We start from the raw sequence: 57,671 nt of genomic DNA on the forward strand, positions 1-57,671 counted from the left end.
TTCAAGGGACTTGGGGCCGGGCTTTTTCCTGGGCGCTGCGTAGTAATGCAGATCCTGATAATCAATCGGCGGGTAGGACACCTTGGCCCATTTGGGCTCTTCGGTCTTAAGCCAGGCGCGATAGGCCGCCAGCCGCCATTCCAGAAGCCATTCCGGCTCCTCTTTTCTGGCGGAAATCAGGCGAATGGTATCTTCGTTCAGCCCCTTGGGCGCGACGTCCATATCAATGTCCGTCTCGAAGCCCCATTTATAGGAAGACTGACCGAGTTTTTCGACTGCTTCACGCGTTTCGGTGACTGCTGGCATTGTTCAAGCCCCTTCGCGTCTCGTGCTGGCGCTCATCAGCGCGTTTCTCTTCGTCATGACTGCACCGCATGCGCTCTTCTGGCGCATGATCTCCAGAGAAATACCTTCCAACGTGTCCCGAATGGCTTTGTTGATGGTATCCCAGCTGCCGCACATGCCGCAGGACACGCCGGTATCACACTCTCCACCATCCACACAGGCTGTCAGCGCAATCTTGCCATCCACTGCCGTAATAACGCTGGCCACCGAGATATCAGCCAGCGGGCGGGCCAGCCGGTAGCCGCCTTTGGCACCCCGCTGGGACAGCACAAACTTGTGAGCGGACAAAACCTTGAGGATTTTCGCGACAGTCGGTTCCGGCACACCGGTCTCGGCAGCAAGGGCGGGTGATGTCACCACGCCATCCTGCTCGCCAAGATTGACAAGTATGACAACCGCATAGTCCGCCAGACGGGAAAGTTTCAGCATTATCCTGCCATCAGGTGATTGGAGACCAGTCAGGTCCTGTTTCAGACACATGGGGCGAAGCGGGCCAAAGGTCAACCCAAAAGCAGCATAGCTGCCCCGGCGGTCTTACTGGGCGTTCAACCCAAACAGCAGCCGCAGGACAGCAAACAGCAACGCCCCTACGCCAAAGCCAACCAGTGTACCGTTGAAGCGGACATATTGCAGGTCCTTGCCCACGCGCAGTTCCAGCTTTTCCGCAATCTGCACAGCGTCCCATCCCGCCACCACGCGGGCAATGAAATCCGCCATCCGCTCCCGCACAAACGGCAGAGCCTTGACGGTGGCCTTGTCTACGCTGGCCATAATCCGCTGCCGCATAACCGGGTCTTCCCGCAACTGCGCGGTAATATGCGTCAGCCCCTCCTGCACCAGAGAAGCAATGCGACCATCCGGGTCTTCCACATCCGCTTCCACCAGACGCCGGAAGCGCTGCCAGATATCCGCCCACCAGCTCACGACACTTTCATGTGAGAGCACGCCCATAATGGCCTGAGAGATATCGCTGCCGCGTTCGGGGTCCGTCTCAATGCGGTCAATCTGGGACCGCACCCAGGTTGTAAAGCCTTCGCGCAGGGTGGAATTCTGCGGGTCCACCCGCTCCAGTTCCTTACTGGCCGCCAGCAGCACCCGCGTTGCAATCGAACCGCCTATAGCCCAGCCGAGTAAACGGCCTCCCTGCTCACGCACACGCTCCTCAATCATGGTGCGCAGCGCGCCTTCTCTGGCCTGCAAACCATCCTTGATCTGGCTGAGTAGAAAGGACAGCACTTCCTGATGGCGGTCATCATCCACAAGGCTACGCAGAGCGCGCGCCACAATGGGAGCCAGATTGCTGTTGCCCAGCAGACGGGGGAAAATCTTGCCAATGGCCCCGCTGGCCCGCCCGTCTTCCAGCCGGTCCAGCATTTTGGGCATGGAAGCGAGAACGGAGCGCGTCAGCGTCTCCCGCGTTGCCGGGTCATCCAGCATGTTGGCCAGAAAGGTGGGGATATCCACCTGCTCCAGCACGCGGGCAATTTCTTTTTCCGTAAAGACCTGCCCGGACACAAAACGCCCCAGCGCGCGGCCCAGCCGTTCCTTCTGGGCTGGCAGAATAGCCGTGTGGGGAATCGGCAAACCCATGGGGTGACGGAACAGGGCAACGACGGCAAACCAGTCCGCCAGACCGCCCACAACGCCAGCGCGCGCCCCGGCCCGCAGCATTTCCAGCCAGAAGCCATCCTTCACCCATCCGGCAGCGGGGGCCGCGTAGCCCGCAACAGTCAGCCCTCCCATGCCCACCAGCAGGCCGGTTGCAGCGCGCTGGTAGCGTTTGAGGGTCTTCCGGGCGGCGAGATCGCCGTCACTTTCAGGGTATGACGTCATAGTATCTGAATAGCACTCCCACTCTCGCCCCCCAAGTGTGCGTGAGTGTGTTGCAGCGAAAGAGCAGACATGAAACTGTAACGCCTCCCCCTTCCCCCGCCGTACTGCGAACCCTGAGCGAGGTGCAATAATGGATTTTTCTACTCTTCCGCCCAAACTTCAGACCATTTTTGCACCGATCCTGCAGGACAAAGACGCCCTGCTCCCGGTGGAAGGGGTGAATCCGGTTCTCTGTACCGCCCGCCAGCTGGAAGATGCGCTGGAAGACGGCGATCTGTCTCTCTCGGATGTGACCGCTCTGGTGCAGACCCTTCGGGATTCCGCCTTTCTGCGTCGCGCCAGACGCCTGCATCGTTACGTAGGGGGCGCGGAGGCCACCACCACCGCCAAACGGCTGTCTGCCGTTGCTCAGCGCGTCATAGCCTCCCTGCCCGTTCCCACGCCCGAGGCTTTCCAAGCCGCCGTCAGCCCCGTGCGTTTTGCCGCTGTTTTTACAGCGCACCCTACATTTGCCCTCAGCAACCCGGTCTATGCGGCGCTGGCCGACTGTGCCTCCGAGGATGTTTTACCGGACGAGGCTCCGTTTTTTGAAACGCATCGGCGGGACGGACCGCCTACGCTGGAAGAAGAATTTACCCTCGCCACACAGGCCATCATCCGGGCGCGAGACGCCATGGACCAGCTGAATGGCGCGCTTTTAGAAACCGCCCAACAACACTGGCCAGAGTCATGGGCCTCCATCATCCCCCGCCCGGTCATCGCTACAAGCTGGGTGGGGTATGATACGGATGGACGCACGGATATCGGCTGGTGGGACACGCTGCGACTGCGCCTGCGCATGAAGCTGTTCCAGCTGGAACGCCTTGATCAGCAGATAAGCGCGACTGGTGTTTCTGCCCCGGCTCTGACGGACCGGCTGCACAAGGCCATTGCCTGCGTCAAAACGCAGATAAGCGCCACGCCGACCGGCCCGGATGCCGAAGCCGTCGCCAAATTTGCAGACGCGCTGGTGAACGAACACGCGACAGCCCTGCTCAATGTGGATGATCTGGCAGAAGAGCTGGACGCTGCCGTAAAAGCCGCGCCGGCTGCTGCGCAGCTACCACTGGCCGTGGCGCGTGCGGGCTTCATGGCGCATGGTCTGGCACTGGCCCACACACATGTGCGGCTGAACGCCACACAAATTCATAATTTTGTTCGCCAGAAGCTCGATATTCCGGATGACCCGGCCAATCCGGCCCACCGGCGCGCGCTCCTCAACCGCCTGAATGAAGCTCTGGAAAGCGTGCAGCCTGTGCCGGTTGATTTCGGCGCGCTGATGAGTGACCCATCTACGGCAGGCCGCCTGATGATGACGGTCGCCCAGATAACCAAACACATTGATAATCAAACGCCCGTCCGCTTTCTGATTGCTGAAACGGAAACGGGTTACACCCTGTTGGCAGCCCTTTGGGCGGCGCTGCATTTCGGCGTGGCGGACAAGGTGGAAATTTCCCCCCTGTTTGAAACAGAAGACGCGCTGAGCAACGGGGATCGCATTGTGGAAGAAGCCCTGCGCTCCCCCACATGGCGGGCCTATGTGCAGCGCACCGGGCGTATCAGCTTCCAGTTCGGCTATTCCGATTCCGGCCGCTATGTCGGCCAGCTGGCTGCCACCTATCTTATTGAGCGCCTGCGCCTGAAAATTCATGACCTACTGGTCCGCTGGAACCTGCAGAACGTGACGGTCATTTTCTTTGATACGCATGGCGAGAGCATTGGACGCGGCGCGCATCCTTTCCGGATGGCCGGACGGCTGAGCTATCTCTCCCCTACCCATGTGCGGACCGAATTTGCCAAAACCGGCATTGCCTGCCGGGAGGAAACGGCCTTTCAGGGCGGCGATGGCTATCTGCTGTTCGGCACCCCGCATCTGGCGGGCGCGACACTCGCGACCATTGCGGAAAACCTGTTCAATCCGCTGCATCAGGAAGGCGACCCGGTTTATGAGCAGCCGGTCTTTTCGGCTGATTTCTTCTCCAGCATTTCCGAAGGCATGCAGGCTCTGGTGGAAGACCCCGGTTACGCCGCCCTGCTGGGGGCATTTGGCCCGGCGCTGATTGACCGCACCGGCTCCCGTCCCCCGGCCCGCCAGAGTGCGGAAGCCGCCACCAGCACCCGCCTGACGCATCCGGGCCAGCTGCGCGCCATTCCCAACAATGCGATTCTCCAGCAGCTCGGCTGGTGCGCCAACACGCTGCAAGGACTGGGAGCTGCCGCGCGCCGACACCCGGAAACGTTTGAAAGTTTCAACACCTCCAGCCCGCGCTTCCACCGCGCTCTGGATTTTGCGCGGCATGCCTTAACCAGTTCGGATGACCGGGTTCTGCAATCCGTCATCAATCTGCTGGACCCCAGCTACTGGCTGGACCGCGCCACGGCAGAACCCAAAGCCCCACGCCGGGCGGCTTTTCTCACCGTGATGCAGGATCTGGAAAAACTGAACCTTTCAGCAGACCTGCGCACCATGTTCCGCCGCATTCAGGCAGACCATCTGGCCCTTCGGGAAGCGTGGGAGGATGCCCCGCATGGCGCACCGCTCAACCGCGCCTTGCATGCCATTCGGGTGGCGTTGATTGAGCGCATCTGGATTCTGGCCTGCCGCATTCCCTTCTTCATGCCGCGCGGGGGCTTTAACCGCGATGTCATGATGCAGCAGATCCTGCGTCTGGAAATTCCGGCTGTGCTTAAGGAAATGGTGCATATTTTCCCATCCGGCACCGTCGCCTCCAACCTTGATTTCTATGAACCCCGCGGCCCGCGGGAGCAGGGCATCTATGAACGCGAGCATCGGGAAATTTTTCTGCCCATGCAGCAGATGTTCGCCCTACTCCGTGAGATCAGCGTTGGCGTCATGCATGACATTGGCGCATTTGGCTAAACAGGGGCACAACCCCACCATGAATGCTTAGCCCGGAACCAAACTCTTCGGGCTGACGTTCAGGCTTGCAGGGCTGACACAGGCTGCGAAGCGTTTTATGCCCCGATTTTTACTGAACCCAGAACAACGGAGTGTGTCCTCATGACCACCACGACCCCGGACACACAACGAGCCAGGCATCCCGTCCTGAAAATTCTCGGGGGCATCGCGCTCGCACTCCTGCTTCTGATTCTCTTCTGGTCGTGGGACTGGTTTGTGCCTCTGGTCAATTCCAAAGCCACAGCCCTGCTGCACCGCAAAACCACCATTGCGCATCTGCATGTGCATCTTGGCCGTGTCACCACAATCAAGGTGGATGACCTGCGGATTGAACAGCCAAAAACCTTCGAAAAAGAAAAAGAGCAGTTTGCGCAGGCCAAAAGCGTGACGGTTTCGGTCGATGCCTGGTCCTACCTCTGGCACCGTACGCTGCACCTGCCGCTTATTGCACTAGAGCAGCCCACGGCAGACATTATCGCGCTGAAAAACAGCCTGAACAATTACACTTTTACCGAGGATGGTAAGCCGGCGAAGACACCCACAAAGCAGGATGCTTCCTCCTCAACCAGCCTGCCGGACATCGGGGAGCTGCGGATTACCGATGGCAACCTGCATGTAAAGTATGACCCGCTGCAGGCCGATATGCAGGTCGCTGTGCAGACCACGCCACCCCAGGGGAATGATCGCGGCACTCTACATCTGCAAGCCAAGGGCCGTTACGCGCAGCAGCCTATTACTGCCCGCTTTATTGGCGGAGCCCTGCTGTCCTTTGTTGCCGACAAAGAGCCTTACCCTGTTGACCTCACCGTGCAGAACGGCCCCACCACTGCCACGCTGAAAGGCGATGTGGTTCACCCGATGAGCTTTGCAGGGGCGCATCTGAAGCTGCATTTTGCCGGGCCGGATATGTCCCTGCTCTACCCGCTGACCGGCGTGCCCATTCCGCGCACCCCGGCCTACACCATTACCGGCAATCTGGATTACAGCCAGAACCACATCCTCTTTAAAGAGTTTGAGGGCAAAATGGGCACCAGTGACATTGGTGGCACCATTGAACTGGACCCGCATCAGAAGCCCATGAACGTTCAGGCCGATCTCCATTCCCGTCAGGTTAATCTGGTGGATCTGGGGGGCTTTATTGGTGCCAAGCCAACCGAGACAGCGGCTGAGAAAAAGCAGGATGCCAAAAGCAAGACTGTCCTGCCGGATACGCCCATCAATATTCCGCGTCTGAACGCCATCAACGCCCACGTCACGTATCATGGGGCCCATATCGAAAATAAGCAGCTACCGCTTGATAATATCGACACCGAATTCTTCATCACCAATGGTGAAATTGATCTCAAACGCCTGAACTTTGCCGTTGGCCACGGCACGCTGGCCAGTTCCGCAACGCTCAAGCCGGATGGCTCCCTGTTTGATACAACCGCCCGGATTGATTTTGCCCGGATTGATCTGGCTCGCGTCATGCAGGCGACAACCAATTCCAAAGCACGCGGCATTATTGGCGGCCATATGACACTGAAAGCCAAAGGGAATTCCATTGCCAGCCTGATGGCTGCGGGGAATGGTGGCCTTACGTTGGTGCTGGATCAGGGTGGCGATATTACCGCCATCCTGCCGGACATTCTGGGCCTGCAGCTGGGCAACGCCATCCTGACGGCTCTCGGACTGCCCGCCCATACAGACATCAAGTGCTTTATTGCCGATATGCCGCTGAGAAACGGCATTGTTTCCACCAATACGCTCCTGCTGGAAACCGGCGAGGCCCGTACGCTGGGGCGGGGCACAATCAACTTCAAGACCAATACGCTGGATTACTCTCTGACCACCCGTTCCCAGAACCCGACCATTGCGTCTCTGCCGGGGGCCTTCAACATTACCGGGGCGATCAAATCTCCTACGGTGCTGCCGGGTGCTGAAATTCTGGGGCGTGCCGCTGCCGCCGCTGGCTTGGGGTTTGTCTTCCCACCACTGGCTCTTCTGCCAACCATTCAGCTGGGTGTTGGGGATGATTCCCGATGCTCCCGCGCCGTGCAGGCCGTGAATAACAACCCGGCAGCAGGCATTGCGCCGGGCTCCCTTTCCCACGCCGTCGGCACCAAAGGCAGCGTTGCTCCGGCCAGCCCCCGTCACGCCAACGGCAACCACAAAAAAACGTCTGGCAAAGCACCAGCGACCAAACAGCATGAAGGCCGTATGACACCCGCTGAAGTCCGGGCTGCGTGGAATGCCAAACTGAAAAAACAGGGCAAGAACTAACCGCATCAGGCAATCGGGCACTCACGCCCGGTTGCCTGAGCCTGCTCTCCAGCCGCCTCTCAATGCGGCTTATATTTTCCCATTACAGAGATGATGTTCCGCAGGCGCTCAGATTGTTTTGAAACCCTGAGCGCTTAGCCTTCCCCACAGTCTGGTGCTGGCCGAACACGCCGTCTTATTCTGAGCAGGAAGCCTCCCCTGCTCGCTTCCGGGTCAGTCAGGGCTCAGGGGCTCACAACCCATTTCACATGTCAGTGCCAGTGCCAGTGCCAGTGCCAGTGCCAGTGCCAGTGCCAGTGCCAGTGCCAGTGCCAGATCGGGCCACGTCTCTCCTGCCCTGTAAACACAAAAAAGCCGCCTCGTGATGAGGCGGCTTTTCTGTATCCGAAGATAATCCCGGAGAGGATGGCTTATTTGGACTGAGCCATGATCTCTTCTGCCACGTTGCGCGGCACGGGGTCGTAGTGATGGAACTGCATGGTGAAGGACGCACGGCCCTTCGTCATGGAGCGCAGGTGAGAAATGTAACCGAACATTTCTTTCAGCGGCACATGAGAGCGAACCATAACCGTGGAACCGGAGGTTTCCTGGCTCTGGATCATACCACGACGACGGTTGATATCACCCACAACGTCACCAACGTGATCGTTCGGGGTGGTCACTTCCACGTCCATGATCGGTTCCAGAATAACCGGACCAGCCTGTTTCATACCTTCACGGAAGCAAGCCTTAGCCGCGATTTCGAACGCCAGAGCGGACGAGTCAACGTCATGGTACTTACCGTCAAGCAGCGTGAACTTGAAGTCGACGGTCGGGAAGCCTGCCAGCACGCCGGTAGAGGCCTGCATACGGATGCCTTTTTCGACCGCAGGAATGTATTCCTTCGGCACGGTGCCGCCAACGACCTTGTTCTCGAAGTGAATGTCTTCGTTCCGCTCAAGCGGCTCGAAAGCAATTTTCACTTCTGCGAACTGACCGGAACCACCAGACTGCTTTTTATGCGTGTAGGTTTCGGTGTGCGGCTTGGAGATGGTTTCACGATAGGCCACCTGCGGTGCACCGACGTTTGCATCCACACCATATTCACGACGCAGACGGTCGATGATGATGTCGAGGTGCAGTTCGCCCATGCCGGACAGAATGGTCTGACCCGTTTCCTGATCCGTCTTCAGCTGCAGGGAAGGATCTTCACTGGCCAGCTTCTGCAGAGCCAGCGTCATCTTTTCCACGCCGTCTTTGGTTTTCGGCTCAACGGAGATGTCGATAACCGGGATCGGGAAGCTCATACGTTCCAGAACAACCGGATCAGCCGGATCAGCCAGCGTATCACCCGTCTGAGAGTCTTTCAGACCCACGAACGCAGCAATATCACCAGCATGAACTTCCGTCAGTTCTTCACGCTTGTCAGCATGCATCTGGTAGATACGGCCGATACGTTCCTTGTGGCCCTTCGTGGTGTTCAGAACGGTATCACCGGTCTTCAGCACACCACGATAGACGCGCACGAAGGTCAGCGTGCCGTATTTGTCGTTGATGATCTTAAAGGCCAGACCAGCGAACTTGCCATCGGGATCAACCGGGATGATGGGCTGAGCGGCTTCGTCTTCTTCTTCACCTTCCGGCGGAGCGCAACGGATGCCTTCAACGTCGTCAGGAGCCGGCAGGAAGTCGATCACTGCGTCGAGCAGCGGCTGAACGCCTTTGTTTTTGAAGGCCGTGCCACACAGAACCGGGCGGAACTCACCAGAGATGGTGCCCTTCTTGATGCAGCGCTTCAGCGTCTCAATGGAGACTTCGCCCTTTTCGAAGTATTCTTCCATTGCTGCGTCATCAACAGCCAGAGCTGTATCGAGCAGGTTCTGGCGTGCTTCAGCAGCCTTTTCCTTCAGGTCGGCCGGAATTTCCTCATCGTGGAACTTCGCACCCAGCTCACCACCTTCCCAGATGATGGCTTTCATCTCGATCAGATCGACAACGCCAACAAACTGGTCTTCAGCGCCAATCGGGAGCTGCAGCGGGATCGCAACGATGTCCAGCTTTTCCTTCAGCGTGTCGAATGCACGGTAGAAGTTCGCGCCGGTACGGTCGAGCTTGTTGATGAAGATGATGCGCGGAACTTTGTAGCGGTCAGCCAGACGCCAGTTGGTTTCGGACTGCGGCTGAACACCGGCCACACCTTCAATGATGAACACGGCGCCATCGAGCACGCGCAGGGAGCGGTTCACTTCGATGTTGAAGTCGATGTGTCCGGGGGTGTCGATGATGTTGATGCGGTGGTCGTTCCACACGCAGGTCACAGCAGCGGAGGTAATGGTAATACCACGCTCACGTTCCTGCGCCATGTAGTCGGTCGTGGTGTTACCGTCGTGCACTTCACCAATTTTGTGAGATACGCCGGTATAATACAGGATACGCTCGGTCGTGGTTGTCTTGCCCGCGTCAATATGCGCGGTGATCCCGATATTACGGATCTTCGAAAGTTCGGATTTGGCGGACACGAAAACCTCCAGAAAACAGGTCAGGCGCGACAGGAAACCCTTCGCGCCTGTGGCTACCGAACACCGTGCTGATCCTATTTAAATTCAGGAAGCCCGGCTGCCGGAAACCGGCCGATAGACGAAAGTGCCTGACACCCTGCCAGACACCTGCACAGCAAATCCGGACCGTCAGTTTATGACCGGCCCGGATCCACCGCAGTTAGGAAACCCCTGAATCAGGCGCCAGCGGCAGCCTGTTTTTTAGCCTGAGCGCGCAGAACGCGGCGCTTCACGACCTGGGCTTCTTCCGGCAGCTTGCGGTTAGGCGTGCTGATCAGGAAGGCATCGAGGCCACCATTGTGTTCAATGGTGCGCAGGCCACGGGTGCTGACGCGCATGTGCACGGGAGCGCCCAGGATGTCGGACATCAGGGATGCTTCCTGCAGGTTGGGCAGGAAACGGCGACGGCTTTTGTTGTTGGCGTGACTGACGTTGTTTCCGGTCAGAACGCCTTTGCCGGTAATCTGGCAGCGACGGGACATTGTCTCATCCTTGTCTTAGGTATCAAACAGAGGGCCGAGACAATTTGCCCGGCGACCACATTCAGGATTGGCGCGGCTTATGGCTGAGCAAGCGCCTTCCGTCAAGGGTTGACCTCAGGCTTTCTCACTTTCCGGGTCGGTCTGTGCCTGTGTTGCAGCATGAATCTCGCCCGTACGCACGCTGTTTGCTGCGGAGTCGAGAATATGCAGGATGGTCTCCTTATCCATGCTGCGGGCCAGCAGACCCAGAGAACCGCCCAGCAGCGCTGAGGCAATGGCCAGCGGCGGGTGATTCTCCTTGAGCAGATGCTCCATGGCGCTTTCAATCACCATGGCGCAGCGGGCCAGATCTTCCGGCACGCCCGGCATCTCTTCCGATGTGGTTTCTGCGGGCGTGTTTCCAGCTGTATCCGTCATGCGTTTCATCTTCCTTCAGTTTCTCAGGCACCGGCTGGAAGGCCGATGCTGTATCCGATTCGCCAGAACAGCCTGACAGGCGGGGTGCTCCCCTACCCGGCAATCCGTTCTGCAATTCCTTCCGCCCCCTGGGCTGCCCACATGGCGGCATACTGGCCGCCAGACGCCAGCAGAGCCTCATGCGTGCCGCGTTCCAGCACACGCCCCTGACCCATCACCAGAATTTCGTCCGCATCCACAATGGTGGACAGGCGGTGTGCAATCACCAGCGTCGTGCGGGAGGCAGAGACAGCTTTCAAAGCCGCCTGAATCTCTTGTTCCGTATGTGTGTCCAACGCACTCGTAGCCTCGTCAAGCACAAGAACGCGAGGGTCTTTTAAAAGTGTTCGGGCAATCGCAACGCGCTGCTTTTCCCCGCCCGACAACTTCAGGCCACGTTCCCCCACCTGCGTCTGGTATCCGTCTGGCAGAGACATGATGAAATCATGAATCTGCGCCAGCCGCGCCGCCTGCTCCACATCGGCCAGAGAGGCCCCCAGACGCCCGTAGGCGATGTTGTAGCCAATCGTCTCGTTAAACAGCACGGTATCCTGCGGGACCACGCCAATAGCGGCCCGCAGGTCCTCCTGCCGGTAGTCCCGCACGTTATGCCCATCCACCAGCACTGCACCGGACCAGACATCATAAAACCGGAACAGCAGTCGGCTGATGGTGGACTTCCCGGCCCCGGTGGACCCGACAATAGCGACCTTCTTGCCGGGAGCCGCCACAAAGCTGACGCCGTGCAGAATTTCACGATCAGGCCCGTACCCAAACCGGACATCCCGGAACTCAACCTGAGCCGGAGCGGAGTCCGCAAGGCGGGTGGCAATCGGTAGCGGATTTTCCGGGTCCGCCACTTCCACATTCTCTTCAATCAGGCCGAACATCTGCTCCAGATCCACCATGGCCGTCCGGATGGCGGAATAGACAGAGCCCAAAAAGTTCAACGGCCCATACAGCTGAAGCAGGTAGGTGTTGATCATGACAAACTGACCAACGCTGATGCGTCCGGCCTCAACATCACGCCCGGCAAGCAGCATGATCAGCGTGAGCGCCACCGCGATAATGGCGGCCTGCCCGAAGTTGAGCAGCCCAAGAGAATACTGGGTTTTCCGGGCGGCCTGCTCATAACGGGCCTGGGCATTGTCATAGCGTTCGGCCTCATGGGCCTCGTTACCGAAATATTTGACGGTCTCGTAATTCAGCAGGCTATCCAGCGCCTTGCCGCTTGCCTCGGTATTGGTCTCATTCATCCGCCGCCGGATGCCCAGCCTCCACGAGGTAAACATCACGGTAAAGCCGATATAGGCGGCGATCATCAGCACCATCAGGCTGACATACCGCCAGTCAAACACCCGCCAGATCACCACAACCACCAGCAGAGCCTGCAGAATGGTGGGGGAGATGGACATGCCCATCCGCAGCAGGGTTTCAACCCCCTCCGTGCCGCGTTCTATGGCCCGCGTGACGCCCCCTGTGCGCCGGTCCAGATGGAACCGCAGAGAGAGCTTGTGCATGTGCTGAAAGCTGCGGAACGCCGCCTGCCGTGCCACCCGGAACCTGACCGGAGCAAACAGGGAATCCCTCAGGTTGGTCAGGGCAGCGGAGATCAGCCTGATCAGCCCGTAGCCCAGGATAAGGGCAACCGGAGCCATAGCCAGACTGCCGGGGTGCGAGAGCCGATCCACCACCCGGCTGTAGGCCATCGGCACAGCCAGTGTTGCGAGTTCTCCCCCCACCAGCACCAGAAGTACCAGCACGACGCGCCACCTCAGCCCGCTGTTTTCACGCGGCCAGAGATACGGGAGAAGACGGGAAAGCGTGACCGAAGCCGGCTGTTTCAGCTGCCCCGACGGAGAACGATTACGTGGAGACATACCGTCGCATGTGACACGCCTCCACAATTTTGCAACCCCGAGACATCTTGCCTCTCCCCTGCATACGCCGGATAAACACATACGCCTTGTGCGTTTATGGTCTCATTCAAGCACGACTGGATTTTCCGATGCCTTCGGACGATACGCCCTTCCTTCGTCATCTCAGGCAATGCAACACCGCCGTCGTGCCCGGTGCGCGCTTTCCGTTTTCTCTGGGCGGTAAGGCCGCAGGGTGGATTGCCCCAGGCCTGACCGACGCGCTGGAGCAGCGTGGCCTTGGCTCCCGCGTGCAGGGTTTTGCCTTACCCAACCCGGCGGATCTGGAACCGTTGGGAGAAGCGCTGGCACGGGAAGGCGTTTATCGCTCCCACCATGAACTGTTTGATGTAATGGCCGATGTGGACCAGCCCGTGCTGGCCCGCATTGACCGTGGCGCCCTGCCCCTGTTCGGGCTGGTAGCGGCTGGCGTGCATCTGAATGGCTTAGTGCGGAAGGCAGACGGTCTTTACCTGTGGACAGGCCGCAGAGCCGCCAACAAACGGCTGGATCCGAGCAAGCTGGACCATCTGGTTGCTGGTGGCGTTCCAGCTGGTCATACGCCGTCGGAAGCGCTGTTAAAGGAAGCAGCGGAAGAAGCCAGTATTCAGGAAGACTTGGCATCGCAGGCGCAGCAGGTCGGTCGTATTGTCTATGCGCTGGACCGGCCAGAAGGGCTGCGGCGCGACATTCTGTATTGCTACGACCTGTTCCTGCCCGAAAGCTTCTCACCCGTTGCAGCGGACGGTGAAGTGGAATCCTTCCATCTGATGCCGCTGGCCGAAGTTTACAAACTGGTGCGGGATACGGACGAGTTCAAATTCAACGTTAATCTTGTGCTGATCGACCTGTTCCTGCGCAACGGCCTGATTGACCCGCAATCAGCCGAAGGCCGCCAGCTGCGGGATGGACTGACACACGGCCTCTCGCCCGCCAGCCCGGGCCATAAAGCCGCTCTGGCACCTGCCGCCCCCTGAGGGCATGGCAGGCCCCGCATTCCGGCCTCAGGCTGAAATGCGGGCGTCCAGCAGGGCTTTGGCTTCCGCCTCGGCTTCCTTCATGCCGGTCAGCAGGCGTTCCCGGATTTCTTCCAGACGCTTCTTATCGGTAATTTTCAGGCCGAAGAGATCCTTCACGTAGAACACGTCCACCGCCCGCACCCCGTAGGTGGTGATGTGGGCGGAGGCGATCTGAAGGTTTTCCTCGCTCATGGCCGCTGTCACGTCATGCAGCAGGCCGGGCCGGTCACGCCCGTTAATTTCAATGACCGTGTAGGTATTGGACGCGCCGTTATCAATCACCACACGCGGCGGCACATGAATGGCCCGCATCCGCATGGGCATATGCCCGAACCCGGCCTGCGCAATTTCCGCCCCGATATCAATCTGGCCGCTTAACGACTGCTCAATCAGCGAACACAACCGCGCCAGACGATGCGTTTCTTCATAGGCACTCCCAGCGGTGTCCTGAATCCAGAACGTATCCAGCGCCATGCCGTGCATCATGGTGTGAATCCGGGCATCGACAATGGAGGCCCCGGCCAACGCCAGTGCCCCGGCGATTTTGGAAAACAGGCCCGGCACGTCGACCGTATAAACGGTGACTTCCGTCACCCCACGGGCCGGCAGCGGCAGCACTTCCACCGTCAGCGGAGCGTCCCGCCCATCCGCATCCCGAATCAGGCGAGCATGGCGTTTGTGGGTTTCATGATCGAAGGAGAGCCAGTAGCCCGCGTAACCCAGCCCCAGAAAGCGGTCGATATCCTGCGGCGCAACACCATCTTCGGCCAGAATTTCGGCCGTGATTTCCTTAGCGTGCCGCACACGCACGTCACGCTCAGTGGTGGCAAGACCACCTGCCAGCACTTCCGCTACGCGCACATAAAGCTCACGCAGCAGCGTGGCCTTCCATGCGTTCCACACGCGGGAACTGACAGCGCGCATATCAACAATGGTCAGCAGCAGCAGCAGACGCAGGCGTTCCGGGGACTGAACGATGTCAGCAACATCCAGAATGGTTTTGGGGTCATCAATATCGCGCTGAAAGGCCGTGTGGCTCAGCAGCAGATGATGCAGCACCAGCCAGGAAACCGTTTCCGTCTCCTCGCCCGACATGCCCAGTCTGGGGCACAGGTCGGCGGCAATTTCAGACCCGATTTCCGAGTGATCCCCCCCGCGCCCTTTGGCGACATCGTGCAGCAGCACGGCCATGTAGAGCGCCCGGCGGGAATGCAGCCCTTTAACCAGTTCATAGGCCACCGGAATTTCATCCGCCATGCGACCGGACGTGACCTCATCCATGATGCGGATGGCTTCTATCGTATGCTCATCAACCGTGAACACGTGATAGGTATCAAACTGCATCTGGCCGACAATCCGCGCCCAGTCCGGGATCAGCCGCCCGAAAATGCCCGTCTCGTTCAGAATATGCAGCCAGTGCGCATGGCCGGGAGGGGTTTGCTGTTCGTAAGTAGCATCCCGCAGAAGAGGCGTTCCTGCCTCATCCCCCGCCGCGTGGGTCTCACGCCGACGACGCGGCGGGAGGTCCTTCGGTTCTGTTTCACCACACAGCAGATCCAGAAAAATACGGGCGGCTTCCGGGTTATCACGCAGGGCCATGGCCCGACGTTCCCACCGGATAAGCTGATGCCGCCCCAGCGGATGCAATGGCCGGCGACGCATCCGCGCCCAGTCCAGATACTGCATCATCTTGATGGGTTCCTGATCGAACGAAATCCCGCGTTCCGGCAGAATCTGCCCGTCAACCAGCGTAAAACCTGCTTCCCGCATGGCCTCGTCCGGCTTGGCGGCGATCGCCACCGGCCCTTGCGCCTGCCGCAGCACCGCAGGTTCCAGCACGTGGGTCAGCCGCATGACTTCACGCGCCGTTAGGAAGTAGTGACGCATGAAGCGTTCCACACCATTCTGGCGGCCATGCCGGGTGTAGCCCATACGCGCGCCAATAACGGGCTGCATATCGAACGTCAGCCGTTCTTCCGCGCGCCCTGCGACGTAATGCAGGTGCAGGCGCACCGTCCACAGGAAGTCCCATGACCGGCGGGCACGTGCCGCTTCCTGCTCGGTCAGCAGGCCCATCCAGATAAATTCAGGCGCCAGAAGGTCCATGACGTGACGGGTGCCGAAGGTGTTGCGGCACATCCAGTACAGCGTCTGCAAATCCCGCAGGCCGCCGCGGCCTTCTTTTATATTCGGTTCCACCAGATAAGGGCTGTCCCCAAACCGGCGATGCCGTTCCAGACGCTCCCGCCGCTTGTCCTGAATAAAGCCCGCAGCCCCGGCTTCCACGCAGGCCACAATGTAGCGGGCCTCGAACATGGCAAACAGGGCGGCATCCCCAGCCAGCAAGCGGGCATCAAGCAGCGCCGTGCGGACTGTGGTGTCCTTCCGTGCTTCCTCAATACATTCGTTGATCGTGCGGGTCGCGTGCCCGACCTTCAGGCCCAGATCCCAGAGGAAATAGAGCACATATTCCACCAGACGGTGGGCACTCTGGACGTTTTCTTCCTCGGTCAGGAACAGCAGATCAATATCGCTGAACGGGGCCAGCAGGCCGCGCCCGTAACCGCCCGTTGCCGCCACAACCAGCCGGCCGACGGCAGGAGCGCCCTCCCCGATCTGCCCGACACCCTCCGCCGTGCCCGTGGCGCGCAATGCCAGATCGATAATGCCGCGCAGCATAACATCCGTGAACGCCGCAATCTGCTTGGCAGCCTTGGCGCCTTTGAGCACATGCGTTTCAAACCGACTGCGGATATCCGCCTGATACCGGCCAAGATGGCGGCGGAAGATGGCCACGGCCTCGTCCCGCTCCGGGATGGTGGCATCTGCCGGCGTGGCGTCCCTCAGTTCCCGCGCAAGGCAGGCGGCAAGCCCCTCCGGGGTGAGAGATGCAAGGGCGGAAACATCGGGCTGCTCGGAGGCAGCATGTGCGGGGGAAATCGACATTGCGGTCGGAATCTGCTCCTGAGGGTCGTCTGATAAAGAACCCGGTTTCAACTCTGGGCCGGACATTCGTCTTCCCGCACTGCTTCCTTATGAAGCTCATACAGAATGTCCAGCGCGGCACGCGGTGTCAGGGCATCCGGATCTACCTCTAACAGTCGCTTTCTTAACGTATTTTCGTCTTCTTGCGGTAATATCTTCTGCGTGTCGAACAGCGGCAGAGGCTTCGGCCCGGTCGCATGGTCACGCTCCAGTTCACGCAACAAACGCCCTGCCCGATCTACGACTGAAGGCGGCACCCCAGCCAGCTTGGCCACATGCACACCCCAGCTTTTCTTGGCGGAACCGGCCAGCACTTCATGCAAAAAGACAATCTGGCCCCGCCATTCCCGCACCGCCATAGTGTGCGGAGAAAGGCGCGGCAGAGTATCCACCAGACCGGCCAGTTCATGGAAGTGCGTTGCAAAAATTGCACGGCAGCGCACCGTTGAATGCAACGCCTCCAGCACCGCCCAGGCAATGGCCAGACCATCCAGCGTTGCCGTGCCACGCCCGATTTCATCCACCACCACTAGAGAGCGCGGACCGGCCTGATTGAGAATAGCAGCCGTTTCCGTCATTTCCACCATGAAGGTGGACCGACCGCGCGCCAGATCATCCGACGCCCCGACGCGGGAAAAGAGCTGATCCACAATCCCGATATGCGCTTTATCCGCTGAGACAGGAAAGCCACCCTGCGCCAGCAGCACGGCCAGCGCCGTCTGCCGCAGGAAGGTGGATTTACCGGCCATGTTCGGCCCGGTGAGCAGCATCACCCGCCGGTTGGCTGAAAGGTCACACCCGTTTGGCGTAAAGCGCGTGCCTTTGGGAAGGGCTGCTTCAACCACCGGATGGCGACAGCCTTCCAGCACAAAAGCAGCATCATCCGTCACCACAGGGCGACACCAGCTTCCGCCAGCGACCAGCAGGGCGCAGGACTGCAACACATCCAGAACCGCCAGAGCCCGTGCCAGAACCGGCAGTGTTTCTTCCGCCAGAATCCGCTCAACCAGGACATTAAACACCGCTTTTTCACGGGCAGCGGCACGTTCCGCTGCCTCGGCAATCCGGGCGTCCAGTGAGGAAAGTTCTTCCGTCGAGAACCGGGCATTGCTGGCCGTGCCCTGCCGGAACATCAGGTCATCCCGATCCTTGATGCGGGCGCTGGCGGCAACCGGCACTTCAATCACGTAGCCCAGTTGGGCGTGGTGTTTGATCTTCAGGCTCGCCACGCCGAATCGGCTGGCATATTCGGTCTGCAATCCGGCCACGATGCGCCGGGAATTGTCCCGCAGGCCACGATAGCCATCCAGCTCACCATCGTAGCCAGCAGCAATCACGCCGCCATCATCCAGACGTGCGGGCAGATCGTCCGCTACAGCCCGCACCAGTTCGGCTTCCAGTTCCGGCGCAGCGCCAAGGCTGGCAGCGGCACGCGCCAGATAAGGCGGTAAGGCTGTGTGATCGTCCCCCAAAGCAGCCGCAGCGGCACGAGCGGCATGCAGGCCGTCGCGCACAGCGGCGAGATCGCGCGGCTGCCCACGCCCCAGAGAAAGACGGCCCAGCGCACGGGCAATATCCGGAGCACGTTTCAGCGCATCGCGCAGAGCGGCACTGCAACTCGGCGATTCGCGCAGCCAGCACCAGCCATCCTGCCGGGCGGCAATGCGTGCCGGGTCCGTCAGCGGTGCGGCCAGCCATTCGGCTACCATGCGCGCCCCGGCGGAGGTTACGGTCTGGTTCATGGCGGAGAACAGGGTGTGTTCCGTCCCGCCGTCCCGCGCGCGCAGAATGTCCAGACTGGCGCGGGTGGCGGGGTCAATCCCCAGAATACCGCCTTCCATTTGCGGGCTGGGGTGCGCCAGACGCGGCAGCTTTCCGGCCTGACTGCGCTGCACGTAGTCTACCGCGACAGACGCCGCGACGGCTTCTTCATCCGTAAAGGTGCCGAACGCATCCACACTGGCGACGTCAAACGCTGCCGCCAGACGCTGGCGCGCCGTCTCCACATTGGGGAACAGCACCTCCGGCGCACGCGCGGACTCATGCTCACCTAGTGCCATACCAGCCGGAGCCAGAATTTCCGCAGGGTCCAGACGCCCGAGCAATGCGGCCAGCGCGGCCTGTGTGACGCGGGCTGTTTCAAACAGGCCGGTGGAGACATCAATCCACGCCGCCCCGATCATGCTCGCGGCTTCTGCCTGTTTGCTTTTCCGGCCACGGGCCCCGGCCGCTTCTTCTGCCAAAGCGAGCAGCAGGTTGGAGCGTCCCGGCTCCAGCAATTCATCTTCTGTCAGGGTTCCCGGTGTCACCACCCGCACCACGGCACGCGCCAGGGGACCTTTGGCAGCCCCCTTCCCTTTACGCGGCGCTTCGGTCTGCTCCGCGACTGCTACCCGAAACCCCCGGCGGATCAGCCGGGCCAGATAAGCGGAGGCCGCCCCCACCGGCACGCCGCACATGGGAATGGGGTCACCCGCGTGGCTGCCGCGCGCTGTCAGCGCAATATCCAGCGCTGCGGCGGCCGCCGTGGCATCGTCAAAAAACAGCTCGTAAAAATCGCCCATGCGGAAAAACAGCAGGGCTTCAGGATTTTCGGCCTTCAGCGCAAACCATTGCGCCATGGCGGGGGTGGCACCCTCAGGAGAATAACGCGTCATTTCCTTATCATACGGGCGTCACCCGGCGGGGCAACAGGCGTTCCGGTTACATCTTAACAAGTTTGTGCAAAGCCTCAGCCACAGCCTTCACAGGTTTTTCCCACGGACCATTGCCCTCACCGGGGGCAGACTGAGAAAACAGGCGGAGACTCGGATACCACAGGTTCTCTGCCCCTCCGTCCGGCAGAACGCGCGTTGAGCCTTCCGCCCAGCGCCAGTCTCCCCCAAAGCGGTTGAGCAACCAGACCGGTTTCCCCAGCACGCCCGCCAGATGCGCAATGACGGTATCAACCGTAATCACCACATCCAGCTCGGCCACCAGACGGGCGGTGCTGAGCATGTCCCCCTCCGGTAACGGGGCTACAGAAAAGGGCAGATCCTCACCCGTATGGCCGCGTTGAAGCGACTGAAACACCACGCCCGGTACATCAGCCAGCGGCGCAAGACAGGCGGATGCCATGGAGCGCCGGCGGTCAAACCGATAACTCGGGTTCCCCGCCCAGCAGAGGCCGACCCGAAGAGGCTTTACGGCTGACTGAAGCGCAATCCCGTCACCCGACCCACGCAGCGGGATGCGGACCACCCCGTCTGAAAGGCCTCCAGCGTCCGCATTCTTAAATACCTGCGCCCATGGATACGGCGTATCCAACCCGAGCCGGGCGGGCAGACTGAGCAAAGAACAACACGCCACAGCTCCGGCAGAACGGGCCGCCTGTCCTTTTTCCAGAAGCGTGACACGCCCGACCTGCACGCTCTCCATCTGCGCCACCAAAGAACGCAGCCCTTCCGGCACAGCCAGAAGGATGGACGCACGCTCCAGAGCCGGTTCCACATACCGCAGAAACTGGAGCGTATCGCCCAGCCCCTGCTCGGCGTACAACAGAACCGGAGCGCCACCGGTGTCCGCCCCATCCCATTGCGGCAACTCTTCCGTAGGGCGCGCAGGCAGCAAACTCTGGCGAGCCTCGAAGGCCTGCCAGCCTTCATGAAAGCGACCTTCCGCCAGCAAGAGTGTCCCCAGATTGAACCGGGCGCGCGCCCGATCCTGCTCTGAAGCCTCCCAATTCTCCACTTGCCGAAAGAGCGCTTCTGCCTCCTGCCGCCGTCCGAGGTCAGACAGCACCGTGCCATAATTCACCACAAGCCGGGCATCGTGTTTGCGGAGGGCAAGGGCTGCGCCCAGTTCCTGCTCGGCCTCATCAAGCGCCCCCAGCGCCATCTGCACCAATCCCAGATTGGTGCGGGTTTCCGGTGCGTCTGGGGCACGACGCGCCGAGTCCTGCAACAGACTTCTGGCCTGTTCAAAGTCGCCTTTGGCAAACAGGGCCGCGCCATAATTGGCGAGAGCGACGGCATCCTGCGGGAAAGCCGTCGCCACGACGGCAAAGAACGGCTCAGCCTCCCGCATCCGCCCCGCCCGCTCCAGCAACACCGCGTGCTGGTTGTGGGCAAAAACATTCTCAGGAGCCAGACGCAGCGCTTTTTCTGATGTCTGCACAGCCTCGGCCACCTGCCCATGCCGCGCGAGAAAGGCTGCGAGACTGAGATGTTTTTCACAGTCCAGAGGCCGCAAGCGCAACGCGGTGCGCAACGCCACCTCAGCCTCCTGCACGCGGTTTTCCGCTTCCAGAATGGCGGCCATGGCCTCATGTGCCCGAGGGTCACGCGGCGTTGTCATTACCGCGACATTAGCTGCCGCCCGTGCTGGTTCCGCATGGCCTTGTTCAAGCAACGCATGCGCCAATGTGATGTGAAAATGACCTTCAGGCCGCAGGCCAATCGCCCGCCCGGCCAGAGCAATAGCGGACTGCGCATCGCCCCCGGCTCGGGCTACGCAGGCCATGGCGTGCCAGGCCTCCGCGTCCGATGAATCCTCTCGCAGCAGGGCGCGCAACAGGGTCGCGGCCCGCTCTGCATCCCCGACAGAAAGAAGGGCCAGCGCCTGTTCAACCGATGGCTCCTGTGTCGCCATCCCGTTTTTCTGAGGCATGTGCTTTCCTTCGTTCTTTCAAGTCGTCTTCGCAGAGAGTTCCGTCCCGCGAAGGGATGCTCTACCCTACAGGCCAGCATTGCCACCCTACAGGATCAGATCTCAGCTGATGAATAAAGCCTACCAGAGCCTTGAGCGCCATTTTGCCCGCCTGTCCTCCCTGAATGATGCCATCGGCATTCTGTGCTGGGACAAGGAAGTGATCATGCCCCACGGCGCAGCAGAGCGCCGGGCGGAAAATCTGGCCATGCTGGAAGGGCTGCGGCACGAAATTCTGACCGCCCCTGAAATGGCAGACCTGCTGGCCACGGCAGACTCGGGAGATGATGTCTGGCGCCGCGCCAACCTTGCGGAAATGCGCCGCCTGCACACGCACGCCACCGCGCTGCCGGGGGATCTGGTGGAAGCCAGCGCACAGGCCACGGCCCGCAGTGAAATGGTGTGGCGTGAAGCCCGCCAGAACAGCGACTTCAAAACCTTTCTGCCCTACCAGCAGGAAGTGCTGAACCTCACACAGCAGATTGCCAAAGCTAAAGGTGAAGCACTGGGGCTTTCTCCGTATGATGCCCTGCTGGACTCGTTTGATCCCGGCACGCGCCAGACGGATATTGATCCGATTTTCAGCCGCCTGAGCACCGAACTGCCCGGCCTGATTGCCGCCGTGCTGGAAAAGCAGAACAGCCTCCCTGCCCCCACCCCGCTGCAAGGCCCGTTTCTGGTGCCACAGCAGGAAGCACTGGGCCGCAAGCTGATGCAGCAGCTTGGCTTTGACATGACACGAGGTCGACTGGACGTCAGCCTGCACCCCTTCTGCGGCGGGGCCACGCATGACGTGCGGCTGACCACCCGCTATGAGGAAGCAGACTTCCTCCCCGCCATGATGGGCGTGCTGCATGAAACCGGCCATGCACTGTATGACATGGGGCTGCCGGCAGACTGGTTCTCTCAGCCCGTTGGGCAGGCTGGCGGCATGACGCTGCATGAAAGCCAGTCCCTGACGATGGAAATGCAGGTTTGCCGCTCCCGCGCGTTTGTGGAATGGGTCACGCCGCACCTGCGGACAGAATTCAACATCCCGGAGGGCGCCCCCGGCTGGCAGGCGGACAATCTGCATCGTCTTGTCACACATGTAGCCCCCGGCTTTATCCGCGTGGATGCCGATGAGGTGACCTACCCCGCCCATATTCTCGTCCGGTATGAGCTGGAAACCGCGATGATTAGCGGGGATCTCGCCCTCAAAGACCTGCCCGCCGCGTTCAATGACCGACTCCACGCCCTGCTCGGCCTGACGGTTCCCGATGACCGCCGCGGCTGTTTGCAGGATATCCACTGGCCGGAGGGGCTGTTTGGCTATTTCCCCTGCTACGCCATGGGTGCGCTGGCAGCTGCCCAGATTCGGACAGCCGCCTTCCAGCAAGACAGCCAGATTGCCCCGGCTCTGGCGCAGGGGAATTTTGCTCCACTGTTGAAATGGCTGCGCACCAACATCCATAGCCGCGCCAGCAGCGCCTCCATGCCCGACATTATTAAGGATGCCACTGGAGCCCCTCTGGCGGCGGATGCCTGGCAGGCCCATATCCGCAGTCGTTATCTGGACCGCGCGCCGGACGCCTGAGCCCTTTACACTTCCGCCTCTTCGCAGGGTTCTGGCGGGCCATGCGAAGAATGCGGTTGTCGGGGTGGGGCAAAACGGGGGAGACTGGCCGCATGTTTTCGCCGCACACGCATAGCAAGGCTGCCAGAAATTTCATGATGATCAGACGCACCCGGCCTTTTTCGGGGTTCCGCCGCGCCCTCGCTTTGACAACTCTGACAGCAAGCCTTGCCGTCGCCCTGCCCACGCCGTCCGCATGGGCGGTGCATATGCCGAAAGTGCCAGAACTCTCGGCTTCTGCCCTCACGCCCTTTACCCAGTCTGACAAACAGGTCTGGGACGCCGTGATCCCGCTGCCCGATGGCCGGATTCTGTTTGAGGCCCCGGCATGGATCGGCAACCCCGGCTCGCAGCTTTCCGTCCGCAACACGGATGGCAGCTTTGCCCCTTACCCGGATGCCGACTGGAACGCCGCAGAAGGCGATGCCGCAAAACGGATTGTGGCTGCTGCGGGTTTAACACTTCTGCCGGATGGTACGCTGTGGGTGCTGGATAGCGGCGTGCCCAACCGCAAGGCCCCGGCTGTTGCGCAGCCCAAGCTGATCCATATCGACACCCAGAAAAATACCGTGCTGGGCACCGTCGCAATCGAGAAAACAGCGCTCCACCCGGACAGCATTCTCTCCGGCGTGGCCGTGCATGAGAACACGGCCTATGTGACGGATTCCGGCGTGGCCGGGGTGCTGGTGGTGGATATTCCGTCCGCCTCCACCCGTCGTTTTCTGGACCGTCACCCGTCTCTGACAGCCACGCGCCCCATTCAGATCCCCGGCGGCACGCTCAACTGGGGCGACGGTCGTGCCGCGGCCATTGATTCCAGCATGATCGCCGTCAGCCCGGATGGCCGCTGGATTGTCATGCAGGCACCCGGCAACTACCTCTCCCGCGTGGAAACCAGCACCTTTTCGGACCCGGACATTACCCCGGCAGCCATGGAAGAAATTGTCACCCAGTGGTACAAAACACCTTCACTGGGCGGCATGACCATTGGCCCGGATGGCACGCTCTATTGGTCTGACGTCAGCACCAACAGCATCCTCAGCTACAGCACGGGCCGTATCCCGCGCAGGCTGATTACGGACCCGCGCCTGAACTTCCCCGGCACACCGGGGCTGGATGCACACGGACACTTGTTCGTGCCTGCCATGCAGCTTAACCATGCTGCGGCGTTCCAGAACGGGAAAGCAACTGTAACATGGCCTGTTACGGTCTATCAGCTCACGCTGCCCACCACCCCGCCTCCAACCTAAGCATACGGATGCAGAAGGCTACTTCGCGCCGTCTCGCATTCAGGGTATAAGTCTGGCCATGCGCTATATCTCGACCCGGGGGAAGGCTCCCGCTCTCTCGTTCTCTGATGTCCTGCTGACGGGCCTTGCCGAAGATGGCGGCCTGTATCTGCCGGAAACATGGCCCAGCTTTTCACTCTCCGAGTGGCAAGCCATGCGGGGTCTGCCGTATCCGGAGCTTGCTGCCCGGATTATGCGGCCGTTTGTCGGGGAAGATATTGACCCGGGCACGCTGCGCAGCCTGTGTGAGAAAGCCTATGCCGGCTTTGACCACCCGGCCATTGTCCCGCTGACACAGGTGGAAGATGGCCTGTTTGTGCAGGAACTGTTCCACGGCCCGACGCTGGCCTTCAAAGATATGGCCATGCAGCTGCTTGGTCAGCTGTTTGAACATGTGCTGACCGAGCGCAACAGCCATGTCACCATTGTGGGGGCAACCTCTGGCGACACCGGGTCTGCCGCCATTGAGGCCTGCCGTGGGCGGGACCGCCTCTCCGTTGTCATTCTGCACCCCAAGGACCGCACGTCCGAAGTGCAGCGCCGCCAGATGACGACGGTGCTGGAAGCCAACGTGACCAATCTGGCCATTGAGGGCACGTTTGACGACTGTCAGGATCTGGTCAAAGCCCTGTTTGCGGATATGCCGTTCCGGAAGGACATGCATCTCTCTGCCGTCAATTCCATCAACTGGGCCCGCATTGCCGCGCAGATTCCTTACTACGTCTATGCCGCGCTCAACTTTGGCGCACCGGAGCAGGAAGTCTCCTTCGCGGTGCCGACGGGCAACTTCGGCAACATTCTGGCCGCGTGGGCTGCCCGTAAAATGGGTCTGCCCATCCGCCATCTGTGCGTCGGCTCCAACCGTAACGATATTCTGACCCGCTTCCTGAACGCGAATGACATGACGATGAAGTCCGTTATGCCCAGCCTTTCACCGTCCATGGATATTCAGGTCTCTTCCAACTTTGAGCGCCTGCTGTTTGAACTGCTGGGGCGTGATGCCGAGGCCTGCGCCCGCATCATGACCAGCTTCCGCGCGACCGGCCACATGGATGTGCCGGCGGAAGCGTGGGAGACGGCCCGCAGCCTCTTCTCCGGTCTGGCGCTGGACGATGCGGAGACGGAAGCGGAAATCAAAGGCCTGCATGACCGTTCCGGTTATCTGGCTGACCCGCACAGTGCCATTGGCATTGCCGCAGGCCGCCGCTTCCGGGAAGCCGGTGTACCCATGGTCGCCATGGCAACAGCTCATCCGGCCAAGTTCCCGGATGCCATGGTGGCGGCGACCGGCATTCGCCCGGCCCTGCCCGTGCATCTGGCAGACCTCTATTCGCGTGAAGAGCGCTACCGCACCGTTCCGGCCACGGCTGACGCCGTGAAAGATGCCGTGCGTGCGGCGGTACTTTCCAACGCCTGATACGTTTTAACCTTCCTTCTCTTCAGGCCGCGCTTGCGGCCTTTCTTTTCAGGACAAGAATGACCGATCCGATCCAGCTGACCCGTCTGCCCTCGGGCCTGATTGTTGTGACAGAACGTATGGAGCGCGTCGAAACCGTTTCCTTCGGAGCCTATGTCTCCACCGGCACACGGGATGAAACCGCAGAAGAAAACGGTGTTTCTCACTTCCTCGAGCACATGGCCTTTAAAGGCACGGAGCGCCGCTCTGCCCTGCAGATTGCCGAGGAAATTGAAAATGTGGGCGGCCATATCAATGCCTACACCGCGCGGGAACAGACCGCCTATTACGTCAAGCTGCTGAAGGAAAATCTGGATCTGGGCATTGATATCATTGGCGATATCCTGACCCATTCCACGTTTGACCCGACGGAAATTGAACGCGAACGCGGCGTGATCCTGCAGGAAATCGGGCAGGCGAATGATACGCCGGATGATGTGGTGTTCGACCATTTTCAGGCAACGGCTTACCCCAACCAGCCCATGGGCCGCCCCACGCTCGGCACGGAAGACCTTATCCGCACCATGAGCCGTGAGACGCTGATGCGTTACATGAGCGCACATTACACCACCGGCAACATGGTTGTGGCGGCGGCTGGCAACCTGCACCATGAGGACGTTGTGCGGCAGGTTGAGCGGCACTTTGCCGACCTCGGTACCAGCGCGCTCATCCCCGGCACGCCCTCCATTTATGGTGGCGGTGAATTCCGGCAGGAGAAGGATCTGGATCAGGCCCATGTGGTTCTGGGCTTCCCCTCCGTGGGGTATAATGACCCGGATTACTACGCTGCTCTGATGCTGTCCCTGCTGCTGGGCGGTGGCATGTCCTCCCGCCTGTTCCAGGAAATCCGGGAAAAACGCGGTCTGGTTTATTCCGTCTATTCTTTCAACGCGCCGTTCCTCGATGGCGGTGTGTTCGGCATTTATGCCGGCACGGGTGAGAAAGAATGCGCGGAACTGGTGCCCGTCACGCTGGAAGAACTGAAAAAGGTTCAGAAAAGCGTCGGGAAAGATGAACTGGCCCGCGCCTGTGCGCAGCTCAAGGCCTCCCTGCTGATGTCTCTGGAAAGCACTGGCAGCCGCTGCGAGCAGATTGCCCGCCAGCTCCAGCTGTTTGGTCGTCTGATCCCGGTGGCAGAAACAGTGGCACGCGTGGAAGCTGTGACGACGGATGATATCCGCCGCGTTGCAACCCGCATTTTCACCCAGAAGCCCACGCTGGCAGCACTGGGGCCTGTTAAACACGTCCTGTCTCTGGACACGATTACGGAGAACCTCGCGGCATGAGCGAACAAACCCTCGAAAAGATCTCTGATCTTGTCCGCCGCGCGCGCAATGCCGGAGCGGATGCCGCAGATGCGGTTTTTGTCTCCAGCACCGCACTGGGCGCGGGGGTTCGTAACGGCGTGACGGAAGAGCTGGAACGCTCGGAAACCACAGACCTTGGCCTGCGGGTGTTTGCAGGCCAGAAAACCGCCATTGTCTCCACCACCACGCTGGACCCGGTCCGGTTTGACGGGCTTATCGAGCAGGCGCTGGCTATGGCCCGCATGCTGCCGGATGACAAATATGCCGGCCTGGCATCGCAGGCGCTGACCGGCACTCTCACCCGGAATGCACTGGACCTGACGGACACCGCAGAACCAGACGCTAACGCCCTTCTGGCCCGCGCCCGTGAGGGTGAAGAAGCCGCTCTGGCCATTGAGGGTGTGACCAACAGCGCAGGCAGCAGTGCCTCTTTTGGCCGCACTGAGGTCATTCTCGTGACCTCGCAGGATTTTGCCGGCACCTATGCCCGCACGCGCCACTCCACCTCTGTCTGCGTTCTGGCAGGCAAAGGGGACCGTATGCAGCGCGATTATGACTATCACGGCACGGTCCATCTGGCCGATCTGGATGATGCAGCCACTCTGGGCCGCAGCGCAGGCCGCAATGCCGTGGCACGCCTGAACCCCACCCGTCCGCGCACCGGCAAATATCCGGTTGTCTTCCACCCCCGCGTGGCCAACAGCTTTCTTGGGCATCTAATAGGGGCCATCAGCGGCTCTTCCATTGCGCGCGGCACGTCTTTTTTGAAGGACAAGCTCGGCCAGCAGATTTTTGCCAAAGACATCACCATCACGGATAACCCGACGCGCCTGCGCGGCCTGCGGTCCCGCCCGTTTGATGGTGAGGCTGTGCAGGGCAAGCCGCTGACGCTGGTTGAAAACGGCGTTCTGCAAAGCTGGATTCTGGATACCCGCAGCGCCCGCCACCTTGGCCTGACCAGCAATGGCCGCGCAGCACGCGGGGCCTCCAGCCAGCCCGCGCCGGCGCCTAGCAATCTGGCCTTCCTGCCCGGCAGCGTCACCCCGGCCGCTCTGATGGCGGACATCAAGGAAGGCGTGTTCATCACAGAGATGATGGGCTCGTCCATCAATGGCCTGACGGGTGATTACAGCCGAGGTGCCTCGGGCTTTATGATCCGTGATGGTCAGATTGCAGAAGCCGCGGAAGAATTCACGCTGGCAGGCAACCTGCTGGAAATTTTCGCGTCGATGACATTAGCGGACGATTTGCAGTTCCGTTTTGGCAGTGACGCCCCCACATTAAGGGTAGATGCCCTGAGCCTTGCCGGGGCCTAACATCGTCCGGAGAGACCAGACACCGTGAAAAAGCGTTTTCTTACGCCTGTTTTAACCGCTTTTCTGACCATCAGCATGCTTGGTGGCCCGCTGGCGCAGCATGCCGATGCCCGCCCCGGTCAGGGCAGCTCCATGGGCAGCCGTGGCAGCCGGACATGGAGCGCGCCACCATCCACCAACACCACGCCTTACGGCGCGGCCCCTATGGACCGCTCTATTACGCCGCGTTCCCCGGCTCCGGGGTATAATGGCTACCCCGGCCAGAGTAATTACGGCGCACCGTTTAACCGGGGCATGGGCACGGCATCACGCCACCCGTTCCTGACAGGCTTTGCCGGGGGCATGCTCGGCGCCGGGTTGTTCGGGCTGCTGAGCGGGCACGGCTTTATGGGCGGTGTGCATGGTCTGTTCAGCTTTATCGGGCTGATGATCCAGATCGGGCTGATTGTCATGATCGTGATGTGGCTGGTCCGTCGCTTTAGCGGCAACAGCTCTTCCCGCCGAGGCAATTCCGGCTTCCCGCTGAATCAGGGTGCCTCCGGGCCTGCTCCGTCCACCACACCCGCAGGCTTCCCGGCTGGCGGCGGTTCTTCTCTGGCTATCACCAGTGCAGACTATCAGGCCTTCCAGCAGACCCTGCTGGATATCCAGACCGCGTGGAACCAGCAGAACATTCCGGCCCTCCAGCAGATGGCCACGCCGGAAATGGTCTCCTACTTCAACCAGCAGCTTGCCACTCTGGCGAGCCAGGGTGCGCGCAATATGGTGTCTGATGTGCACTTCATTCAGGGTGATCTGGCTGAATCCTGGCAGGAAGCGGGTATGGATTACGCCACAGTCGCCATGCGCTACAGCCTGATTGACCTGACAACTAATGCCACCGGGCAGGTGATTGAAGGGAGTTCGACAGAGCCTGTGACGGTTACAGAACTCTGGACCTTCACCCGGCCTTCCCGCGGGGGCCGCTGGTTGCTCTCCGCCATTCAGCAGGGGCGTGGCGCGTAACGCCTCGCCTTTTCCTCAGGCCTGCACGGCTCCCCCAAGAGCGTGCAGGCTTTTTTTTAAGCATTTTCTCGCGAGATTAAAGACATGCTGTTTCTGGAAATTGCCGTCGTGCTGCTGGCCATCTCAGCCTCAGCTTTTGGCGTATTCCTGCACTTCTGGAGCAAGCGCAAAATTGCGGATCTGGAAGCCGATATCCTCAAGCTTCAGGAAAAAGGCGTGAATGTTCAGATGGATAGTCTGCTGAAAACAGCTAAAACGCCCGAGCAGAAAGAAGCCTGAGCGGAGTAATCTGTTTTTTCGGAGAGCAAATACGCTCTGCCACTGCGGATATCACAGAGACTTAAGCAGTCAGCACAACAGAGCGCTGACTAACCGGGCAGGATAAGATCCCTGCCCAAAAGCCACCTTTTAAAAGTGCGTAAACGTCAGGCCATACATGACGCCGGCAATCAGCACCATGAAGCCCAGCATGGCACGCAGACGCTCTTTCTGCCGGCGCTGCTTTTCCGCGACTTCCTGCGGGTTCAGAACGTTTAGATTTTCCATCAGCCTATCCACCCCATCAGCATATGGTCGGCCAGCAGCCCGCAGAACAGCAGGAACAGATAGGCCAGAGAAAAGCGGAACGACAGACGCGCCGCTTTGTCACCCTTAAGACTAATCCCGCTCTCATCCTGCGGTTCACGCAGCACGCGCACCGCGCAGGCTATAAAGCCCAGCCCCAGCACCAGAGCCGTGCCCGTATAGAGCCAGCCGCACAGATGCAGGAAAGATGGCACCAGAGAAACCGCCAGCAACACCAGCGTATAAACAAAGATGTTCCACCGCGTATGCCGGGCACCTTTAACAACCGGCAGCATCGGAATGCCCGCCCGGCCGTAATCCTTGCAGGCATACAGAGAGAGCGACCAGAAGTGCGGCGGCGTCCAGAAGAACACGATGCCGAACATCACCACCGGCAGCACAGCCATATGGCCTGTTGCTGCGGCCCAGCCGATCATGGGCGGAAAAGCCCCGGCGGCTCCGCCAATCACGATATTCTGTGGCGTAGAGCGCTTGAGCCACATCGTGTAAATGACGGAATAGAAGAAAATCGAGAACGCCAGAATACCGGCGGCCAGTGCATTGGTGGCCATCCACATCAGGCAGACGGACAGGCAGGACAGGCCAACGCCATAGGCCAGCGCTTCCTGCGGCGGAATGCGGCCACCCGGAATAGGCCGGGTAATGGTGCGCTGCATCACGGCATCAATATCGCGGTCGTACCACATATTGATCGCCCCGGCGGCACCTGAAGCCAGACAGATGCACAGAATAGCCACAGCCGCCACAAACGGGTTCAAATGCCCCGGCGCCATAATCATCCCGGCAGCGCCCGTAAACACCACCAGTGAAATCACGCGTGGCTTGAGAAGCTGCACCCAGTCTTTAGCCGTCGTGCCAACCCGGTCTGCCTTGAAGCGAATGCGGCCGGCCGGAACGTCCGTTGCTACTGTATCGCTCATGACTGCACCGTTCCTTCAGAAGAGGACGCCAGCACTGGCTGCGCCGAAGCCGCGCTGCCTTCCGTCACTTTCCGGTTCTGCATGAAGCTTATGCCCATGGTCGCCACAAAGCACAGAAGAGACGCACCCAGCAGCCCCCCGCTCCAGATCTGCGCAGCGGCAGAGAGCGGCGAAAAAGACAGTCCGGTTGCAGCCGCCATCAAGACAAACTGTAAAACAGCCAGAGAACGGGGATACCAGTATCCGCCATTTTCTCCGCGCCACAGATAGAGGCCGCAGAAGGCCGCATACACAGCACCAAGCTGAAGGGCTGAATGCAGCCCTTCACCCTGCATCAGCTGCGCCACCCACCCCGTGGAAACAACAGCCAGAAAACCAAGCCCCCACAGCATGGGAACACGCAGGGAGAGACGGCTGCGCCATGTACCTGCCATCCACAGGCCCGCCAGCAGGACGGAGGCCAGAGTGGACGCAAAAAGCACAGCGTTTTCAGGAGAGGTCAGAGTGCCGGGCTGCTGCACACTGGCAGCCAGTCCATGCGCAAAAACGCCGCGCGTCCAGATAATGACAGAGGCGGCAGTCGTCGCTGTCATGATGGCAATCACGGGTTTTTCAGAAAAACGGCTGGCCCGCGCTCCGGCCTCAAACACAAGACCAAAACCAGCCAGCAGCGTGACAAGGGTTACGGGCTCGGCAAAACCATCCAGCAGCGGCAGAATATCGCCCTGAGCACCGGAGAGCAGCTGATGCGTCATCACGGCAGCCAGAACCGGCACTGTCAGAAGCAGCACGGCAGACGCCAGCATTTCACCCCAGACAAACGGAGAAAACGGCAGCTTTTGTTCTGTATCAGCGCGGCTATCAAAAATGGTCGCCAGCACGGTCATGACGGCACACAGCAGCCCCGCGCACCAGAGCAGAATAGCCGGGGCCTGCGCCCCATTCACCACAGCCAGAATGCCGGACACGCCCACCAGCCCAAGGCCAGCAACGTTCAACGCCGGTAAAACCATCCCCGCACGCCCAAGAGCCCGCGGCAGCCAAAGGTTACTGAAGCCGCACACCAGCGCGGGGATCACAACAAACAGAAGCATCAGGGGTGCATGGATATGTTCCAGAACAGGCCAGATGCCATGGTCGGGCATCAGACCCGCCTGACGCAGCACGGAAGCTCCGCCACCAAGCAGTCCCGCCACCGCAGCGACAAGCAGATATCCTGCTCCCACACCTGTGCCCGATGCAGCCTGCTTGTTCATGCTCTTCTTCCCGTTCCGGCTTTTTTGCCCGGCAAAGGCCATTTTCCGTAACCTGTACCTTAATTCAGACCCCATAACGCCAAGCGCTCTGCGGACTCTGTAAAAAAGGTATAATAACGGTTTTTATACAGACCGACGACCCGTTAAGTCCCGCGCCGCGGTCTGCTCTGCCTTGTTCAGAAAGAGAGACAGAAGCAGCGGGAGAAGGCGATTTTACGTCCGGTCGAGCGTCACAAGTGTAAACAGACCCAGCGGCGGTACAGGCTGAATGCGTGCACGGGCCAGATCTTCCGGCGGCAGCAGAGATTCCATGGCGAAATCAGGATGCCAGCCCAGAGAGCGGGACGCCCGCGCCATGCCACGTTCCACAGCACCGCGAACACCCGTCGGCGCCAGAAAGTGGTTTACGAAGAGAATATGGCCACCGGGGCGCACAACGCGCTTGAGTTCACGCAGCAATTTGCGCGGATGCGGCACCACAGAGGCCACGAACATGGCCACCGCGATATCAAAAGAGGCATCAGCAAAGCTGGTCTCTTCCGCATCCATTTCCAGCAGACCTTCAACGTTGGTCAGATGCTCTCTCTGCACGCGTTCACGCGCACGAGCCAGCATGTCACCAGACAGGTCAATACCAGTAATCTGTTTGTCCTGAGTGTAACAGGGCAACGCAAGCCCCGTCCCCACGCCGACTTCCAGCACTTTGGTGCCAGAGAGCGCGTTGACAGCTTCAACCGCACGCCGGCGGCCAACGCCTGAAATACCGCCAAAGACAGTATCATAGCAGGCGGCCCACCGACGGTAAGCAACTTTTACAGCCTCTGCATCCAGCGCCGAGCGTGAAGGAGGAGGCACCGGATCTTCACCCTGACCGGGCGGGCATTCGTGGAGAACGTCACTCATGTTCTCTCTCTGCCTGCTTGCTGTAATTTCTTCAAGAGCCACAACGCATCTTCCCTGTATTAAATAACGCCCGCCATAAAAGCGCCCTTGTCTTCGGCCCCATTGTGCCCTTACCTTCCGCTCCGAAAGAACGGGTTGAAAAGAAAAACTGCCATGCTGAATCTGGTTATTGCCATCCTTTCGCTAATCATCTGGTCGTCCGTTGTAATTTACTACTTCCGGACTCCTCTGATGCGCTGGTTTGACAATCGTTTTGGGAAAGACCCCGTCCTGCCTGACCTGGACAGTGATCCGGAGCAGCCCCCCGCAGAGAGCCACCCCACATCAGCCGCCCCTCCGGCCGACAAAGCGTCCTGAACGTCAGGACGCCTTCCCTGCCAGCTTTGCTTCAATACAATCCCAGATCAGCCCTGCGGCGTTAATCCCGTCAAAACGTTCCAGTTCCTGAAGTCCCGTCGGAGATGTCACGTTGATTTCCGTCAGGTAATCCCCGATCACATCAATCCCGACGAAAATCAGGCCATGTTCTTTCAGGAACGGCCCAATTGCGGCACAGATTTCCTCATCACGCGCCGTCAGCCCGACTTTGCGGGCCACACCGCCCACATGCATGTTCGAGCGATGATCCTCACCAGAAGGCACCCGATTAATCGCCCCCACCGGCTTGCCATCCACCAGAATAATGCGCTTGTCGCCGGACTTTACCGCAGGCTCATAACGCTGGATCATCAGCGGCTCGCGGGAGCGGGCAAAATGCATTTCCAGCAGCGCGTTCAGATTCTGGTCATCCTCACGGATACGAAAAATCCCGCTGCCACCATTCCCGAAGAGCGGCTTGACGATAATATCGCGCCACTTCCGACGGAACGCGCGAATTTCTTCCACATCCCATGTCACCAGCGTTGGCGGCATCAGACCAGGGAAGTGCGTTACCAGAAGTTTTTCCGGAGAATCCCGCACCCAGCGCGGATCATTCACCACCAGCGCCTTGCCCGGACCAATGCCATGCACATGGTCCAGCAGATGCGTTGCCGTAATATAGGCCATGTCGAACGGCGGGTCCTGACGCATCAGCACCACGTCCATCTCCCCCAGTGAGCGCCGGGCTACGGGGCCAAAGGTGGCATGCCGTCCCTGCTCGCGCTGCACCGTCACGGGCCGAACCGCAGCACTCACGCTCGTTCTGACGACGCCACCGGGTTCGGTCACGCCCTCACCCAGCGCCATGGAGCCAACTTCATACACAAACAGTGCATGCCCCCGGGCCTGCGCTTCCAGCATCATGGCGAATGTGGAATCACCATCAATATTGATGTGCTCCAGAGGATCCATCTGGACGGCCACATTCAGTGGAGATGACATACGCCCCCGCTTTCCTTTTTCATTACTCTTCGTGCACCGTAATCCTGTTCCGCCCCTCCGTCCAAACGCACTGAGCATTCATCAGGGTGGAACGCGTTCTTTACTGATCTTTTTTCAAGGCAGCATCACGGCATCCAGACTATGGCCTGCTGCATCACACCGCATCCGCACATGAAAAACCGAGTACGTATCAGCCACGGCCCCATGCCGCTGGCGGACCTGCTGTTCGGCCTCATCCAGCACGATAAAGTGAGCCGCATCCGGCTGATCATGCCGCCTGTGGCTGCGAATCAGATACCCTTCCGCACACGCAGTGCGTGGCAGATCAAACAGCATCCAGCGCGGCTCAACTGCCATGACCTTCCGGTCTTTTGGCCCATAAAAGGACAACTCAGCCGCCAGCCCATATTCATCCGCAATTAGCAAGGAAGAGGCCGGCGTGCGGGCGGCAATGGTCTGCGCAAAATTCTGCCAGCCCCCCATCATTCGCAACGTCATGTCAAAATGTGGGGAGAGTGTCACGGGTGAGAAGACAGCCTGCATCACAATCACCCCGACCAGCGCCATCCCCACCAGACTGGATGTCACCCATCCGCGCCAGACAGGCAAAACGGCTGCAACGGCAAGAGCCGGATACAGCACCACGGGCCAGTTGGCCTGCACCCGCGCACCAAACGCATGTTGCACAAATACAGCGGCGGGCAGCAGGATCATCAGCAGAAGAAGACGGGAAAAGCTGTCTTTCTGCCGCCACAGCAGCCAGACGCCACCAAGAAAAAACACAAACACACCCGGCGAGGCCAGACCGACCTGCCCACCCAGCAATTCACCAAAATAGGTGAACATTTTTGCCGGATGCCAGTCGCCCGTGCGGCCACCCTGCTTGAGAAAGCTCACCCAGCCATGCGTAGCATTCCACCAGATGACCGGCCCGGCACACAGCGCGGCAACAGCCCCGCCAGCCCACGGCCAGGGTGTTTTTAACCAGCTCCGCCCGGCGCGGGTCAGGAACAGCCAGACTACCACCCCGAAAACAGGCAGCACTGCGGTATATTTGCTTTCAAACCCAAGTCCGGCAGCCAGCCCCACCAGAAGCCAGCCCGATCCCTGCCCGGCCAGACAGACACGCCCGAGGCTCCAGACCAGGAACGCCATAAAAAACAGGAGGGGTGTATCGGGCGTCATAATCAGCGTGCCGACACCCAGCGCCACTGTTCCGTTCAGCAACAGGCCGGTCCGCACCATTCCCGCATCAGGCGTCAGCGACTTACCAGACTGCACTGCCGCTCCTCGCGCCCGCAGCCAGTCGCGTGCTGTAAGGGCAAGAAAAACCGTGCCCGCCAGAGCGGAAAGCGGCCCCATGGCCCGCACACCCAAAGCGGTATCGCCGAAAAGTGCCATCCCGGCCCGGATCCAGACGGCCACCAGAGGCGGATGATCCAGATACCCGGCAGCAGGGGCTAAGGCCCAGATGCGATAATAGGCTTCATCAGGCGTAAGAGGCACCCATGCCGCCATAAGCAGGCGGCACACCGTCAGCAGGCCGAGCGCTGCGCTCCACATCCATACTTCGGGGCGTGGCACGCGAAGGCTCACAGCCGCCAGACAATGGTGGCGGACATGGCGTAATTCCACACAACCGCAATCAAAGCTCCGGCCACGCTGGCCTCATTAAACTCCCGGTGCTGATGATAAACCATATCTGCGACGCCAACGTTGGCCAGTGCGCCAACGGAGCAGACCAGCATGAACAGCAGCAGCCCCCAGACACAGCGCACGCCGCGCAAACGTCTGTCACGGTAGGTGAAATTATTATCCAGCTGGAAATTGACGACCATGGCCACAAGCGTGCCAATCCCCTGCGCCATGGAAAAATTCACTCCCAGTGCCCTTACGCACTGCATGACCAGCAGATTGGTACCGACCCCGATCAGCCCAACAAGCGCAAATGCTACAAAACGCAGGGGCAGCCAGCCGCGACAGAGCTTGTCCAGCAGCAAGGCGACAAACTGCAGCATGACCACTGCATCCAGCTTGCTTTCCCCAGCCAGCCGCTCCCGAAACCCGCATGCAATTTCCTGCACCCGCAAGGGCTGAGGAGAAGACAGCAACAGATCGACGAGAATTTTAAAACCGGTGCCAGACAGATGCGGCGCAATCCGCGCAAACGTATCTTGCCGCAGAGCAAAAAACCCGCTCATCGGGTCACCCAGCCTGACGGGCAGGATCAGCTGCGCGAGTTTGATCCCGCCATCAGACAACGCATGGCGCCAGGCATTGGCCAGACCGGAATTATCGCCGCCTTCCACATGGCGGCTCCCCACAGCAACGTCACATGCGCCACTCTGCACGGCATCCACCAGTGCGCCGAGGCGGCTTTCATCGTGCTGCATGTCACCATCCATCACGGCGACAACCTGTGCGGAGGAGGACAAAGCGCCCTCGATCACCGCAGAGGACAACCCGCGACGACCGATGCGACACAGGCCGCGCACCCGGGAATCTCTTTGCGCAATGGCGTTTACTGCGGCAGTTGTGCCGTCAGGGGAGTTGTCATCCACAAAAATGACTTCCCACCGACACCCCTCCAGCGCGCGCTCCAGGGCTGCGACAAGCGGGCCGACATTTCCGACCTCATTATAGCATGGCACCACAACGCTGATCTCGGGGCCTGCCTGCACGCCAGCGGCAACCACTGCCGCTTCACTCACGCTCCACCGCCCTCGCTAACCGGAAAAATCGGCACGCCTGTACGGTCCAGACTTGTGCGGATCGTCTGCAGGGTCTGCACACGGATCACGTGTGGGCCCTCTGTCAGCCGGCGGGTCAGAGAATTTTCATGAGCAGCATCGCGGGCAATGAGGCGAACAAGAAAGTCCCCTCCTCCGCGAATCATGTGGCATTCCCGCACCTCGGGCCAGCGGGCCAGTTCTTCCTCAAATGCGGACAGAACAGCCTCTTTCTGACTATCCAGACCAATCAACGCAAAAAAGGTGATCGGCCAGCCCAGCGCCCCGGCATCCGGGTCCGCATGATAGCCGTGGATTACCCCAAGCTCTTCCAGCCGCCGCACACGCCGCAGGCAGGGTGGGGCAGAAATTCCAACGCGGCGGGCCAGCTCGACGTTGGTCATGCGCCCGTCTTCCTGAAGTTCCGCCACAATACGAAGGTCAACAGCGTCCAGTTCCGTCACCTTGCCTGATCCATTTCTCGCCGCAGCCTTTTTCAAAACAATCTGGGGTGTATATGCCACGCACACGCAGACGCCGCAAACCGGTTCCGCTCTTGCTCTCCATGCGCGCACCCGCCATATCGCAAGGCAAGAGAGTGCGTCTCAACGCATCATGGCTCCCAGCACGTAAAGGTCTGCCTTACTCATGAGTGAAACCATCACCACCGATCTGCTTGTTATTGGCGCGGGGCCTGCCGGCTATACCGCCGCCATTTATGCCGCACGCGCCAATCTGGCCCCCGTGCTGGTGGCGGGGCTTCAGCCCGGTGGTCAGCTGACCATCACAACGGATGTAGAAAACTATCCCGGCTTTGCCGAGGCCGTTCAGGGCCCCTGGCTGATGGAACAGATGGCCGCGCAGGCACAGAATGTCGGCACGCGGATTGAATATGACATCATCACCTCCGTGGATTTCAAATCCGGCCCCCCCTTCCGTCTGGTAGGTGATTCCGGCACGGTGTATGTCGCAAAGTCCGTCATCATCGCGACGGGGGCTCAGGCCAAATGGCTCGGCCTGCCCAGCGAGAAAACTTTGCAGGGTGCTGGTGTCTCCGCCTGCGCGACCTGTGATGGCTTCTTTTATCGCGGCAAGAACGTCGTTGTTGTGGGTGGCGGCAATACTGCGGTGGAAGAGGCTCTGTATCTGACGCATCACGCAGCCCACGTCACGCTGGTGCATCGACGGGACACGTTGCGGGCTGAAAAAATCCTGCAGGATCGTTTTTTCAAGAACCCGAAAACCTCCATCCTGTGGAACACAACGGTAGAAGACATTCTGGCCACCGGCACCCCGCCGACCGTCAGTGCTATTCGTGTGCGCAACACGCAGGACGACACAACACAGGATCTGCCAGCGGACGGGATTTTCATCGCCATTGGCCACGCGCCCACCACCGAAATTTTCAAGGGGCAGGTCACGCTGGATGCTGAGGGCTATATTGAGACAACCCCCGGCACCACCCGCACCTCCATCCCCGGTGTGTTTGCCGCAGGTGATGTGCAGGACAAGATTTACCGTCAAGCCGTAACCGCTGCCGGCACAGGCTGCATGGCCGCTCTGGATGCTGAACGCTATCTGGCAGAACTGGGGGCTGAATAACAGGTCATCCCTTGACCCATCCCGGCAATTACTGCACGTAATGAAACTCGAAGCATGATAATTATGCTCTGATAACTTCATTCAATTTGCAGGAGGCGTGCGTGGACTGGGACAAACTCCGGGTATTCCATGCTGTGGCGGAAGCCGGTTCCTTTACCCACGCGGGAGATGTGCTTAACCTAAGCCAGTCTGCTGTTTCACGGCAGATTTCCGCGCTGGAGGACGTCCTTCAGGTTCCTCTTTTTCATCGCCACGCCCGAGGACTGATCCTCACTGAACAGGGCGAGACGCTGCACAAGACGGTGCGCGAGGTCTTTTCAAAACTTGAAATGACTCAAACGCTTTTGACCGAAAGTAAGGAAAAAGCTGCAGGACGTCTGCGGGTTACGACAACCACAGGCTTTGGCAACTGCTGGCTTATGCCGCGGCTGCACAAGTTTATGGCTGCCAATCCAGACATTGATATCTGTCTTATTCTTGAAGACAGCGATCTTGATCTGGGGATGAGAGAAGCTGACGTTGCCGTGCGTATGCATGCGCCCCGCCAGCCTGACCTTATCCAGCGGCATCTGGCAGACTTCCATCTGCCGATTTTTGCCGCTCCGCTCTACATCGAAAAATACGGGATGCCGCGCAGCATTGAGGAAATCTCAGCGCATCAGCTCGTCTTATTCGGAGAGCATCATCCGCCGGTTGCCCATATCAACTGGCTTGCTGAAAGCACACGGCAGGGCACAACCAGACAGAACGCCCGTCTGGAAGTGAACAGCATGGCCGCCATGGCGTCTGCCATTACAGCCGGGCTGGGTATTGGGTCCATTCCGACCTATGCGGCCGCGCAGTTCCCTGATCTTATTCAGATTCTGCCTGACCTGACGACCCCGACAGTCGATGCCTATTTTGTCTATCCGGAAGAGCTGCGCAGCTCCAAACGCGTTGCTGTTTTCCGGGACTTCCTGATGAGCGAGCTCGGTATTCGCTAAAATCAGGCTTTTCAGACTCGGTTGTCTGCCGACGCTTCGAAACGAGTCGGACGGATGACATAAAAAAAGCTCCCCTTTCGGGAGCTTTTTTTATGCCTTTACTCAGTCTTTATTTATCAATTTCTATTATAACTGTCTTCCAATCTTATAATATCGTCTTCCCCCAGATAGGCCCCCGACTGAACCTCAATCAGGGTCAGCGGAATTTTTCCGGGATTTTCCAACCGGTGCACACAGCCCTGCGGCAGATAGACGCTCTCATTTTCGCGCACCAGCAACTCAGCATCGCCCTTCGTAACCAGCGCCACGCCCTCCACAACAACCCAGTGCTCCGCCCGATGGAAATGCTTCTGGAGAGACAGCTTACCGCCCGGATTGACCACAATCCGTTTCACCTGGAAACGCTCATTGCGGGTCAGCCCTTCATAGAACCCCCAGGGACGATAATTCCTCTGATGCGTAGAAGCCTCTGGCCGCCCGTCTTTCTTGAGGCGATCCACCACCTTCTTTACGTCCTGCGCGCGGTCTTTATGCGTCACCAGCACAGCGTCACCAGTCACCACAACAACCACATCATCCAGACCGGTCACAGCCGTCAGCGGCCCTTCCGAGCGCACGTAACATCCATGCGCATCTTCCGCTAAAACATCGCCCAGCAGCACATTGCCTTCCGCCGTCTTGGGGCTGATCTCCCACAACGCATCCCAGCTCCCGACATCCGACCACCCCAGATCCGCAGGGATCACGGCGGAAACCTGTGTGTGCTCAGCTACGGCATAATCGATGGAAATATCGGGGGCCTGCGCAAACGCCTCTTTATCGAGCCGGATAAAATCGAGATCTGTCTTCCGTTTTTCAAAAGCCTCCTGCACGCTTTGCAAAACCTGCGGTGCGTAACGATGCATTTCAGCCAGCAACACATCCGCCCGAAAGACAAACATGCCGGAATTCCAGAAGTAATTGCCGTCTTTTACAAAGTCTTCCGCAACAGCCTGCAGAGGCTTTTCCCGGAAAGAACGGATTGTAAAAGCCCCGTCTACACCCGGAAGCGGGTCGCCTTTTTCAATATAGCCATACCCGGTTTCCGGACAGGTGGGCGTCATTCCGAAGGTGACCACCCGCCCCTGTTCCGCAGCCTGCACAGCTTTTTCCATAGCCTGCGTTAGCGCGTCAGACTTCTTGATGTCCGCATCGGCCGCCATCATCCACAACACAGCATCCGGATGCGTCTGGGCCACGAGCAAAGCCGCTGCCGTAATAGCTGGCGCTGAATTCCGGCCGACCGGCTCAAGCATAATACTGGGATTTGCGACCGAGACTTCCCGCAGTTGCTCGGCAATCAAAAAGCGGTGCTCTTCATTACAAACAATAACAGGCGGCGCAAAACCTGCGGCATTCCCACGCAGTACTGTTTCCTGCAGCATGCTGCGCTCACTTACGAGCGACCAGAGCTGTTTAGGGAAACTGGCGCGCGACATGGGCCAGAGCCGACTCCCCGTGCCACCAGACAGCACAACCGGCACGATCATTTTGCTGCCAGCAGGGCGTGACGTCATTTTGAACAGTCCTTATTCCGGGATCTTACAAATATTAAAGAGTTATCGCAGCCAATCCGTGCCAATTAAGAGGACTGCCCGCACGCAGCAGGGTCGTTTTGGATAGTAGGCCAAACCGTAAAGTCAATTATGCCATTTGCAAATACCAGTGTCTCAAAAACAAACTCCACCTATTACCCAGCCCTGGTGCGCAGACCGAGCGAACAAAACAATTTATCCTTAAAATAGATTACCAAATATTTATTTTACTTGCATACATCTCCTCTTTCACTCTCTTCGGGAGATGTTTTTCATGACACATTCAATTTTATTCAATCACATTGCTATATTCTGTATTCACAAACAAGAATTGTAATAGTATGGGTGACTCATTCAGCCCAACAAATAAACGGAATTATCATGACAGAGAACCAGAGCTATCCCAACATTCTTGATCTGGCGGCAGAAATCGTTTCGGCACACGTTTCCAACAACCAGACCGATCCTGCTCTGATCCCCACCCTGATCCGTGATGTGTATCAGGCTCTGAAAACGGCTGACCAGCCGCAGAACGAACCGGAAAAGCTGCAGCCTGCCGTTCCGGTCAAGCGCTCTGTGTTCCCTGACTACATCGTCTGTCTGGAAGACGGTAAGAAACTGAAAATGCTCAAGCGCCACCTGCAGAGCGCCTATGGCATTACGCCGGAACAGTACCGTGAGCGTTGGGGCCTGCCGGCTGACTACCCCATGGTTGCGCCGAACTATGCAGAACGTCGCTCCACTCTGGCGCGTGAGATTGGTCTGGGCCGCAAAATCCATGCAACGCCGGAAGGTGAAGAAGCTGGCGCACGTGGCCGCCGCGGCAAAAAAACCACAGCCTGATCGTTCAGGGTCTGACAGTATTCCTCTGGTTCGTGCTGTCAGACTATTTATGTATTGACGGATCACTCCGGCTTAGTGAATTTTGAAGTGCGCACCGGCTTTATGGCTGGTAGCGCACTTTTTTATTTGGCGTCCCTTTTTGTCACGCAGATCCGCTGGCCCCCTGATTGTCCGGCAGATTGATATTCCAGAATTTGGAAGGTGGACCATGACCAAGTCTGAGCTTATTGCCGCACTCATGCAGAAACATCCGCATCTGCAGCTCAAGGACATCAATCTGATCGTCAATACTGTCTTCGACTCTATTTCCAGCAGTCTGGCAGACAATAACCGCGTCGAATTACGCGGCTTCGGGGCGTTTTCCATCAAGGAACGAGACCCGCGCATTGGCCGCAATCCGAAAACAGGCGAGCAGGTTCAGGTTTCTAAAAAATACATCCCGTTCTTTAAAACAGGAAAAGACCTGCACGCCCGCATCAATAAAGCGCGTAAAGCCTGACATCACCCTCAGGCGCGCCTTTGCGCCTGCACTGACCCAATTCGTCAGGCCAGACTATCCATAAACGCTTTCACCTGCCGAAGATCTTCGACAAACCGGGCATATTCCCGCTGCTTATCGGCCTCACTGGGCAAGCGGAGCAGATAGGAAGGGTGGACTGTCACCAGCCCCTGACTTCCCTCCCCTAACGGAAAAATGCGGGATCGCTCACGAGAAATCGTGACCGGGCGATGCAGCAGACTTTGCGCCGCCGTCACCCCCATCATGACAATCAAGGCCGGCTGAATCAGCCGTCGTTCTGCATCCAGCCACATCTGGCAGGCCTGCACAGAGTCCTGCTCCGGCTTTTGATGCAGGCGGCGACCATTCCGCCAGGTAAAGCGGAAATGCTTGACCGCATTCGTGACATAGACCGTGCTGCGGCTCAGCCCCGCCTCTTCCAGCGCCCGCTCCAGCACCTGACCAGCAGGCCCCACAAACGGACGCCCGGCCTGATCTTCCTGATCCCCCGGCTGCTCACCCACCAGCATGACGCGCGCGGTAGCGGCCCCTTCCCCAAACACCGTGCGCGCGGCCGGACGCCAGAGCGTGCACGACCGGCAATCCATTGCCTCTGCGGCCAGAGCGTCAAGCGATGTCGTCGTTTCCACTTCTGCACTATCGGGCACCAGAACTGTACGCGGCCAATCCTGCCACATCCCCTGCCCGGCCTGCTGCCAGCCGCCCTGCGGTTCCGCTGTCGCCTCAGCACCGCCCGCGCCAAACCACAGGGCTTTGCCATCCCACTTCATGCTGCGATAAGCCGTGCGGATTTCCCATGGTCGTGCATAACGCGCCATACAATAAGCCGCGTTGCCTTCCACCACATAAGCAGTTGGCGTGGCAGACCAGACGGTCTGGGCCGGGTCCGCAAAAACACGAGCGAACTCCAGCCGGAAGCGCTCCGTTTCGGCTTTAACGGCCTCCACAAGCGCCACCACACTGCGCACATCCGGGTCATCAAGCGCCGTTGTCAGATCCAGATGGTCCTGCACGACGCGAAAAACCAGACGATAAAGCGCATCAAATCGCTCGGGCGATGACGCCTGAAGCCCCAGAAGAATCCACTCCACCAGCCGTCGCGGCAGATGAAGCACGGCATTGGGATCGGTTTGCTCGGAGGAGGCAACCTGAAAAACCCGCTGTGCGTCTTCAGCCGACTGCGCCACCCGCCAGGACAACGCCTCAGGCGGCGTGCCTGCCAGAGCATAGTGCCGCGCAGCCTGTCGCCATGTTTTCAGATCAACCTGATGCGCCAGAACAATTTCTGTCACGGTTTTCCTCTCTTTCCGTCAGCGACACAGCACGATGCACAAAGCACGTCCGCAGAACGCAGATGCCAGCCTTAACGCCTCAGGCGCGACGCTTGCGCAAACGCCGCTGAAAGCGCGCCAGAATATCTGCCGCATTCATGATGCCAAACACATGCAGCAGTGCACCATACAGAACGGCCCCCAGACCAACCATGCTGCCAAGCCAGAGAATCCGGACGCCCAACCCGGACGGGAAGGCCAGAAGAGCCTGCGCCCCGAGCAACAGTCCCCCCATAAGGAGCGCGGCACAGGCCGTCTTGAACATTCTGAACTGCTCCGTCCCGGAAACCTGCAAAGCCTTACGCCGCATGAGCAGAATGGCCAGACAGGCCACATTGGCACAGGCCGCCAGACTACTGGCCAGCGGCGGCCCCATATGGGCCAGCGGCTTCATGAACAGCAGGTTCAGAAGAAAGTTCAGCACCAGAATGCCAATCCCGACATAAACCGGCGTGCGTGTGTCACCACGTGCAAAAAAGGCCGGGGAAAAGACTTTGACCAGCACAAAAGCCGGAAGCCCGATGGCGTAGGTCCGCAGAGCCTGAGCTGACAGAAGTGCGTCATGCTCGGTAAAGGAGCCATGGCCGAACAGGACAATCATGATCGGGCCAGCCAGCACCAGCAACCCCGCCACGGCGGGAAGCGTGAGGATGAGCACGTAACTCATGGCCCGGTTCTGGGCGGAATGCGCTGCATCATGCTCGCCCGCTGCCAGATGGCGGGTCAACACCGGCAGCAAGGTTGTCCCGGCCGCAGCGCCCAGCACACCGAGCGGTAGCTGATTGATGCGGTCCGCAAAATACATCAGCGAGACACTGCCGGAAGGCAGCAGCGTTCCGATGATGGTATCAACGGTAAGGTTGATCTGCCCGACACCACTCCCCACCAGCCCCGGCACCATGCGGCGCACCAGCAGACGGATGCGCGGCGTCAAAGCGGGCCAAAGCGGCATCAGTCCAAAGTGCGCCCGATGCGCGGCCCACAGCAGCAGGCCAAGCTGCGCCACGCCAGAGGCCGTCACACCCCATGCTGCCGCATACGCCACATTCGGCAAAAACGGCGAGGCGAACAGAATGGCGGCAATCCCCACCACATTGAATGCCAGATAAGCGGCGGCGGCCATGCCAAAGCGGTGCAAGCCGTTGAGAACGCCCGCGACCAGAGCCGCCGCGCAGATCAGCACCAGATAGGGAAAGGTAATGCGACTAAGGCTGACACCCAGCGCATAGCGTTCACCTGTCTGCAAAAAGCCGGGCGCAATCAGCCGCAGCACCTGCGGCATGAAGATTTCCCCCAGCACGCACAGGAACAGCAGCCAGAGCAGCATGACGCCCAGCGCCCGCCGCGCAAATGTCCGGGCTTCCTCTTCCCCTTCTTTTGTCAGGACAGAAGAAAACAGCGGGACAAAGGCTGCGTTAAATGCACCCTCGCCAAACAGCCGCCGAAACATGTTCGGCAACCGGAACGCCACCTGATAGGCATCCTGCAAAGCCCCAGCACCCATGAAGGCCGCCAGAAGCTGATCCCGCACCAGACCAAGGATACGGCTGAGCATGGTCCAGCCGCCAACAGTAAGAAAATTTTTGAGCATGATAGACTGCTTATACGAGCAGCCTTCCCTTTAGAGATAGGGGGATAAGCTTTCAAACCTCAAATAAAAGCCGCCCCTGTGCAGAGCCCCTATGCCTCTATATTTTGCTCGACCGAAAGCGCTTGAACGCGCAAACTTGTCAATAATGATATTTTTCACTGGGTAAGAGGAGAGACGCCCCATATGCCAGACACGACAAGCCAGCCCACAAGTTCCGGGCATCCACGCTGTATTCTGGTCAAACCGAGCCAGCGCTCCAGAAAAGGGCAGGAAACAGCGCGTAACGTTCTGGCATTTTTTATCTTCGCCGTTGCTCTTTACACAATCCATGGATTTTTGCCGGCGCTGGTATGGGGCGGCGTGTTCGCCATTGCCACATGGCCGCTCTATACGCGCGCTCAGGCCGCGTGGCCTAAAGCTGCACAGGGTACGGTTTTGCCGTTTCTCTTTACCGCAGCCATGGCACTGATTTTTGTTATTCCCTTAATGCTCATCACGCTGGAAGCTGTAGGCGAGGCCCAAAGCGCGTTAAGCTGGCTGGAACACGCCCGACAAAACGGTGTGCCTGTGCCAGACGCCCTTAGCCGCCTGCCCATTGGCAGCCAGACGCTCACGCACTGGTGGCAGGCCCACCTGTCCAACCCGGAAGATGTTTCCAACCTGACAGGCGCGCTGGACAGCAAGGGCATGGCGATAACCAAGGCGCTTGGATCTCAGATTGCGCACCGTGGCACGCTGTTCTGCTTCTCAATCATCACCCTGTTTTTTCTTTATAAGGATGGCACGTCCGTCATCCGCCAGTGCCGCATTGCCTCCCGGCGCGCCTTTGGCAAACGCGGGGAAACCATTGCCCGCCAGATTGTCGCCTCTGTCCACGGCACCGTGCTGGGTCTGGTGCTGGTTGGTATTGGCGAAGGCCTGCTGATGGGTATTGTCTATACCATTGCCGGCGCGCCGCACCCTGCCCTGTTTGGTGTCATCACGGCTGTCGCCGCCATGATCCCTTTCTGCGCCATGATAGCTGTGGGCCTTGTGTCTTTACTGATCCTCGTCAAGGGCGCGTCCCTTGCCGGTATCGTGACCTTCTGCATTGGTGCTGTGGTGATTTTTGTGGCTGACCACTTTATCCGCCCCGTTCTTATTGGCGGCAGCACGCAGCTCCCCTTCCTGTGGGTTCTGCTGGGTATTCTGGGTGGTGCGGAAACATGGGGCCTGCTGGGCCTGTTTGTCGGCCCTGCGGCCATGGCGGCCCTTAACCTGCTGTGGCGCCGCTGGACTGCGGGCAACAACGCCATAAAGGCCTGAACAGCAAAAAGGGTGTTCAAGTTCTGAACACCCACTAAACTGCTCTGAAATTTTTCAGAAAACCAAGTGGACAAATATCGGGCAGGCGGGATTCGAACCCACGACCCCCAGTCCCCCAGACTGATGCGCTACCAGACTGCGCTACTGCCCGTCCATTTGGTGAAAGGGTCTTTAGCAGGCCCCTTCACAACACACAAGCCACCTTGCTGTTTTTTTCACGCCGTCAGGCGATTACGGAATGCTTCCAGCTCAACCAGAATGTCAGCCAGATCATTTTTCAGCTGCACATTCTGCTTTTCCAGCCGACGCATCAACTCGCCAGAAACAGCGTTCGCCTCCGGTGCAGCAGGTGCAGGTGCAGGTGCAGGTGCAGGTGCAGCCTCAACAGTATTTTCAGGCTCGAAAGCAACCTCATGAGGCTGCTCTTCCGCGTGTTGCGGCTCCTGAACTTCTGAAGGCTGCGTAAGAACCGAATTTTCAGTCGTCTCTTCATGCTCTTCAGGATTCGCAAGAGAAACGGGTTCAGCTACAGGCGACTGGTCCGTATCCGTAACCGCAGACTCAGCATCCCCCTGCGCCTCATCAGGCAAAGACACAGCCGGCTCCGGCGCAATCTCTTCAGGGATAGACGCCGTCACTGCGGAGCTTTGCTGAGCCGCTTCGGCTTCCCCTTCACGCAAAAGACGCTGCACACCTTTTACGGTGTAGCCTTTGGCATATAGAAGATCGGAAATATGGCGGAGCAGTTCGACATCAGCCGGACGATAATACCGGCGACCACCGCCTCTTTTCAGCGGGCGAACCTGCTCGAAGCGCGTTTCCCAGAATCGCAGCACATGCTGAGGCACATGCAACTCGTCAGCCACTTCACTAATGGTGCGAAACGCAAGCGGCCCTTTTTCTGTGCGGGCCAGCGCACCGTTCTCCTCGTCCGGCAGGCCGGAGAGATCTGTTATGGAAGAAGGATGGTCGGTGTCACTCATCGTCATACGCCTCGCCACCTTCAAGCGGCTCGTGATTAATGGCTGCACGCAGCAGCTGACTGGGGCGGAAAACCAGAACGGAACGCGGGAGAATCGGAACTTCCTCACCCGTTTTCGGGTTGCGTCCGCAGCGCTGGCCTTTTTGCCTTACGGAAAAAGTCCCAAAACCACTGATCTTGACGCTTTCACCACGCTCAAGCGCAAGCATGACTGTTTCCAGAATATCTTCCAGAAGCACAGCCGATTCTTTACGGGACAGCCCAACCTGCTGATAAATCCGCTCGACCAGAGAGGCACGCGTGACAGTTTCCATACTGATGAAAGTAACACGTTGGGCGACCTCGTCAATTCTCTCGTGAGGTCACCCAACATCATGTCATCAGAATTTTGAAAACGCCGTTAAAAACGGGCGAGCGCAGAGCCCCAGGTGAGGCCACCGCCCAGTGCTTCCATCAGCACCAGATCACCTTTCTGGATACGGCCATCCCGCACGGCTTCATCAAGCGCCAGCGGAATCGAAGCCGCAGAGGTATTGGCGTGTCGATCAACCGTTATCACCACCTGCTCGGCAGGCAGGTTCAGCTTTTTGGCCACACCTTCAATAATGCGGATATTCGCCTGATGCGGCACCAGCCAGGCAACGTCTGAATATTCCAGACCTTCAGCCTTCAGGGCTTCATCCACGGAAGAGGACAGCTTGGCGACGGCATGCCGGAACACATCACGCCCGCTCATTTTCAGGAAACCGCTTTTGTCCCGGCGGCCGACGGCTCCATCGACATACAGCAGATCACCCGCTGTGCCGTCGGAATGCAGGTGGGTAGACAGCAACCCCTGCTCACCCGGCGCATCTGAGCCGGAGAGCACAACCGCCCCTGCGCCATCACCAAACAGCACACAGGTGCCACGGTCAGACCAGTCAACAATGCGGGAATAGACTTCACTGCCAATGACCAGAATATTCCGCGCCTGCCCGGCCCGAATAAACGCATCAGCTGTGGAGAGGCCATAGATAAACCCGGAGCACGCGGCCGCCAGATCGAATCCAAAACCCTGCCTCATCCCCAGTTCGGCCTGAATGCGCACGGCTGTTGCCGGGAAAGCCTGATCGGGGGTGGATGTCGCAACAATCACGGCATCAATGTCATCAGCACTCAGGCCCGCATAATCCAGCGCCTTGCGCGCTGCGGCGGCTCCCATGCTGGTCGCCGTATCGTTCTCACCTGCAATATGGCGCTGGGTGATGCCGGTACGGGTTTTTATCCATTCATCGGAGGTTTCAAGCCGGGCTGCCAGTTCATCGTTAGACACGACCCGATCCGGCAGGAACCCGCCAAACCCTACCAGAAGCGAACGTCTCGCCATTACCGTTCTTTCATTATCAAACACCGGCATTCAGGACTGCCTGACGGCCAGTGCCCCGAACCTTGTCTGATCAGGAAGCCGTCGCCTCAGGCTCACGCTCCAGCGAGGCCTGCTGACGGGAAAGAAGCGCCCCCATATGGGTCAGACGCTCACGAATACCATCATTAAATCCATGCGTGACCATATCCATGGCCACATCCACAGCCGCAGCAAATCCTTCGGCGTCGGTCCCGCCGTGGGACTTCACCACCACGCCATTCAGGCCGACAAAAACCGCACCGTTACGACGGCGCGGATCAAGCCATTCCTTCATGCGCTCAAGGCCGGGCCGAACGAGCAGATAGCCAATTTTGGAAATAATGCCGCGATTGAAGACCTGCCGCAGCAGAGAGGTGGCCATTTTCAGCACACCTTCACCCGTCTTGAGGGCCACGTTCCCTGTGAAGCCGTCCGTCACCACTACGTCGGTTGTGCCCGCCGTAATGTCATGACCTTCGATAAACCCGTGGAACTGGTCCGCAAGCGGACTTTCACGCAGGGCTTCATACGCGATCCGCAGCTTCTCATCACCCTTCAGTTCTTCCGAGCCGATGTTGAGAAGCCCGATACGCGGTGCAGGAAGCCCCAGCACTGCCTTGGCGAAGGCCTCGCCCATCACGGCAAATTCAACCAGATTGCGCCAGTCACACGCCACGTTGGCCCCAAGGTCCAGCATGACCACATCGCCCTTGATGGTGGGGCTGATGGCTGCCATGGCGGGCCGGGAAATACCGGGCATGGTTTTAACGACAATTTTGGCCAGAGCCAGCATGGCACCGCTATTGCCAGCGGACACAACACCCCTGGCGCGGCCACTTGCAACGGCATCCATCCCCAGACGCATAGAAGACCGACGCACGCGCAGGGCGGCTGTAGGCTTCATGTCCATGGGGACTGAGGCATCTGTATGCCAGATGGTGCAGATTGCTTCCGCCTTAGGATGCTGCGCCAGAAGAGGGCGCAGACGGGCTTCGTCACCCGTCAGAAGCACACGCATCCCGGGATGGCGATCAGCTGCAATGGCAAGCCCGGCCACGACCACATCGGGAGCTCCGTCTCCCCCCATCCCATCAACCGCAAGGCTGAAAACCTCACTCTGTTCAGCGGGGGAATTCTCGGAAATCTCTCTATCGCTCATGCCTGCTTCTCTGCCATGCCGCAGATGCCTTACTCCCGTACAACCACATTACCTCATGGCAATGTGAGCCGCCTGCCCTCAGGCGCGAACAGCGACTTTCAGTGCCTTACCAGCGGCAATCACTTCACGACCATCGTAGTGGCCGCAGTGGCTGCAGATGTTGTGCGGGCGCTTCAGCTCACCACAGTTGGAGCATTCAGCATGAGCCTCCACACGCAGAGCCTGATGGCTGCGACGCATGCCACGACGTGAAGGCGAAGTTTTTCTTTTGGGTACAGCCATGGGACCGAGCCCCTCCAAACAGATCAAAGACTACCGGCACCGTGGACAATCCACACCACCGAAAGACAAAACAGGTTAATCACCAGATTGAGGGCGGCCTCTAGCAGAGAGCCGCCACTTTCGCAAGCAAGAGCGCAATAAAACCTACTGCCACACGTCAGCTATCTTTGCGACGCAACCGTGCGAGATCGGCAAACGGATTAACTTTTTTCTCCGCTGCGTCCTTCTCAGCCAGCTTTTCCGCCTCTTCCTCACTTATCACAAGCCCTTCGGGCAGGCTGGCGTCCGGAGCATGCGGATAAGGCTCCAGATCCAGAGCAAACTGCTCAACAGCGGCTTCCCCAAGGTCTATCGATTCCCCTTCATAGGGAATCTCATCGACGGCTTCCAGATCAGGGGCCGCACTTTCCTCAAAATGTTCTGCTGGCACAAACTGCACAGCAAAGGAGCCTGCAAGCATATCCTCAAACGGCTCCAGCGTGCGAACACATGTCTGTTTAAACCGCACGGCCAGCGCCCCGTGGGCGGACACAAGATCCCGCCGGCCCAGAGTGAGCGTATATTTGCAGCGGAACATGCTGATTTCAGGCAGACCAAGCCTTCTGGCAATCTGCCCACACTCCGCAGGCGTTGCCTCGACCGTGAGATCCAGTCCGGACGCGCCGATTCGACGCACGGCAACGGGACGGGAAAATTCCGGCTTATGGGGCATGGAAACCTCCTGAAACTCTAGCTTCTTAAAAAACAGACAGGCTTCCCGCTGCGGATTTGCAGGAGCACCTTTTTGCAGCCCTAACATAAAGTGCTCCAAGCGCAATGATCAGCCTGAAAACCCACCCCTGCCGCAATTCAGGAATTGACGCACAGAGCCCGTTGGGGCATCCGACAGAGTAGGTCTTCCTGCATGCCGCAGCCTGAGAGATCAGGCCTTCTCAGAGTGACCGCACAGATTTAGGGATGCCTTACCGCCATGACACCGCACCGCAAGAACAGTATGACGCGCTTCAGCACCGCCTGCGGTGCCCTTGCTGCGGTGTTTGTTATCTCCGGCTGTTCCGTGTTTGCCCCAAGCCCCATTCCGCGCGGCTCACTGGTTGAAGCGGATGATTACAACCAGCTGACACCGGGCACCAGCACACGCGCTGATGCGGTGGATCTTCTGGGCTCCCCCACCACCAAGGGAGCCTTTGACGATAATACGTGGATTTACATTTCCATGACCACCTACATGAAGCCGCTGGATTTTCCGGGGATCGACAAGCAGCAGGTGGTGGTTCTGAAATTTGATAACGCAGGCATGCTGCAAAGCCTGCGGACGCTGAACCGTAAAGACAGCCGCCCCGTAGGCATGATCAGCAAGGTCACCCCCACACCGGGCACCAGCATCAACATCCTGCAGCAGATTCTGGGCAATGTGGGCCGCTACAACCCGATGCAGAACATGATGAGCTCCAGCGGCAGCGGCACGGGTACCGGCATGATGGGCGGCAACAGCGGCCCGGGTCACTTCGGCGCAGGCAACTCGCTCTAACCTGCTTCCTGCCCTCAGGGCAGGATCAGTTTGACGCGTAACCCTCCGGCGGGCGAGACATCCAGTTCCATGTCTCCCCCATGCGCCCGCACAATATCGCGCGAGATTGTCAGGCCGAGCCCTGTCCCGCCCCCACGGCCACTCTCAAATGCCCGAAAAACGGATTCGCGTCGTTCCGGGCGGATCCCCGGCCCGTCATCATCCACCAGAACACAGATCCCTTCCTGCATGGCGTAAGCTGTGATGGCTATCGCACCGCCATGCCTGCGGGCGTTGTCCAGCAGGTTCGTCAAGGCGCGCTTCATGGCATCAGGCCGCATGTGGACACAAAGGCCGGGCTGCACCGTAACAGACTCAACCCGTGCCCCGGCCCGGCGCGCTGCTGTCACGACGTCCTCAATAAAGGGCACCATCTCGACCTGCTCCGGGGTTTCCGCCCCCTCGCCGCGGGCAAACGCCAGATAGCTGCCGATCATGTGTTCCATCTCGACAACATCGCCGATCATGTCATCGACGTCCTGCCGCAGTTCTTCTCCCTTAATCGTCCCATTACGGGGCATCATGGCCAGAGAAAGACGCAGGCGCGTCAGAGGCGTCCGCAGATCATGCGAGACACCGGCCAGAACGCCCGTACGCTGTGAGACAAAGCGATAGATCCGGTCTTGCATGCGGTTAAACGCCACAGCAGCCTTCCGCACCTCCTGCGCACCCTCCGGCTTGATAGGCCCGATATCCCGCCCCAGACCGAACTGCTCAGCCGCCCGCGCCAGACGGCGGATGGCCCGCACCTGATTGCGCATGAATAGGCTAGCCACCACAAAAAGCAGAATGGAGCTGCTGAGCGCCCAGCCCACAAAGAGCCAGATCTGCCCCATATCCAACCGCTTACGCGGCGCATCCACATCCAGCACCCCATCAGGCAACTGGATGGCAATTTTCACGGTGTGTGGGTCACTCTTCCAGTTCACAAAAAACGGATAATCAATGGCGCTATCCAGCGCATGCGCCAGATCATCATCCATCGGGCCGGTGATGTGGTTAAACCCGAAGCGGCGCAGACGGGCACCGGGGTGCCATGTTTCCACCAGTTGCAGATGGTCCCGCGCCTGCGCGACGAACCAGTCCTTGTCACTCCGCTTTTGCAGATGCTCCAGAGCATGGAGGGACAAGACAATATCGGCCGTCACACTGTCCGACAGACGGCGGGACACAACCTTGAGGAAGTTCCCGTAAAACAGTTCCAGCGAGATCGCCTGTGTGACCAGTAGCGGGATCAGCACGATCAGCAGAGAGCGCCCCAGCAGAGAGCGAGGCAGCACCCGCCGCACAGATTTTTCCATGCTGCGGGATTTCAGCACGCCCGAGGGGAAAAGCTTGAGAGGTCGCCTTTTCATACCCGCAACACTAACGCCGCGCCCTTACTGCACACCGGGCTTGAGCACATAGCCGCGCCCACGGATGGTGTGCAGAAAGCGCGGTTCACGCGGGTCCGGCTCAATCCGACGCCGCAGGCGTGTCACCTGCACATCCACAGCGCGCTCTCCAATTTCTGCCATATCCAGCGCACGGGCAATCTCTTCGCGAGAGAAGACCTCATTCGGACGCCGCGCCAGCACGGACAGGAGCGCTGCCTCACCGCCTGTCAGATGCACATTCCCATCCGGCCCGGAGAGCAAGGCCCGCACAGGGTCAAACTCCTTCTCGCCAAGACGGATAATCCGTAAATTGTCCGCTGCGGGGGCCGGGGCCAGTCGCCGCAGATGCGCCTTGAGCCGCAGCAGCAGCTCCCGTGGTTCAAACGGCTTGCCCAGATAATCATCCGCGCCAGCTTCCAGACCGGAAATGCGGTCCGCCGGCTCACCCCGAGCCGTTAGCAGCACAATCGGCAGGTCCTGCCCGGCATCACGCAGGGCACGGGTGAGTTCCAGCCCGTTTTCCCCCGGCATGGTCACATCCAGCACCATGGCGTCGGGCTGGATGCCCTGCAACGTCTGCCGGGCCTCCGCCGCGTTAGCTGCTACGCTAATCCGAAAGCCCTGTTCAGACAGATACCGTTGCAGCAGACGCCGCAGACGCGGGTCGTCATCCACCACAATGACATGCGGTGCCATGCCTTCTTCCGGCACAAGATCGCGGGGGCTAAGTTCCATTGCGTCCCTTTCTTCGTCCTGCGGCATCATCTGCCATCATGGCGCGACTGGTTTCAGAGAGCATCCCGTGCATCACGCGCCGGAAGCCCTCCACGGCCGCCCCGCCTGCTTCCCGATAGGCGGCACTCAGGCGCTGGCGCACAACGGCAAAAAGCCGGGCTTCCACAGCCTGCCCTTCTTTACTGAGTCGCAACAGGCGTTGTCGCCGGTCCCTCAGACTGGCCTCACTGTCCAGATAGCCGCGCTCCTGCAACTCCCCCAGTGTCCGCCCGAGGCTCTGCTTGGTCACACCCAGTGTGTCCTGCAGGCGGCTGACCGGAATACCGGGACTGAAGGCAAGCACCTGCAACACCCGGTAATGCGCGCTCCCCAGTTTTTCTTCCGTCAGAATCGGTTCCAGTGCTGCGGCCATGTCGCGCCCTGCCAGAAACATCATGGCCTGCGCCAGCCGGAGCTGCTCTTCCCGCAGGAACAGCAGGCCCGCCCCGGCTTCATCATGCGGGCGATATCCGGTTGTCATCAACGCCTGCCCTTTTGCCGCATGGCGTAGCGCTCAGACCGCAGCCGCACGTGCAACCGGTCGCCGCCCACTGAACCGGGCGCGCAGCTTGCCCAGACGCAGCACCCCGGCCAGACGACGGTCAATAAACGCGGCCAAAGCCGCTTCATTCTGTCCGCGCGCCAGCCAATAGAGCAGAGTCGTACCATACACAGCCCCGAGCGTCAGACGTTTGGTGACGTAGGTCATGCCCGACGAGTCATCCTGCGCCGCCTGCCAGATCGCATTGATGGTCCGCATCAGAGACCGCCGTAACGCGCCGCGCGCACAGGGTGTCGCCAGCGTTGCAAATCCGGTTCTGGCCCCGGCGCGCATGGCCTGATCCACTGGCAGACGCAGCAGAAGAGCCTGCCGGACGCGCTGGCTCAGGCGCGGTTCGGTTGTCTCAAGCATGGTGGCCACCATCTCGCGATCACACAGGTCAGACCAGACCTCGACCATTTCCACTGCCCCACCCGGAAACAGCAAATCCGCCTGCGGCCCGGCTACGTCCCGCAGCACAGGCACGCTCCAGCCCCGCTCCCCAGCCACAGCAGCCAGCTTACGCAGGGCGTCATCCCGCACGGCGTCCCGTTCTATGGGCGCGGGCATGCTGCCTGTGGCCAGTCCTGCCACGGCAAGAGAAATTGCCTGCTCGACCTTGCCCCATCCTATGGTCATGTCCGCACTCCGTATCGCGTTATCTCGGTGTCAAATCCGAGCTTTCCCAGATCATCCATTCGCATGGGATAGAGAATCCCGTCCAGATGATCCATTTCATGCTGCATGACATTGGCCCGGAACCCGGAGGCTACGCCTTCCACGGGCTGGCCCCTGTGGTCATATCCCGCATAGCGGACCCGTTTGTAACGCGGAACTTCGCCCCGCAGGCCGGGAATAGAGAGGCATCCTTCCAGACGCGGCACCTGCTCCTCCCCCACCGGCTCCAGAACCGGGTTGATGAGCACCTGCACACCGCACGGCGGATCCTCCTCGCCCTCGCTCCGGCTTTCCGGCACGGAATACAGGAAAAGCCTTTTTGAAACATAGACTTGCGGAGCCGCCAGCCCGACGCCTCCGGCATCTGCCAGCGTTTCCATCATGTCCTGAATCAGAAGCCCGATGTCCGGCGCACTGACGTCCGCCACATCTTCCGCCCGTTTGAGTAAAACCGGGTGCCCCATCCGTGCAATTTTTAAGATAGCCATACCCGCCTCCTTATAGCTCTATCAAATAGTCACAAGAGTTTGTTGCTGAGAGGCAAGAACGAATTGTGTCTTTCCGCAAGCCCGTGCTATAGACGCCGCCAATAGAGGAATCGGTAGCACGCAGGTGCTTTACCGATTCTTTTTCCATATCACGTCAAAACCGGGATTATCCGGGTTTTCTGAAACAGGGGTTAGTGGCCAAGTGCACGTTCTCGTCCGTGACAACAATGTCGATCAGGCTCTCAAAGCGCTCAAGAAAAAAATGCAGCGTGAAGGCATCTTCCGTGAAATGAAGCTGCGTCGTCATTTCGAAAAGCCTTCCGAGCGTAAAGCGCGTGAGTCTGCTGAGGCCGTGCGCCGCGCCCGTAAAATGGAACGCAAGCGTCTCGAGCGCGAAGGCTTCTAAAGCTTCCGCACTCCATGCGCTAAAAAGGGCGGGACACAGCACGTGTCCCGCCCTTTTTTTGTTTCGCGCCTGCATCATCTCAAGCACGTGCAGGATAACCCCGCTCAACCCAGAGCGCTTTCAGGCAGCACATCTCACTGCGGCCTATGCCGTTTTATCGCGTTCCTGAATGCCACACACCAGACACTCAACACGGCAAAACAGGCGACAGAACCGGAAGCAAGTTGCCCTGCCCCCGGCTCTCCCATCATCAGGCATTCCTTCTGCCTAACCAGAGCACTCAGTTCACATCCATAAGGCGATGAGACAGATAGACGGCTTCCAATGCACGCTCATGCGCCACTTCCGGCGCGTTGACCGTGCCGGAATGACCGCCTTCAATATCTTCATAATAGAAGAACGGTTTACCGAGCGCTTCCAGCCGGGCTGCAAAGCGACGGGCATGCACCGGGCCGACGCGGTCATCACTGGTTGCTGTAAAAATGAACGGCTCCGGGTAGGACACATCTGCTTTCAGATGCTGCACCGGAGAAATGGAACGCAGGAAATCCGCCTCTGCGGGCATAGACATGGAACCATATTCCGCAGCCCATGAGGCCCCGGCGGACATGGTTTCAAAATGCTCCATATCCAGCAGCGGCACGCCGATAATCACCGCGTTCCACAAATCCGGATGCTGCGTCATCTGCACGCCTGACAGCAGGCCACCATTGGAACGCCCGCGAATACCCAGATGGCGCGGGGATGTAATCTTGCGATTAATCAGATCCCGCCCGACAGACGCAAAGTCATCATAGACTTTCTGCCGCCCGGACTTCCGCCCAGCCTCATGCCAGGCTGGACCGAATTCTCCGCCACCGCGGATATTGGCCACTACATACACGCCACCACGATCCAGCCAGAGCTGACCAATTTCCGGCGCATAAAGCGGGGTATAGGACACCTGAAAACCACCGTAAGCCGTCAGCAGCGTCGGGTTTGCGCCGTTCAGCTTCATGTCACGCCGATGCACGATAAAGTACGGAACACGCGTGCCGTCCGTGGAGGTCGCCCAGAACT

The 57,671-nt window shown here is 59.4% G+C and carries 51 protein-coding genes and 1 tRNA gene (2 of these 52 cut by a window edge); 18 read left to right on the forward strand and 34 right to left on the reverse strand.

Annotation, left to right across the window (positions count from 1 at the left end):
• From sufB to AD928_RS11870, 3 genes are all read right to left on the reverse strand, one after another.
• Nucleotides 1-306, reverse strand: partial view of a Fe-S cluster assembly protein SufB gene (gene sufB / locus AD928_RS11860; RefSeq protein WP_062250781.1) — the beginning only. Its footprint begins 1,185 nt before the window's first position; 306 of the gene's 1,491 nt are visible here — the first part of the coding sequence; it begins with the start codon at nucleotides 304-306; its stop codon lies beyond the left edge, outside the window.
• Nucleotides 307-309: 3 nt separating this feature from the next.
• On the reverse strand, nucleotides 310-774 hold the full coding sequence (locus AD928_RS11865) for an SUF system Fe-S cluster assembly regulator (RefSeq protein ID WP_043550641.1): 465 nt from the start codon (nucleotides 772-774) through the stop codon (nucleotides 310-312).
• A 105-nt stretch (nucleotides 775-879) separates the two neighbouring features.
• The gene (locus AD928_RS11870; protein ID WP_062141890.1) at nucleotides 880-2,178 is read right to left on the reverse strand and encodes a DUF445 domain-containing protein; all 1,299 of its coding nucleotides are present in this window, start codon (nucleotides 2,176-2,178) and stop codon (nucleotides 880-882) included.
• 130 nt (nucleotides 2,179-2,308) lie between these two features.
• Between AD928_RS11870 and AD928_RS11875 the strand changes: the two genes are divergently transcribed.
• Complete coding sequence (locus AD928_RS11875; protein WP_062250782.1) at nucleotides 2,309-5,098, forward strand: phosphoenolpyruvate carboxylase; 2,790 nt, start codon at nucleotides 2,309-2,311, stop codon at nucleotides 5,096-5,098.
• A gap of 141 nt (nucleotides 5,099-5,239) precedes the next feature.
• Nucleotides 5,240-7,399: an AsmA family protein gene (locus tag AD928_RS11880; protein WP_062250784.1), complete on the forward strand. Its 2,160-nt coding sequence runs from the start codon at nucleotides 5,240-5,242 to the stop codon at nucleotides 7,397-7,399.
• Between the two features lie 410 nt (nucleotides 7,400-7,809).
• Here AD928_RS11880 and fusA read toward each other — a convergent pair whose 3' ends face one another.
• From fusA to AD928_RS11900, 4 genes are all read right to left on the reverse strand, one after another.
• On the reverse strand, nucleotides 7,810-9,897 hold the full coding sequence (gene fusA, locus AD928_RS11885) for an elongation factor G (RefSeq protein WP_062144650.1): 2,088 nt from the start codon (nucleotides 9,895-9,897) through the stop codon (nucleotides 7,810-7,812).
• A gap of 215 nt (nucleotides 9,898-10,112) precedes the next feature.
• Nucleotides 10,113-10,418 (reverse strand): 50S ribosomal protein L28, encoded by a 306-nt coding sequence (gene rpmB, locus AD928_RS11890; protein WP_043550631.1) that lies wholly within the window; start codon nucleotides 10,416-10,418, stop codon nucleotides 10,113-10,115.
• 114 nt (nucleotides 10,419-10,532) lie between these two features.
• A complete protein-coding gene (locus tag AD928_RS11895) occupies nucleotides 10,533-10,835 on the reverse strand; it encodes a hypothetical protein (protein WP_043550751.1) in 303 nt (100 codons plus the stop codon).
• Nucleotides 10,836-10,927: 92 nt separating this feature from the next.
• A complete protein-coding gene (locus AD928_RS11900) occupies nucleotides 10,928-12,754 on the reverse strand; it encodes an ABCB family ABC transporter ATP-binding protein/permease (protein WP_062250786.1) in 1,827 nt (608 codons plus the stop codon).
• Nucleotides 12,755-12,882: 128 nt separating this feature from the next.
• On the opposite strand from AD928_RS11900, the gene AD928_RS11905 reads away from it, so the two are divergent.
• Nucleotides 12,883-13,767, forward strand: coding sequence for an NUDIX hydrolase (locus tag AD928_RS11905; protein WP_062250788.1), 885 nt, complete (start codon nucleotides 12,883-12,885; stop codon nucleotides 13,765-13,767).
• 27 nt (nucleotides 13,768-13,794) lie between these two features.
• Here the strand turns inward: AD928_RS11905 and AD928_RS11910 are convergent, their stop codons facing one another.
• From AD928_RS11910 to AD928_RS11920, 3 genes are read right to left on the reverse strand one after another with little or no spacing between them, the layout of a single operon-like run.
• A complete protein-coding gene (locus AD928_RS11910) occupies nucleotides 13,795-16,755 on the reverse strand; it encodes a [protein-PII] uridylyltransferase (protein ID WP_062250790.1) in 2,961 nt (986 codons plus the stop codon).
• A 47-nt stretch (nucleotides 16,756-16,802) separates the two neighbouring features.
• Nucleotides 16,803-19,451 carry a DNA mismatch repair protein MutS gene (mutS, locus tag AD928_RS11915; RefSeq protein ID WP_062250792.1) on the reverse strand — a complete coding sequence of 883 codons (2,649 nt, stop codon included), beginning with the start codon at nucleotides 19,449-19,451 and terminating at the stop codon, nucleotides 16,803-16,805.
• A 46-nt stretch (nucleotides 19,452-19,497) separates the two neighbouring features.
• Complete coding sequence (locus AD928_RS11920) at nucleotides 19,498-21,441, reverse strand: tetratricopeptide repeat protein (RefSeq protein ID WP_062250794.1); 1,944 nt, start codon at nucleotides 21,439-21,441, stop codon at nucleotides 19,498-19,500.
• A 109-nt stretch (nucleotides 21,442-21,550) separates the two neighbouring features.
• Here AD928_RS11920 and AD928_RS11925 point away from each other — a divergent pair, with 109 nt between their 5' ends.
• From AD928_RS11925 to AD928_RS11955, 7 genes are all read left to right on the forward strand, one after another.
• Nucleotides 21,551-23,056: a carboxypeptidase M32 gene (locus AD928_RS11925; RefSeq protein ID WP_062250796.1), complete on the forward strand. Its 1,506-nt coding sequence runs from the start codon at nucleotides 21,551-21,553 to the stop codon at nucleotides 23,054-23,056.
• A 134-nt stretch (nucleotides 23,057-23,190) separates the two neighbouring features.
• Nucleotides 23,191-24,345: an L-dopachrome tautomerase-related protein gene (locus AD928_RS11930; RefSeq protein ID WP_233420062.1), complete on the forward strand. Its 1,155-nt coding sequence runs from the start codon at nucleotides 23,191-23,193 to the stop codon at nucleotides 24,343-24,345.
• 58 nt (nucleotides 24,346-24,403) lie between these two features.
• A complete protein-coding gene (gene thrC, locus AD928_RS11935; protein WP_043550623.1) occupies nucleotides 24,404-25,801 on the forward strand; it encodes a threonine synthase in 1,398 nt (465 codons plus the stop codon).
• Nucleotides 25,802-25,860: 59 nt separating this feature from the next.
• On the forward strand, nucleotides 25,861-27,126 hold the full coding sequence (locus tag AD928_RS11940; RefSeq protein ID WP_062250798.1) for a M16 family metallopeptidase: 1,266 nt from the start codon (nucleotides 25,861-25,863) through the stop codon (nucleotides 27,124-27,126).
• Nucleotides 27,123-28,463 (forward strand): TldD/PmbA family protein, encoded by a 1,341-nt coding sequence (locus AD928_RS11945; protein WP_062250800.1) that lies wholly within the window; start codon nucleotides 27,123-27,125, stop codon nucleotides 28,461-28,463. Before AD928_RS11940 ends, AD928_RS11945 begins: the two co-directional genes overlap by 4 nt.
• A 24-nt stretch (nucleotides 28,464-28,487) precedes the next feature.
• Complete coding sequence (locus AD928_RS11950; protein ID WP_062250802.1) at nucleotides 28,488-29,468, forward strand: Tim44 domain-containing protein; 981 nt, start codon at nucleotides 28,488-28,490, stop codon at nucleotides 29,466-29,468.
• A gap of 84 nt (nucleotides 29,469-29,552) precedes the next feature.
• Entirely contained in the window at nucleotides 29,553-29,747 is a 195-nt protein-coding gene (locus tag AD928_RS11955; protein ID WP_043550617.1) for a hypothetical protein, read from the forward strand.
• A gap of 129 nt (nucleotides 29,748-29,876) precedes the next feature.
• On the opposite strand, the gene AD928_RS15005 is transcribed toward AD928_RS11955, so the two are convergent.
• The 4 genes from AD928_RS15005 to AD928_RS11970 all read right to left on the reverse strand — a co-directional run bounded on the left by AD928_RS15005 (nucleotide 29,877) and on the right by AD928_RS11970 (nucleotide 33,132).
• Nucleotides 29,877-30,014: a hypothetical protein gene (locus AD928_RS15005; protein WP_167347368.1), complete on the reverse strand. Its 138-nt coding sequence runs from the start codon at nucleotides 30,012-30,014 to the stop codon at nucleotides 29,877-29,879.
• On the reverse strand, nucleotides 30,014-30,973 hold the full coding sequence (locus tag AD928_RS11960; protein WP_043550616.1) for a heme o synthase: 960 nt from the start codon (nucleotides 30,971-30,973) through the stop codon (nucleotides 30,014-30,016). Before AD928_RS11960 ends, AD928_RS15005 begins: the two co-directional genes overlap by 1 nt.
• A complete protein-coding gene (locus AD928_RS11965; protein WP_233420063.1) occupies nucleotides 30,970-32,229 on the reverse strand; it encodes a cbb3-type cytochrome c oxidase subunit I in 1,260 nt (419 codons plus the stop codon). The genes AD928_RS11960 and AD928_RS11965 overlap by 4 nt, the downstream gene beginning before the upstream one ends.
• 213 nt (nucleotides 32,230-32,442) lie before the next feature.
• Nucleotides 32,443-33,132 carry a class I SAM-dependent methyltransferase gene (locus AD928_RS11970; protein ID WP_052403784.1) on the reverse strand — a complete coding sequence of 230 codons (690 nt, stop codon included), beginning with the start codon at nucleotides 33,130-33,132 and terminating at the stop codon, nucleotides 32,443-32,445.
• A gap of 153 nt (nucleotides 33,133-33,285) precedes the next feature.
• On the opposite strand from AD928_RS11970, the gene AD928_RS11975 reads away from it, so the two are divergent.
• Nucleotides 33,286-33,489, forward strand: a complete 204-nt coding sequence (locus tag AD928_RS11975) for a hypothetical protein (protein ID WP_043550615.1) — start codon at nucleotides 33,286-33,288, stop codon at nucleotides 33,487-33,489.
• A gap of 3 nt (nucleotides 33,490-33,492) precedes the next feature.
• Here the strand turns inward: AD928_RS11975 and gshB are convergent, their stop codons facing one another.
• From gshB to AD928_RS11995, 4 genes are all read right to left on the reverse strand, one after another.
• The gene (gene gshB, locus AD928_RS11980) at nucleotides 33,493-34,494 is read right to left on the reverse strand and encodes a glutathione synthase (RefSeq protein WP_043550614.1); all 1,002 of its coding nucleotides are present in this window, start codon (nucleotides 34,492-34,494) and stop codon (nucleotides 33,493-33,495) included.
• A 114-nt stretch (nucleotides 34,495-34,608) separates the two neighbouring features.
• Nucleotides 34,609-36,078, reverse strand: a complete 1,470-nt coding sequence (locus tag AD928_RS11985) for a glycosyltransferase family 39 protein (protein WP_233420064.1) — start codon at nucleotides 36,076-36,078, stop codon at nucleotides 34,609-34,611.
• A gap of 8 nt (nucleotides 36,079-36,086) precedes the next feature.
• The gene (locus AD928_RS11990; RefSeq protein WP_062250809.1) at nucleotides 36,087-37,205 is read right to left on the reverse strand and encodes a glycosyltransferase; all 1,119 of its coding nucleotides are present in this window, start codon (nucleotides 37,203-37,205) and stop codon (nucleotides 36,087-36,089) included.
• A complete protein-coding gene (locus tag AD928_RS11995) occupies nucleotides 37,202-37,687 on the reverse strand; it encodes an Lrp/AsnC family transcriptional regulator (RefSeq protein WP_197056221.1) in 486 nt (161 codons plus the stop codon). Before AD928_RS11995 ends, AD928_RS11990 begins: the two co-directional genes overlap by 4 nt.
• 184 nt (nucleotides 37,688-37,871) lie before the next feature.
• On the opposite strand from AD928_RS11995, the gene trxB reads away from it, so the two are divergent.
• Both trxB and AD928_RS12005 read left to right on the forward strand, forming a co-directional pair.
• On the forward strand, nucleotides 37,872-38,825 hold the full coding sequence (trxB, locus tag AD928_RS12000) for a thioredoxin-disulfide reductase (RefSeq protein WP_062250811.1): 954 nt from the start codon (nucleotides 37,872-37,874) through the stop codon (nucleotides 38,823-38,825).
• 101 nt (nucleotides 38,826-38,926) lie between these two features.
• Nucleotides 38,927-39,808 (forward strand): LysR family transcriptional regulator, encoded by an 882-nt coding sequence (locus tag AD928_RS12005; protein WP_062250814.1) that lies wholly within the window; start codon nucleotides 38,927-38,929, stop codon nucleotides 39,806-39,808.
• Between the two features lie 116 nt (nucleotides 39,809-39,924).
• On the opposite strand, the gene AD928_RS12010 is transcribed toward AD928_RS12005, so the two are convergent.
• The gene (locus tag AD928_RS12010) at nucleotides 39,925-41,364 is read right to left on the reverse strand and encodes a mannose-1-phosphate guanylyltransferase/mannose-6-phosphate isomerase (RefSeq protein WP_062250816.1); all 1,440 of its coding nucleotides are present in this window, start codon (nucleotides 41,362-41,364) and stop codon (nucleotides 39,925-39,927) included.
• A 399-nt stretch (nucleotides 41,365-41,763) separates the two neighbouring features.
• On the opposite strand from AD928_RS12010, the gene AD928_RS12015 reads away from it, so the two are divergent.
• Both AD928_RS12015 and AD928_RS12020 read left to right on the forward strand, forming a co-directional pair.
• Nucleotides 41,764-42,225, forward strand: a complete 462-nt coding sequence (locus tag AD928_RS12015; RefSeq protein WP_043550605.1) for a Ros/MucR family transcriptional regulator — start codon at nucleotides 41,764-41,766, stop codon at nucleotides 42,223-42,225.
• A gap of 208 nt (nucleotides 42,226-42,433) precedes the next feature.
• A complete protein-coding gene (locus AD928_RS12020; protein ID WP_043550604.1) occupies nucleotides 42,434-42,724 on the forward strand; it encodes an integration host factor subunit beta in 291 nt (96 codons plus the stop codon).
• Between the two features lie 44 nt (nucleotides 42,725-42,768).
• Here AD928_RS12020 and AD928_RS12025 read toward each other — a convergent pair whose 3' ends face one another.
• On the reverse strand, nucleotides 42,769-44,037 hold the full coding sequence (locus AD928_RS12025; RefSeq protein ID WP_062250818.1) for a UdgX family uracil-DNA binding protein: 1,269 nt from the start codon (nucleotides 44,035-44,037) through the stop codon (nucleotides 42,769-42,771).
• A 79-nt stretch (nucleotides 44,038-44,116) separates the two neighbouring features.
• The gene (murJ, locus tag AD928_RS12030) at nucleotides 44,117-45,667 is read right to left on the reverse strand and encodes a murein biosynthesis integral membrane protein MurJ (protein WP_062250820.1); all 1,551 of its coding nucleotides are present in this window, start codon (nucleotides 45,665-45,667) and stop codon (nucleotides 44,117-44,119) included.
• 183 nt (nucleotides 45,668-45,850) lie between these two features.
• Between murJ and AD928_RS12035 the strand changes: the two genes are divergently transcribed.
• A complete protein-coding gene (locus AD928_RS12035; protein ID WP_062250822.1) occupies nucleotides 45,851-46,972 on the forward strand; it encodes an AI-2E family transporter in 1,122 nt (373 codons plus the stop codon).
• A gap of 77 nt (nucleotides 46,973-47,049) precedes the next feature.
• Here AD928_RS12035 and AD928_RS12040 read toward each other — a convergent pair.
• The 7 genes from AD928_RS12040 to AD928_RS12070 form a co-directional block, all read right to left on the reverse strand.
• A tRNA-Pro gene (locus tag AD928_RS12040) sits at nucleotides 47,050-47,123 on the reverse strand.
• Between the two features lie 64 nt (nucleotides 47,124-47,187).
• Nucleotides 47,188-47,961, reverse strand: a complete 774-nt coding sequence (locus AD928_RS15245; protein WP_233420065.1) for a MerR family transcriptional regulator — start codon at nucleotides 47,959-47,961, stop codon at nucleotides 47,188-47,190.
• On the reverse strand, nucleotides 47,948-48,274 hold the full coding sequence (locus AD928_RS12050) for an integration host factor subunit alpha (RefSeq protein ID WP_264821166.1): 327 nt from the start codon (nucleotides 48,272-48,274) through the stop codon (nucleotides 47,948-47,950). The genes AD928_RS15245 and AD928_RS12050 overlap by 14 nt, the downstream gene beginning before the upstream one ends.
• Nucleotides 48,275-48,354: 80 nt before the next feature.
• A complete protein-coding gene (locus tag AD928_RS12055) occupies nucleotides 48,355-49,320 on the reverse strand; it encodes a beta-ketoacyl-ACP synthase III (RefSeq protein ID WP_209436697.1) in 966 nt (321 codons plus the stop codon).
• Between the two features lie 70 nt (nucleotides 49,321-49,390).
• Nucleotides 49,391-50,497, reverse strand: a complete 1,107-nt coding sequence (gene plsX / locus AD928_RS12060) for a phosphate acyltransferase PlsX (RefSeq protein WP_043550596.1) — start codon at nucleotides 50,495-50,497, stop codon at nucleotides 49,391-49,393.
• Between the two features lie 78 nt (nucleotides 50,498-50,575).
• The gene (rpmF, locus tag AD928_RS12065; protein WP_025825885.1) at nucleotides 50,576-50,779 is read right to left on the reverse strand and encodes a 50S ribosomal protein L32; all 204 of its coding nucleotides are present in this window, start codon (nucleotides 50,777-50,779) and stop codon (nucleotides 50,576-50,578) included.
• A 157-nt stretch (nucleotides 50,780-50,936) separates the two neighbouring features.
• Complete coding sequence (locus tag AD928_RS12070) at nucleotides 50,937-51,491, reverse strand: YceD family protein (RefSeq protein WP_061492047.1); 555 nt, start codon at nucleotides 51,489-51,491, stop codon at nucleotides 50,937-50,939.
• Between the two features lie 258 nt (nucleotides 51,492-51,749).
• On the opposite strand from AD928_RS12070, the gene AD928_RS12075 reads away from it, so the two are divergent.
• The gene (locus tag AD928_RS12075) at nucleotides 51,750-52,310 is read left to right on the forward strand and encodes an outer membrane protein assembly factor BamE (protein WP_043550594.1); all 561 of its coding nucleotides are present in this window, start codon (nucleotides 51,750-51,752) and stop codon (nucleotides 52,308-52,310) included.
• Between the two features lie 14 nt (nucleotides 52,311-52,324).
• On the opposite strand, the gene AD928_RS12080 is transcribed toward AD928_RS12075, so the two are convergent.
• Genes AD928_RS12080 through def form a run of 5 tightly spaced genes read right to left on the reverse strand, consistent with a single transcriptional unit; the run spans nucleotide 52,325 to nucleotide 56,206 of the window.
• Nucleotides 52,325-53,704, reverse strand: coding sequence for an ATP-binding protein (locus AD928_RS12080; RefSeq protein WP_062250830.1), 1,380 nt, complete (start codon nucleotides 53,702-53,704; stop codon nucleotides 52,325-52,327).
• Between the two features lie 24 nt (nucleotides 53,705-53,728).
• A complete protein-coding gene (locus tag AD928_RS12085) occupies nucleotides 53,729-54,460 on the reverse strand; it encodes a response regulator (RefSeq protein WP_197056217.1) in 732 nt (243 codons plus the stop codon).
• On the reverse strand, nucleotides 54,450-54,980 hold the full coding sequence (locus AD928_RS12090) for a MarR family winged helix-turn-helix transcriptional regulator (protein ID WP_043550590.1): 531 nt from the start codon (nucleotides 54,978-54,980) through the stop codon (nucleotides 54,450-54,452). The genes AD928_RS12085 and AD928_RS12090 overlap by 11 nt, the downstream gene beginning before the upstream one ends.
• Nucleotides 54,981-55,013: 33 nt before the next feature.
• Nucleotides 55,014-55,679 carry a ubiquinone biosynthesis protein COQ9 gene (locus tag AD928_RS12095; RefSeq protein WP_062250833.1) on the reverse strand — a complete coding sequence of 222 codons (666 nt, stop codon included), beginning with the start codon at nucleotides 55,677-55,679 and terminating at the stop codon, nucleotides 55,014-55,016.
• A complete protein-coding gene (gene def, locus AD928_RS12100; RefSeq protein ID WP_062250835.1) occupies nucleotides 55,676-56,206 on the reverse strand; it encodes a peptide deformylase in 531 nt (176 codons plus the stop codon). The genes AD928_RS12095 and def overlap by 4 nt, the downstream gene beginning before the upstream one ends.
• 202 nt (nucleotides 56,207-56,408) lie before the next feature.
• Between def and rpsU the strand changes: the two genes are divergently transcribed.
• Nucleotides 56,409-56,612: a 30S ribosomal protein S21 gene (rpsU, locus tag AD928_RS12105; RefSeq protein ID WP_006557524.1), complete on the forward strand. Its 204-nt coding sequence runs from the start codon at nucleotides 56,409-56,411 to the stop codon at nucleotides 56,610-56,612.
• A gap of 280 nt (nucleotides 56,613-56,892) precedes the next feature.
• On the opposite strand, the gene AD928_RS12110 is transcribed toward rpsU, so the two are convergent.
• A protein-coding gene (locus AD928_RS12110; RefSeq protein WP_233420066.1) for a prolyl oligopeptidase family serine peptidase crosses the window boundary here: on the reverse strand, nucleotides 56,893-57,671 show its 3' end. The gene runs 1,372 nt beyond the window's last position; 779 of the gene's 2,151 nt are visible here — the last part of the coding sequence; the start codon falls outside the window, past its right edge — the gene reads right to left on this strand; its stop codon occupies nucleotides 56,893-56,895.

Origin of the sequence: Acetobacter cerevisiae (genome assembly GCF_001580535.1) — a bacterium.
Taxonomy (GTDB): domain Bacteria; phylum Pseudomonadota; class Alphaproteobacteria; order Acetobacterales; family Acetobacteraceae; genus Acetobacter; species Acetobacter cerevisiae.

Excerpts from the sequence above, each read along its gene's own strand:
- AD928_RS11975 (WP_043550615.1), top strand. The coding sequence starts at position 33,286 with ATGCTGAATCTGGTTATTGCCATCCTTTCGCTAATCATCTGGTCGTCC.
- AD928_RS12080 (WP_062250830.1), bottom strand. The coding sequence starts at position 53,704 with ATGAAAAGGCGACCTCTCAAGCTTTTCCCCTCGGGCGTGCTGAAATCC.
- AD928_RS12075 (WP_043550594.1), top strand. The coding sequence starts at position 51,750 with ATGACACCGCACCGCAAGAACAGTATGACGCGCTTCAGCACCGCCTGC.
- AD928_RS11965 (WP_233420063.1), bottom strand. The coding sequence starts at position 32,229 with ATGAACAAGCAGGCTGCATCGGGCACAGGTGTGGGAGCAGGATATCTG.
- trxB (WP_062250811.1), top strand. The coding sequence starts at position 37,872 with ATGAGTGAAACCATCACCACCGATCTGCTTGTTATTGGCGCGGGGCCT.
- AD928_RS11940 (WP_062250798.1), top strand. The coding sequence starts at position 25,861 with ATGACCGATCCGATCCAGCTGACCCGTCTGCCCTCGGGCCTGATTGTT.
- AD928_RS11905 (WP_062250788.1), top strand. The coding sequence starts at position 12,883 with ATGCCTTCGGACGATACGCCCTTCCTTCGTCATCTCAGGCAATGCAAC.
- AD928_RS12015 (WP_043550605.1), top strand. The coding sequence starts at position 41,764 with ATGACAGAGAACCAGAGCTATCCCAACATTCTTGATCTGGCGGCAGAA.
- AD928_RS11865 (WP_043550641.1), bottom strand. The coding sequence starts at position 774 with ATGCTGAAACTTTCCCGTCTGGCGGACTATGCGGTTGTCATACTTGTC.
- AD928_RS12095 (WP_062250833.1), bottom strand. The coding sequence starts at position 55,679 with ATGACCATAGGATGGGGCAAGGTCGAGCAGGCAATTTCTCTTGCCGTG.
- AD928_RS12085 (WP_197056217.1), bottom strand. The coding sequence starts at position 54,460 with ATGGAACTTAGCCCCCGCGATCTTGTGCCGGAAGAAGGCATGGCACCG.
- AD928_RS12055 (WP_209436697.1), bottom strand. The coding sequence starts at position 49,320 with ATGGCGAGACGTTCGCTTCTGGTAGGGTTTGGCGGGTTCCTGCCGGAT.
- AD928_RS11925 (WP_062250796.1), top strand. The coding sequence starts at position 21,551 with ATGAATAAAGCCTACCAGAGCCTTGAGCGCCATTTTGCCCGCCTGTCC.
- gshB (WP_043550614.1), bottom strand. The coding sequence starts at position 34,494 with ATGTCATCTCCACTGAATGTGGCCGTCCAGATGGATCCTCTGGAGCAC.
- plsX (WP_043550596.1), bottom strand. The coding sequence starts at position 50,497 with ATGAGCGATAGAGAGATTTCCGAGAATTCCCCCGCTGAACAGAGTGAG.
- def (WP_062250835.1), bottom strand. The coding sequence starts at position 56,206 with ATGGCTATCTTAAAAATTGCACGGATGGGGCACCCGGTTTTACTCAAA.
- AD928_RS11970 (WP_052403784.1), bottom strand. The coding sequence starts at position 33,132 with ATGAGTGACGTTCTCCACGAATGCCCGCCCGGTCAGGGTGAAGATCCG.
- AD928_RS12020 (WP_043550604.1), top strand. The coding sequence starts at position 42,434 with ATGACCAAGTCTGAGCTTATTGCCGCACTCATGCAGAAACATCCGCAT.
- AD928_RS11930 (WP_233420062.1), top strand. The coding sequence starts at position 23,191 with ATGATGATCAGACGCACCCGGCCTTTTTCGGGGTTCCGCCGCGCCCTC.
- AD928_RS12010 (WP_062250816.1), bottom strand. The coding sequence starts at position 41,364 with ATGACGTCACGCCCTGCTGGCAGCAAAATGATCGTGCCGGTTGTGCTG.
- AD928_RS11945 (WP_062250800.1), top strand. The coding sequence starts at position 27,123 with ATGAGCGAACAAACCCTCGAAAAGATCTCTGATCTTGTCCGCCGCGCG.
- AD928_RS11955 (WP_043550617.1), top strand. The coding sequence starts at position 29,553 with ATGCTGTTTCTGGAAATTGCCGTCGTGCTGCTGGCCATCTCAGCCTCA.
- AD928_RS15245 (WP_233420065.1), bottom strand. The coding sequence starts at position 47,961 with ATGACGATGAGTGACACCGACCATCCTTCTTCCATAACAGATCTCTCC.
- AD928_RS12070 (WP_061492047.1), bottom strand. The coding sequence starts at position 51,491 with ATGCCCCATAAGCCGGAATTTTCCCGTCCCGTTGCCGTGCGTCGAATC.
- AD928_RS11920 (WP_062250794.1), bottom strand. The coding sequence starts at position 21,441 with ATGCCTCAGAAAAACGGGATGGCGACACAGGAGCCATCGGTTGAACAG.
- AD928_RS12090 (WP_043550590.1), bottom strand. The coding sequence starts at position 54,980 with ATGACAACCGGATATCGCCCGCATGATGAAGCCGGGGCGGGCCTGCTG.
- rpmB (WP_043550631.1), bottom strand. The coding sequence starts at position 10,418 with ATGTCCCGTCGCTGCCAGATTACCGGCAAAGGCGTTCTGACCGGAAAC.
- AD928_RS11880 (WP_062250784.1), top strand. The coding sequence starts at position 5,240 with ATGACCACCACGACCCCGGACACACAACGAGCCAGGCATCCCGTCCTG.
- murJ (WP_062250820.1), bottom strand. The coding sequence starts at position 45,667 with ATGCTCAAAAATTTTCTTACTGTTGGCGGCTGGACCATGCTCAGCCGT.
- AD928_RS12035 (WP_062250822.1), top strand. The coding sequence starts at position 45,851 with ATGCCAGACACGACAAGCCAGCCCACAAGTTCCGGGCATCCACGCTGT.
- AD928_RS11895 (WP_043550751.1), bottom strand. The coding sequence starts at position 10,835 with ATGACGGATACAGCTGGAAACACGCCCGCAGAAACCACATCGGAAGAG.
- mutS (WP_062250792.1), bottom strand. The coding sequence starts at position 19,451 with ATGACGCGTTATTCTCCTGAGGGTGCCACCCCCGCCATGGCGCAATGG.
- rpmF (WP_025825885.1), bottom strand. The coding sequence starts at position 50,779 with ATGGCTGTACCCAAAAGAAAAACTTCGCCTTCACGTCGTGGCATGCGT.
- AD928_RS11900 (WP_062250786.1), bottom strand. The coding sequence starts at position 12,754 with ATGTCTCCACGTAATCGTTCTCCGTCGGGGCAGCTGAAACAGCCGGCT.
- AD928_RS15005 (WP_167347368.1), bottom strand. The coding sequence starts at position 30,014 with ATGGAAAATCTAAACGTTCTGAACCCGCAGGAAGTCGCGGAAAAGCAG.
- thrC (WP_043550623.1), top strand. The coding sequence starts at position 24,404 with ATGCGCTATATCTCGACCCGGGGGAAGGCTCCCGCTCTCTCGTTCTCT.
- AD928_RS11960 (WP_043550616.1), bottom strand. The coding sequence starts at position 30,973 with ATGAGCGATACAGTAGCAACGGACGTTCCGGCCGGCCGCATTCGCTTC.
- AD928_RS11870 (WP_062141890.1), bottom strand. The coding sequence starts at position 2,178 with ATGACGTCATACCCTGAAAGTGACGGCGATCTCGCCGCCCGGAAGACC.
- AD928_RS11910 (WP_062250790.1), bottom strand. The coding sequence starts at position 16,755 with ATGTCGATTTCCCCCGCACATGCTGCCTCCGAGCAGCCCGATGTTTCC.
- AD928_RS11875 (WP_062250782.1), top strand. The coding sequence starts at position 2,309 with ATGGATTTTTCTACTCTTCCGCCCAAACTTCAGACCATTTTTGCACCG.